Annotated in this window: 56 protein-coding genes and 1 pseudogene (1 of these 57 cut by a window edge); 21 read left to right on the top strand and 36 right to left on the bottom strand. The window is 47.7% G+C overall.

Annotated features, from left to right (window positions below; genetic code table 11):
• From JCM15548_RS05310 to JCM15548_RS25095, 5 genes are all read right to left on the bottom strand, one after another.
• A protein-coding gene (locus tag JCM15548_RS05310) for a WG repeat-containing protein (RefSeq protein ID WP_062122981.1) crosses the window boundary here: on the bottom strand, positions 1-778 show its start. 1,079 nt of this gene lie to the left of the window's left edge; 778 of the gene's 1,857 nt are visible here — the first part of the coding sequence; it begins with the start codon at positions 776-778; its stop codon lies beyond the left edge, outside the window.
• Between the two features lie 206 nt (positions 779-984).
• Positions 985-1,641, bottom strand: coding sequence for a hypothetical protein (locus JCM15548_RS05305; protein ID WP_062122979.1), 657 nt, complete (start codon positions 1,639-1,641; stop codon positions 985-987).
• Positions 1,642-1,893: 252 nt separating this feature from the next.
• On the bottom strand, positions 1,894-2,625 hold the full coding sequence (locus tag JCM15548_RS05300) for a porin family protein (protein ID WP_062122977.1): 732 nt from the start codon (positions 2,623-2,625) through the stop codon (positions 1,894-1,896).
• Between the two features lie 18 nt (positions 2,626-2,643).
• Positions 2,644-3,729, bottom strand: a complete 1,086-nt coding sequence (locus tag JCM15548_RS25100; RefSeq protein WP_262486900.1) for a DUF5686 family C-terminal domain-containing protein — start codon at positions 3,727-3,729, stop codon at positions 2,644-2,646.
• The gene (locus tag JCM15548_RS25095; protein WP_062122971.1) at positions 3,663-5,312 is read right to left on the bottom strand and encodes a DUF5686 and carboxypeptidase-like regulatory domain-containing protein; all 1,650 of its coding nucleotides are present in this window, start codon (positions 5,310-5,312) and stop codon (positions 3,663-3,665) included. Before JCM15548_RS25095 ends, JCM15548_RS25100 begins: the two co-directional genes overlap by 67 nt.
• Before the next feature lie 210 nt (positions 5,313-5,522).
• Here JCM15548_RS25095 and JCM15548_RS05285 point away from each other — a divergent pair, with 210 nt between their 5' ends.
• The 3 genes from JCM15548_RS05285 to JCM15548_RS05275 are packed head-to-tail and all read left to right on the top strand — an operon-like array spanning position 5,523 to position 8,903.
• Positions 5,523-6,719 carry a pyridoxal phosphate-dependent aminotransferase gene (locus JCM15548_RS05285; RefSeq protein WP_062122966.1) on the top strand — a complete coding sequence of 399 codons (1,197 nt, stop codon included), beginning with the start codon at positions 5,523-5,525 and terminating at the stop codon, positions 6,717-6,719.
• A gap of 20 nt (positions 6,720-6,739) precedes the next feature.
• Positions 6,740-8,317 (top strand): alkaline phosphatase family protein, encoded by a 1,578-nt coding sequence (locus JCM15548_RS05280; RefSeq protein WP_062122963.1) that lies wholly within the window; start codon positions 6,740-6,742, stop codon positions 8,315-8,317.
• 37 nt (positions 8,318-8,354) lie between these two features.
• Positions 8,355-8,903, top strand: a complete 549-nt coding sequence (locus JCM15548_RS05275) for an HD domain-containing protein (RefSeq protein ID WP_062122953.1) — start codon at positions 8,355-8,357, stop codon at positions 8,901-8,903.
• A gap of 46 nt (positions 8,904-8,949) precedes the next feature.
• Here the strand turns inward: JCM15548_RS05275 and JCM15548_RS05270 are convergent, their stop codons facing one another.
• Together JCM15548_RS05270 and JCM15548_RS05265 are read right to left on the bottom strand one after the other, a co-directional pair.
• Positions 8,950-10,500, bottom strand: a complete 1,551-nt coding sequence (locus JCM15548_RS05270) for an Rne/Rng family ribonuclease (protein WP_062123025.1) — start codon at positions 10,498-10,500, stop codon at positions 8,950-8,952.
• 215 nt (positions 10,501-10,715) lie between these two features.
• Positions 10,716-11,000: an HU family DNA-binding protein gene (locus tag JCM15548_RS05265; protein ID WP_062122950.1), complete on the bottom strand. Its 285-nt coding sequence runs from the start codon at positions 10,998-11,000 to the stop codon at positions 10,716-10,718.
• A gap of 124 nt (positions 11,001-11,124) precedes the next feature.
• On the opposite strand from JCM15548_RS05265, the gene mutY reads away from it, so the two are divergent.
• The 13 genes from mutY (at position 11,125) to JCM15548_RS05205 (ending at position 22,049) form a co-directional block, all read left to right on the top strand.
• Positions 11,125-12,177, top strand: a complete 1,053-nt coding sequence (mutY, locus tag JCM15548_RS05260) for an A/G-specific adenine glycosylase (RefSeq protein ID WP_062123019.1) — start codon at positions 11,125-11,127, stop codon at positions 12,175-12,177.
• Positions 12,178-12,286: 109 nt separating this feature from the next.
• Positions 12,287-12,784, top strand: a complete 498-nt coding sequence (locus JCM15548_RS05255; protein ID WP_062122948.1) for a single-stranded DNA-binding protein — start codon at positions 12,287-12,289, stop codon at positions 12,782-12,784.
• Positions 12,785-12,834: 50 nt separating this feature from the next.
• Entirely contained in the window at positions 12,835-14,154 is a 1,320-nt protein-coding gene (gldE, locus tag JCM15548_RS05250; protein WP_227625500.1) for a gliding motility-associated protein GldE, read from the top strand.
• Positions 14,141-14,746 (top strand): gliding motility lipoprotein GldD, encoded by a 606-nt coding sequence (gldD, locus tag JCM15548_RS05245; protein ID WP_227625499.1) that lies wholly within the window; start codon positions 14,141-14,143, stop codon positions 14,744-14,746. Before gldE ends, gldD begins: the two co-directional genes overlap by 14 nt.
• A 45-nt stretch (positions 14,747-14,791) precedes the next feature.
• Positions 14,792-15,352, top strand: coding sequence for a 4'-phosphopantetheinyl transferase family protein (locus tag JCM15548_RS05240; RefSeq protein ID WP_162198176.1), 561 nt, complete (start codon positions 14,792-14,794; stop codon positions 15,350-15,352).
• Positions 15,353-15,416: 64 nt separating this feature from the next.
• Positions 15,417-16,148: a phosphoglycerol geranylgeranyltransferase gene (locus JCM15548_RS05235; protein WP_062122941.1), complete on the top strand. Its 732-nt coding sequence runs from the start codon at positions 15,417-15,419 to the stop codon at positions 16,146-16,148.
• Between the two features lie 93 nt (positions 16,149-16,241).
• Complete coding sequence (ric, locus tag JCM15548_RS05230; RefSeq protein ID WP_062122939.1) at positions 16,242-16,967, top strand: iron-sulfur cluster repair di-iron protein; 726 nt, start codon at positions 16,242-16,244, stop codon at positions 16,965-16,967.
• A 17-nt stretch (positions 16,968-16,984) separates the two neighbouring features.
• Complete coding sequence (locus JCM15548_RS05225; RefSeq protein ID WP_062122938.1) at positions 16,985-17,422, top strand: RrF2 family transcriptional regulator; 438 nt, start codon at positions 16,985-16,987, stop codon at positions 17,420-17,422.
• 104 nt (positions 17,423-17,526) lie between these two features.
• Complete coding sequence (locus tag JCM15548_RS05220; protein ID WP_062122934.1) at positions 17,527-18,453, top strand: ABC transporter ATP-binding protein; 927 nt, start codon at positions 17,527-17,529, stop codon at positions 18,451-18,453.
• Between the two features lie 12 nt (positions 18,454-18,465).
• Positions 18,466-19,809, top strand: coding sequence for an ABC transporter permease (locus tag JCM15548_RS05215; RefSeq protein ID WP_062122931.1), 1,344 nt, complete (start codon positions 18,466-18,468; stop codon positions 19,807-19,809).
• A 44-nt stretch (positions 19,810-19,853) separates the two neighbouring features.
• On the top strand, positions 19,854-20,255 hold the full coding sequence (locus JCM15548_RS25090) for a Ppx/GppA phosphatase family protein (RefSeq protein WP_262486899.1): 402 nt from the start codon (positions 19,854-19,856) through the stop codon (positions 20,253-20,255).
• Positions 20,256-20,257: 2 nt separating this feature from the next.
• On the top strand, positions 20,258-20,791 hold the full coding sequence (locus tag JCM15548_RS25085) for a Ppx/GppA phosphatase family protein (protein ID WP_262486898.1): 534 nt from the start codon (positions 20,258-20,260) through the stop codon (positions 20,789-20,791).
• 94 nt (positions 20,792-20,885) lie between these two features.
• Positions 20,886-22,049, top strand: coding sequence for a sigma-54-dependent transcriptional regulator (locus JCM15548_RS05205; protein WP_062122928.1), 1,164 nt, complete (start codon positions 20,886-20,888; stop codon positions 22,047-22,049).
• Between the two features lie 181 nt (positions 22,050-22,230).
• On the opposite strand, the gene JCM15548_RS05200 is transcribed toward JCM15548_RS05205, so the two are convergent.
• Positions 22,231-22,629: a PD40 domain-containing protein gene (locus JCM15548_RS05200; RefSeq protein ID WP_062122925.1), complete on the bottom strand. Its 399-nt coding sequence runs from the start codon at positions 22,627-22,629 to the stop codon at positions 22,231-22,233.
• Positions 22,602-23,063 carry a TolB-like translocation protein gene (locus JCM15548_RS21540; protein WP_062122921.1) on the bottom strand — a complete coding sequence of 154 codons (462 nt, stop codon included), beginning with the start codon at positions 23,061-23,063 and terminating at the stop codon, positions 22,602-22,604. The genes JCM15548_RS05200 and JCM15548_RS21540 overlap by 28 nt, the downstream gene beginning before the upstream one ends.
• 104 nt (positions 23,064-23,167) lie before the next feature.
• On the opposite strand from JCM15548_RS21540, the gene JCM15548_RS05190 reads away from it, so the two are divergent.
• From JCM15548_RS05190 to JCM15548_RS05180, 3 genes and pseudogenes are all read left to right on the top strand, one after another.
• Positions 23,168-23,713 (top strand): hypothetical protein, encoded by a 546-nt coding sequence (locus JCM15548_RS05190; protein ID WP_062122918.1) that lies wholly within the window; start codon positions 23,168-23,170, stop codon positions 23,711-23,713.
• A gap of 11 nt (positions 23,714-23,724) precedes the next feature.
• Complete coding sequence (gene hydF, locus JCM15548_RS05185) at positions 23,725-24,918, top strand: [FeFe] hydrogenase H-cluster maturation GTPase HydF (protein WP_062122915.1); 1,194 nt, start codon at positions 23,725-23,727, stop codon at positions 24,916-24,918.
• Positions 24,827-26,298, top strand: a pseudogene (locus JCM15548_RS05180) (MFS transporter). Before hydF ends, JCM15548_RS05180 begins: the two are co-directional and overlap by 92 nt.
• On the opposite strand, the gene JCM15548_RS05175 reads toward JCM15548_RS05180, so the two are convergent.
• The 6 genes from JCM15548_RS05175 to JCM15548_RS05150 all read right to left on the bottom strand — a co-directional run bounded on the left by JCM15548_RS05175 (position 26,295) and on the right by JCM15548_RS05150 (position 31,969).
• Positions 26,295-27,494 (bottom strand): YeeE/YedE thiosulfate transporter family protein, encoded by a 1,200-nt coding sequence (locus JCM15548_RS05175; protein WP_062122913.1) that lies wholly within the window; start codon positions 27,492-27,494, stop codon positions 26,295-26,297. The pseudogene JCM15548_RS05180 and the gene JCM15548_RS05175 sit on opposite strands and share 4 nt — an antisense overlap.
• A 62-nt stretch (positions 27,495-27,556) precedes the next feature.
• The gene (locus tag JCM15548_RS05170) at positions 27,557-28,075 is read right to left on the bottom strand and encodes a YeeE/YedE family protein (protein WP_062122910.1); all 519 of its coding nucleotides are present in this window, start codon (positions 28,073-28,075) and stop codon (positions 27,557-27,559) included.
• Complete coding sequence (locus JCM15548_RS05165; RefSeq protein ID WP_062122907.1) at positions 28,065-28,718, bottom strand: cytochrome b/b6 domain-containing protein; 654 nt, start codon at positions 28,716-28,718, stop codon at positions 28,065-28,067. The genes JCM15548_RS05170 and JCM15548_RS05165 overlap by 11 nt, the downstream gene beginning before the upstream one ends.
• Before the next feature lie 9 nt (positions 28,719-28,727).
• The gene (locus tag JCM15548_RS05160) at positions 28,728-30,311 is read right to left on the bottom strand and encodes a tetrathionate reductase family octaheme c-type cytochrome (protein WP_062122904.1); all 1,584 of its coding nucleotides are present in this window, start codon (positions 30,309-30,311) and stop codon (positions 28,728-28,730) included.
• A gap of 218 nt (positions 30,312-30,529) precedes the next feature.
• A complete protein-coding gene (locus tag JCM15548_RS05155; protein WP_062122901.1) occupies positions 30,530-30,931 on the bottom strand; it encodes a DUF6146 family protein in 402 nt (133 codons plus the stop codon).
• Between the two features lie 18 nt (positions 30,932-30,949).
• Positions 30,950-31,969: an acyloxyacyl hydrolase gene (locus JCM15548_RS05150; RefSeq protein WP_157482437.1), complete on the bottom strand. Its 1,020-nt coding sequence runs from the start codon at positions 31,967-31,969 to the stop codon at positions 30,950-30,952.
• A 228-nt stretch (positions 31,970-32,197) separates the two neighbouring features.
• On the opposite strand from JCM15548_RS05150, the gene lpxA reads away from it, so the two are divergent.
• Complete coding sequence (lpxA, locus tag JCM15548_RS05145) at positions 32,198-33,013, top strand: acyl-ACP--UDP-N-acetylglucosamine O-acyltransferase (protein ID WP_062123014.1); 816 nt, start codon at positions 32,198-32,200, stop codon at positions 33,011-33,013.
• A 269-nt stretch (positions 33,014-33,282) separates the two neighbouring features.
• Here the strand turns inward: lpxA and JCM15548_RS25075 are convergent, their stop codons facing one another.
• The 19 genes from JCM15548_RS25075 to JCM15548_RS05070 form a co-directional block, all read right to left on the bottom strand.
• A complete protein-coding gene (locus JCM15548_RS25075) occupies positions 33,283-33,603 on the bottom strand; it encodes a glutamine amidotransferase-related protein (RefSeq protein ID WP_262486895.1) in 321 nt (106 codons plus the stop codon).
• Positions 33,603-34,367 carry a carbamoyl phosphate synthase small subunit gene (locus tag JCM15548_RS05140; protein ID WP_262486894.1) on the bottom strand — a complete coding sequence of 255 codons (765 nt, stop codon included), beginning with the start codon at positions 34,365-34,367 and terminating at the stop codon, positions 33,603-33,605. The genes JCM15548_RS25075 and JCM15548_RS05140 overlap by 1 nt, the downstream gene beginning before the upstream one ends.
• Before the next feature lie 233 nt (positions 34,368-34,600).
• Complete coding sequence (locus JCM15548_RS05135; protein WP_062122895.1) at positions 34,601-35,947, bottom strand: citrate synthase; 1,347 nt, start codon at positions 35,945-35,947, stop codon at positions 34,601-34,603.
• Between the two features lie 13 nt (positions 35,948-35,960).
• Positions 35,961-36,287, bottom strand: coding sequence for a hypothetical protein (locus JCM15548_RS23110; protein ID WP_227625498.1), 327 nt, complete (start codon positions 36,285-36,287; stop codon positions 35,961-35,963).
• Positions 36,284-37,291, bottom strand: coding sequence for an argininosuccinate lyase (argH, locus tag JCM15548_RS05130; RefSeq protein ID WP_227625497.1), 1,008 nt, complete (start codon positions 37,289-37,291; stop codon positions 36,284-36,286). Before argH ends, JCM15548_RS23110 begins: the two co-directional genes overlap by 4 nt.
• Before the next feature lie 159 nt (positions 37,292-37,450).
• Positions 37,451-38,518: a M20 family metallo-hydrolase gene (locus JCM15548_RS05125; RefSeq protein WP_062122892.1), complete on the bottom strand. Its 1,068-nt coding sequence runs from the start codon at positions 38,516-38,518 to the stop codon at positions 37,451-37,453.
• A gap of 81 nt (positions 38,519-38,599) precedes the next feature.
• The gene (argB, locus tag JCM15548_RS05120) at positions 38,600-39,379 is read right to left on the bottom strand and encodes an acetylglutamate kinase (protein ID WP_062122889.1); all 780 of its coding nucleotides are present in this window, start codon (positions 39,377-39,379) and stop codon (positions 38,600-38,602) included.
• Positions 39,380-39,508: 129 nt separating this feature from the next.
• Entirely contained in the window at positions 39,509-40,474 is a 966-nt protein-coding gene (locus JCM15548_RS05115) for an N-acetylornithine carbamoyltransferase (RefSeq protein ID WP_062122885.1), read from the bottom strand.
• Between the two features lie 60 nt (positions 40,475-40,534).
• The gene (locus tag JCM15548_RS05110; RefSeq protein ID WP_227625496.1) at positions 40,535-41,734 is read right to left on the bottom strand and encodes a glutamate-5-semialdehyde dehydrogenase; all 1,200 of its coding nucleotides are present in this window, start codon (positions 41,732-41,734) and stop codon (positions 40,535-40,537) included.
• Positions 41,735-41,788: 54 nt separating this feature from the next.
• A complete protein-coding gene (gene proB / locus JCM15548_RS05105) occupies positions 41,789-42,892 on the bottom strand; it encodes a glutamate 5-kinase (RefSeq protein WP_062122882.1) in 1,104 nt (367 codons plus the stop codon).
• Positions 42,892-43,695 (bottom strand): pyrroline-5-carboxylate reductase, encoded by an 804-nt coding sequence (gene proC, locus JCM15548_RS05100; protein ID WP_062122879.1) that lies wholly within the window; start codon positions 43,693-43,695, stop codon positions 42,892-42,894. The genes proB and proC overlap by 1 nt, the downstream gene beginning before the upstream one ends.
• Before the next feature lie 58 nt (positions 43,696-43,753).
• Positions 43,754-44,338: an NUMOD4 domain-containing protein gene (locus JCM15548_RS05095; protein WP_062122876.1), complete on the bottom strand. Its 585-nt coding sequence runs from the start codon at positions 44,336-44,338 to the stop codon at positions 43,754-43,756.
• Positions 44,339-44,383: 45 nt separating this feature from the next.
• Positions 44,384-45,358: an aspartate aminotransferase family protein gene (locus JCM15548_RS05090; protein WP_262486903.1), complete on the bottom strand. Its 975-nt coding sequence runs from the start codon at positions 45,356-45,358 to the stop codon at positions 44,384-44,386.
• On the bottom strand, positions 45,343-45,513 hold the full coding sequence (locus JCM15548_RS23105; RefSeq protein ID WP_227625495.1) for a hypothetical protein: 171 nt from the start codon (positions 45,511-45,513) through the stop codon (positions 45,343-45,345). The genes JCM15548_RS05090 and JCM15548_RS23105 overlap by 16 nt, the downstream gene beginning before the upstream one ends.
• A 13-nt stretch (positions 45,514-45,526) precedes the next feature.
• Positions 45,527-46,492 carry an N-acetyl-gamma-glutamyl-phosphate reductase gene (gene argC / locus JCM15548_RS05085; RefSeq protein WP_062122873.1) on the bottom strand — a complete coding sequence of 322 codons (966 nt, stop codon included), beginning with the start codon at positions 46,490-46,492 and terminating at the stop codon, positions 45,527-45,529.
• Positions 46,489-47,697 (bottom strand): argininosuccinate synthase, encoded by a 1,209-nt coding sequence (locus JCM15548_RS05080; protein WP_062122870.1) that lies wholly within the window; start codon positions 47,695-47,697, stop codon positions 46,489-46,491. The genes argC and JCM15548_RS05080 overlap by 4 nt, the downstream gene beginning before the upstream one ends.
• Before the next feature lie 7 nt (positions 47,698-47,704).
• Positions 47,705-48,253, bottom strand: a complete 549-nt coding sequence (locus tag JCM15548_RS23100) for a GNAT family N-acetyltransferase (protein ID WP_227625494.1) — start codon at positions 48,251-48,253, stop codon at positions 47,705-47,707.
• Positions 48,175-48,420, bottom strand: coding sequence for a hypothetical protein (locus JCM15548_RS23095; protein WP_227625493.1), 246 nt, complete (start codon positions 48,418-48,420; stop codon positions 48,175-48,177). The genes JCM15548_RS23100 and JCM15548_RS23095 overlap by 79 nt, the downstream gene beginning before the upstream one ends.
• Positions 48,421-48,474: 54 nt before the next feature.
• Positions 48,475-48,960: an arginine repressor gene (locus tag JCM15548_RS05070; protein ID WP_062122867.1), complete on the bottom strand. Its 486-nt coding sequence runs from the start codon at positions 48,958-48,960 to the stop codon at positions 48,475-48,477.
• Between the two features lie 337 nt (positions 48,961-49,297).
• On the opposite strand from JCM15548_RS05070, the gene carB reads away from it, so the two are divergent.
• Positions 49,298-52,522: a carbamoyl-phosphate synthase (glutamine-hydrolyzing) large subunit gene (gene carB / locus JCM15548_RS05065; protein ID WP_062122864.1), complete on the top strand. Its 3,225-nt coding sequence runs from the start codon at positions 49,298-49,300 to the stop codon at positions 52,520-52,522.
• Positions 52,523-52,594: 72 nt separating this feature from the next.
• Here carB and JCM15548_RS05060 read toward each other — a convergent pair whose 3' ends face one another.
• Positions 52,595-54,382, bottom strand: a complete 1,788-nt coding sequence (locus JCM15548_RS05060) for a RagB/SusD family nutrient uptake outer membrane protein (protein WP_227625492.1) — start codon at positions 54,380-54,382, stop codon at positions 52,595-52,597.
• A 66-nt stretch (positions 54,383-54,448) separates the two neighbouring features.
• Positions 54,449-57,646 (bottom strand): SusC/RagA family TonB-linked outer membrane protein, encoded by a 3,198-nt coding sequence (locus tag JCM15548_RS05055; protein WP_162198175.1) that lies wholly within the window; start codon positions 57,644-57,646, stop codon positions 54,449-54,451.
• Between the last annotated feature and the right edge of the window lie 25 nt (positions 57,647-57,671).

Below are 57,671 nucleotides of genomic sequence, written 5' to 3'. Positions count from 1 at the left end.
AGTATCCAAAATCAGTCACAATTTCTAAATCACGGTTTAAATATCTGTATTGATTTCCTGTTCTCACCAATAACAGTCCCTTAAATAAATAGTTACTATTGTAGTAGTCGAAATTTTTATAAGTTCCATAAATTTCGTCATAAATGAATTTTGAATACTGGTTCCCTTTGTGGTTAAAGATACCCCATTTATTATTTTGTGATAAAAACAATAAGCTATCCCCTCTATGAGAAACAGCATCTGGATAAATTATGGGTATTATTTCTTTTCCTGTGGTGTCGATGTATCCCCATTTATTGTTTTTTGAAACTTTCGCAATACCCCAACTTTCAAAACTTCTCGCATCGTCATAAACGAAAGGAATCATGGTTTCACCTCTTCTATTCAAAAAGCCATGCATTCCATCTAATTCGGCCTGTGCCAAACCATGGTTGAAGCTTCTAAGTTCGTCATACTTGAAAGGAATTATTGTATCAAAATTTGTATTTAAATATCCATATTTATCTCCAATTTGACCATATGTCATATTTTCTGAGTCAAAAGGATTAATATACTCGAATAAGAATGGAATTTTTACAACGGAATCTTTATCAATAAATCCCCAGTAAGAAGGTTCCTTTAAACGCGTTCTATACCATCCTGTTTGCTCATCAAGATCAATAAAGTCAATATTATCTCCAAGCTGAACTTTAGGAAATTGTAGACTTGAATCCTTGTTCTGGTTTATACAAGAATACAATCCTATTAGGATTAGAAAAAATATGGATGTTTGTTTCATGTTGTGTGGTTTCTTTGCCTTGCTGCCAACATCTCCAAAACCGGATGGCGTTCAGGACCATTCCTTGGGGAGGCTAATCTTCTTGGTAGATGTTTTCTGGCCGTTAAGAATGCTCTTCAGCAGCCGAAACTTGCTATAAATATGAGACTTAGCCATGTACTATAACCCGTGTTGTAAACCTGTGCTTTCCTTTCTAATTAATTGCATTACTCAATTGAATATTCTTTTAATGACATCTCACTTTCAATCTCACCATTAAAAATCAAAGTAAACTTTATAAGTCCCACCTTTGGATCAACATAGAAGAATCGTTTTTCGTCAACTTCTTCATATCTCTTAAATTTGTCATAATATTTAATGCATGTGAATTCACCGGCAGATGTTTCTATGATTGTATCTAATTGAACACATTCAATTTCATTAACTTCGGCTCTTAGCCCGTCTTCTTCATTATAGATCAAATGGTTATAGCTCCAAACATCACCAACAGTTACATTCTTTTTATATTGAATTGACATATCAACGATCGATGCAGCATTAACTCGTGCACCATATTGCAATAGATTCCCATCATCATCATGTCCCCAAACCAAATTCCATTTATTTTCCTGATTAGATGATCGATAACTTTCAACTACAAAGAAAATGTAATCCTTATTATCTATTCTTATTGAAGTATCCTTTGCAACTGAAAAAGTATGTTCACTTATATTTTGTTCGACATTAGCATTAGAAATATCGTACTTCCATTCATTCCCAACTGACAATGGGAAAAAAATTTCTTTGTTAATTATTACGTCATCATCAACCTTTGAACATGATGTAAATAGTAAAATAAACACGATAACTTGATAAATTCTCATACTGATATAAATTTTATGGATATTGATTTTTGCATGGTTTACAACATGTCCATAAACGAATGATGTTCAGGACCATTACATAGAGAGGTGAATTGGGCGGATGACCCTTTTCAAAAGTAGCATAATTTTTCAAGTCATATTCACGCCGGTCTGAAATTTCGACCATTTATTAACAAAGTTTGAACAAACAGGACCAATTCCTGACTTTTGCTTATGAGTCAGCAGCAGGCTATTAGCACAGATATATGTTTCTTAAAACTTAAAACCGGCGCCAAACATGAAGCTGTAATTCTTCCAATAGCTAGCCGTATTTTGAGTGTCCAGGTTGCTGGTTATTACATCCTTTAAGCCATAATTGAATCTTGTCAATAGCAGAATATTGTACTTTTCCCGGACACTGATTTCATAATCCAATTGGATAGCCAGACCATAGTCAGTCGATGCGTAGTTCTCTTTTACATCCCTGTTATATTCTTGTGTGGGTTCAAGAGGTTCAAAAATGGGGTCGGGCGTGTCAGTATCCAATTTGGAGGAATCAAAATGGGTGTATCCTTTCTCTTTTGCGCCAACCAGAAAACTAAGGTAGGGTCCGGAGGCGATGGAAACAGGGATTTCTTCGGAGAATCGATATTTAAACATTAAGGGCAAAGTAATATAGGAATTGCTTATGGTGCCCCTATGCTCAAAAGAGCCATTTCTATCGTTTATTTTTGTGGAAAAGTAGCTGTAATTCAATCCGGTCAGGATTGAATTTCTGCTGTTAATGGGGACAGACAATATCATCTCAAAAAAATATCCCCAATCGGCCGAAAAATTCGTCTCAGGGTGATTTTCAAGTTCTGGCCATACTTCTATGGTCTTTTTATAGGGCATTGATAAGGTGGTGCCAAAATCAATTTGGTAATTAACCTTCTTTAAGTCCTGGGCCAGAATCTCTCCGGTGGATAGTAAACTTAAAAATAAGATGAAAGGAATTAATTTCATGATGGATTTGAGTTAGATTTAGTTTGGAAGCGTGATGGCGGCCTTTAGGCCCCAGTGCGCATAGCGGCCTTCGGAGAAGCCGGCGAAGACGCCGATGCTGCCGGCCATGAAAATGCGGCTGATGCTGTAGCCGGTTTCGAGGTAGTGGGGGTTTTCGGGGGTGTGGAGGTAGTTGAGGTGCAGGTTTTCATTCCACACGCGGTTGCTGAAAAACGGGAGGTTTTTGAGCAGTAGCCAGGGGGATGAGTAGGTGGCGCCGGCACGCACAAACCAGTCGTTGGTGGAGGACTGATAATCGTCCAACAAAAGCAGACCGGAGGTCATGTCGCTGAACAACAGTGGGGAGGCGCTTCCCTGAAAATGCTTGAACCGGGAAAAATGCATTTGCCCGTTGCGCAGAAAGGTGCCGGCATTCAGGGCCCATGAGAAGGTGGGCATGAAGGAGAATTCGGCCTTTTTGTGTATGCCGCCTTCCAGCAGGAGGTAATCGGCCTCACTGCCCAAAGCATTCAGGCCGTGCTCTAGCCGGGCGCTGAAGGTGGGGTAATCCGAATGCAGCAGGTGCTTTCGGCCTTTTTCTATGCGGTAAAACTGGCGGGGGGTGTAGGCCAGGGCGGCGGACCAGCTCAGCGACTTTTGTGCTTCGAAGTGCCGGGCGGACGTGCCGGGGTTAACGACTTCATTGGCATGGTAGGCCTTATCCCGGTTGAGGAGGGAGAAGTCGCTGTGGTTCGACAAGGGCGAAAATTGGTGCCAGGCCACATCGGTGGTCAGGCGCAGGCCATGGACGAGATCCACTTCATTGATGACTTTCACGAAGTCGCTGTGGTGCAGGCGCCAGTAATTTTCCTTAAACAAGAGGGAGGCGCCCATGTTGAGCAAGGGGTGCAGTCCGTCCTCGCCTTTGTAATCATAGGCCCCGCTTCCGGCGGAGGCTTTGAGCAGGCCGCGACTTAAGGGTTTGTAGTTCTGTTGGAAGTGGAGTTCGCCGTACCATGTTTCGCGGGAAAAGGCGTAACCGACAGAGGCGTCCATTTTTAAGGTGTGGAGGGAATCCTGCTGCCACACGAAGCCGGTTTTTTGTCCGTACCGCCAGCCATCCACGGCATTGAAGCAAGGGTGGACAAGTCCAGCAATCCGCCATAATTCACGCTAAAGTCAGCCTCGTGGGGAAAGGTGGTGCCGTTGAAAAGCTTGCGTCGGATTTTTGAAAACTGAGACACGTGCTTCGCCGAATCGTTGACCACCGAGTCTTTGGCCACGGCCAGCAGACTGTCTTTAACGGCAAAGGAGCGCTGCTCTGCCTGGGTCAGGGGTATGGGGCGGACCGAGCGCCAGAACACGGAATCGCGTGGCACGCTGTCTTTTTCGACCTTGAACTGGTAACTGCTTTTGATTTCCAGAAGCTCCTCTTGCTGGCGTTGGGACGACTGGCTTTCTTTTTCTATCAGGGAGGCCAGACGCATCATGTCGCGGTTATTCATTTCTTCCTTTTCCATCAACTGCTCTATTCTTCGCTGATTCTTTGTCGGCGCCTCCTCTGGTGCCTCTTCCGGCGTCTCCTCTGATGCCTCCTCTGGCTCGGAAGGGGCGCTTTCCCTGGCGAGGTGTCCGGCTATCAGGGAGGGTATGGCCAGCAGGCTGTCCAAAACCACCACTTCATACTTAACCGAACTCACATAGTCGGCCTTCCCCTTGATGCCCATGATGGCCGCATCGATGTTGAAGTGGTGGCTGACCGGCAGCCATATGCCATCCTCGACGGGGGCGTAGACCTGCCGCATTTTTATGGAACCGTAAAAAGGCTCCAGCTTAAAATCGACCGTGTGAATGTTCCATAAATCTTCCACCAGATACAGGTCGCCTTCCAATAACTGCTGACTTTTGCGGCGTGGAATGACCCGGATCTTATTAACGACCCGGTTGCCGTCCATGATGTAGCCGTCGTACCTGAATTTATAATGCCGCATGGCCTGTGGCGACAAAGGAGAGATGTACAGCTCATTATCAGAGGCATAAAAACTTGAATTGATATAGCCTATGGGGGAATTGTCATCCAATCCTGAAAAAGTACTGCGTGAACTCACCACGGTGTGATTAAAAGTATCGGGTGCGATAAACTCCAGGTGGTTCAGTGATTCGACGGTAAAAGTCTCGCCTACTTTTGGCTCCTGGTCGTTGACGCTGACCGACAAGCTCTTTCCGAGTAGCTTGGGAACTTTCTCGAGGACGAAGGATCCGCGCAAATAGACTTCGGCTTCGTAGCTGCTGGCCTGTCGCAGGTAATAGGGGGCCAGACCAATGGCTTTGCGCATCATGGCATAGGCCGGGTCTTCACCGCCTGAGTATACGCGGACTTCGCGGATCTTGAACAAAACTTCTTTCAACTCCACATTGAGTTCTTCTTCGTGATGCTCGGGGATGGTCACTTTAAATTCCCGCCTGGCAAAACCCAAAGCCTGAAACTGGAGGTGGTAGGTGCCGGCAGGCAGGGGCACCTGGTAGAAGCCCTCGCTGTTGGTGGAAGTGCCGGTTCGGCTTTCCTTGATATAGACCGATGCGCCGGCCACGGGATTTCCCTGTGGGTCGTGCACCAGACCAGATACGCTGGAGGCGCTTAAGGGGAGAGCGCCCAATAAGAAAAAAACAATAAAAGAAGCGACTGAGGGCAATAATCCTGGATGCATAAGGTTAAAGAATTAGGCGTTAAGACATAGCAAAGAATATATAATTAAAGAACCAAAGCAAATATTGTCTGTGTTTTTATCAAAAAAAGTGCCAAACCTTAAGCCATCCAAGGCAACACTTAAAGCAAAAGAAACAATTGTATAAGCAAAAAAATAATTAGTTTTGTGTTATTCTTTATAAAACAGGTAAAACAACATAAAACAGCCCCTATGCCAAACATCTCGAAACGTGGCACACAAATGCCGGCATCCCCTATCCGAAGACTGGTTCCCTACGCTGAAGAGGCCAAAGACAGAGGCGTCAAAGTGTACCACCTCAACATTGGTCAACCCGACATCAAAACGCCGGATGTGGCGATTGCTGCCATGCATAACCTCGACCTCCCGGTGATCGAATACAGCCATTCCGCAGGTATCGAAACCTATCGAAAAAAACTGGTCAAGCATTACAAAGGCATAGGCGTTAACATCAACATCAACCAGTTAATGGTCACCACCGGCGGTTCAGAAGCCATCAGTCTGGCCTTTCTCAGCTGTCTGGACCCGGGCGATGAAGTCATTGTGCCGGAACCCTTCTATGCCAATTATTACGGTTTTGCTTCCTCCACCGGCGTCAAAGTGGTGCCGGTGATATCCGACATCGACACCGGTTTTGCCTTGCCCTCCTTTTCTGAAATAGAAAAGCTGGTGACCAAAAAGACCAAAGCCCTATTCATTTGTAATCCCAACAATCCCACCGGCTATTTGTATTCACGGGAGGAGCTGGAGCAACTGAAAAAGATGGTGCTCAAGCACAATCTGTATCTATTGTCCGACGAGGTGTACCGCGAGTTCTGCTACGATGATGCGGAACACATTTCGGTGATGGAGCTGGAGGGTTTAAGTGAACATGCCGTCATGATTGATTCGGTTTCCAAGCGCTACAGCGAATGTGGATTGCGCATTGGCATGCTGGTCACCCGCAACGCCCGCATCATTGAAACGGCTATGAAGTTTGCCCAGGCGCGACTGAGTCCTCCCTCTCTGGGACAAATTGCCGCAGAGGCCTCGCTGGAGACGCCCGACAGCTATTTTAAGCAGGTCAATGCCGAATACCACAAAAGGCGTAATTTTCTGGTGGAAAAACTGAATCAGATTCCGGGCGTATTCACCCCCATGCCCAAAGGGGCTTTTTATACAGTGGCCCGTTTGCCGGTGGACGATGCGGATAAATTCTGTCAATGGATACTGAGTGATTTCAGCTATAAAAATCAGACCGTGATGATGGCACCGGCCAGCGGTTTCTATATCACTCCGGGCAAAGGAAAGCAGGAAGTACGCATCGCCTATGTGCTCAACATCGAAGATTTGAGCAAGGCCATTCAAACCCTCGAGAAAGGGCTGGAGGCCTATCCGGGCAGGGTGTAAACCATTATACGATTGATTGCATGCGACGACTGTTTGTTATTTGTCTCATCTTATTACTAACGGCCCCTAAGGCATCGGGAGCAGAGCGTTCGGGTCCCAAACTCATCCTGTTCATCCTTATCGATGAACTCAATAACGAACAGCTACTGCTTCTGCAACCCAAGTTGACGAGCGATGGATTCAACCGGATTTCCAGTCAGGGCATGCGGTTTATGTCGGCCTATTCGGCCGACCTGTCGGGTTACCCGGGCACGCGTCTCACGTCCTTTTATACCGGTACAACGCCTTCGGTGCACGGCATTGTGGGCGAACAATGGTACGATAAAAAAATCAACCACTATGTAGAGGCGGCCCCGCCCAATTATTTCGACACAGACCAAACCCTGCATTACAATCAGGCCCAAAGTGTCAGTGATTATCTCAAATCCTTTTACGGACCGGGGGTCCGTTCAGCGGCCATCAGCATTGAGGCACCGTGGATGTGGCATACGGTGGGGTATAGGCCCGACTATTTTTTCAGCTTTAATACCACTTACGGGACTTTTGAGGAACAGATTTCGGCGACGACTCCGGAACAGCAATGGCTCCAGAGATTTAACGAGAACCTCCTGCGCAGCCCATTGCGCCAACGGCAATGGGGGCCTTTGTCCGACATAAGTACCTATACCGAATACCAGTATCTTTCTGCCAACCAACAACAAGCATTCAGGCGTTTTCTTTATAACATGCATGTGAGAGAGGGTGAGCCCTTCGAGCGCTTGGCCGCCTCCCCCTATGCCAATACGCTGGTGCGGGATTTAGCGGTGTCCTTTATTGCGGGTACCGACTTTGGAAAAAACGGAACGCCGGATGTGCTTTCCATGGCCTTTACGGCCAAACCATTCAGCTCCAATGGCTCCCTATTACCGGCAGAAAAAGAAGACATGCTGCTGCGGCTCGACCGGGATGTGGCTTCGCTCATCACTTTTTTGGACAATGAATTGGGGAAGGACCAATACCTGGTGGTGCTCACCGCTGCCACCGACAGTGCGCCCGACCACTCTTCCTCCGGTCGGGCAGGTGTAACAACGGGTGTCGTAGAATTTAAAAAGATTTCGGCCCTGCTCAATTTATACCTCATGGCCATTCACGGGCAGGGCAAGTGGGTGCTGGGCATGCACGACCATATGGTTTTCCTCAATCGGCAGCTGATAGCAGAGAAGGGTTTAGCCATAGATGAAATGCAACAATTGGCTGCCCGCTTTCTGATGGATGTGGCGGGTATCGACCGGGCCCTTCCCACGCATCACCTGGTTTTTGATATAAATACAGAAACTTTGTTATCAAACAACTTGTACCCCAGCCGGTCGCCCGATCTGCTCATCAGCCTCCAATCTGGCTGGCAGTCGGCCGTGACAGAGGCCGGGACCCGACAAACAGGGCGAAGCGGGAACACGCCGGTTCCCCTCATGATCAGAGGATGGAATGTGCAGCCTGGTGCCTGGTTCGAACCCATTGAGCATCGACACATCACCCCGCTCCTTCTGAAACAAATGGGCCTTGTGCACCCCTCCATCCTTAAAGCACCTTTGGTGCCGCTTTTTAAACCCGAACGGTAAGCATGGTTTTTGCCGAAGAAACAGCTATCTTTGTCCCATGCAAGAACAAAAGATACAGGCACTTATCGATAAATATTATCCCAAAAACCGTCCGGTCCGAAACATTCTTACCACACACAGCTCGCTGGTGAGGGACAAGGCTTTGCTGGTGGCGCAACGCCACCCGGAACTGCAGGCTGACATCGAAGTCCTTGAATCGGGCGCTCTGCTGCACGACATAGGTATCATCCTGACCAAGGCGCCCGGCATCGATTGTCACGGCAGTCACCCCTACCTCATGCATGGCGTTTTGGGCTTTGAAATATTGAGGGACAACAGATTTGATCCCATTGCAAAAATAGCGGAACGACACACCGGAGCCGGTTTGTCCTCCCAGGAGATTTTGGACCAACAACTGCCCATACCTGTACGGGATATGTTACCCGTCAGCATTGAAGAGCAGATCATCGCCTTTGCGGATAAGTTTTTTTCCAAGGGTCGCGATTTGACCCGGGAGAAAACCATCCATGAAATAAAAAATGAGATGAAAGCTTTTGGAGAGCCGCAGGTCCTTCGATTTCAGACCTGGTGTGATCAGTTTTGTTGAGGCAGAAAACAGGGAGGTAAAAAAACACAACACAAAAAGGTCGATCTCAACTTAGATCGACCTTTTTGTTATTATGATCAGTGATCTTGAACTCTAAAAACACAAGAGAGTCGGAAGGTAACACCTTAACACCAAATCCGTGTTCCCATCGCCATTTAAAAATAGTCGACGGAAAACCTTTTTTCAAAAAGGCGTGTAAATAAGGGTGTACCCACAGGGTCAATTTCTTTATTTTTTGCTTTTGCACGGCAAACCGGAGTGCTTGCTCAATTTTTTCAGTAAATAAAATAGACGGGGCAACGATTCCTGTTCCCAAACAGGAAGGACAAGTTTCGGTCGTCTCAATATGCAATTCGGGTCGTACCCGCTGACGCGTGATCTGCATCAGACCAAACTTGCTCAAAGGCAAAATATTGTGTTTGGTTCTGTCAGTTGCCATGGCCTCCTTCATTCTGTCGAATAATTTCTGGCGATGCTCCTGATCTTGCATATCAATAAAATCCACCACTATAATTCCTCCCATATCGCGAAGTCGCAACTGCCTGGCAATTTCATCGGCTGCAGCCATATTTACATCCAGTGCATTGTTTTCCTGACTGGATGATGATTTTGACCGGTTGCCACTATTCACATCAATGACATGAAGCGCTTCGGTGTGCTCGATAATCAGGTAGGCACCACTTCTGAATGACACGGTTTTTCCGAAAGAAGCTTTCAGTTGCTTCTCAATTCCAAACTGATCGAACAAAGGAACGGTTCCTTCGTGGTACTTTACAATTTTTTCGCGACCGGGGGCAATAATCTCTACATAGTCCCTCACCTCATTGAACACGCTTTTGTTATTCACGTATACAGCCTGAAAAGAGGGGTTGAAAAGGTCTCTTAAAAAAGCAGTGGTCCTGCCAATTTCTCCCATAACCAGTCCGGGTGCTTTGGTTTCCTTGATTTTAAGCGCTGATTCTTCCCAGCGCTTGACAAGTGCACGAAGTTCCTTATCCAGTTCAGCTACACGTTTTCCTTCAGCTACTGTTCGGATAATCACGCCGTAATTCTTGGGTTTAATACTGAGCAACAAACGCTTCAATCGGTTGCGTTCCTCAGGTTGTTCAATTTTTTGACTTACGGAAACCCTGTCGGAGAATGGGATTAAAATCAGGTTTCTACCTGCAATTGAAATTTCAGAAGTTAAACGAGGCCCTTTGGTTGAGATAGGTTCTTTGGCGACTTGCACCAGAACGTCTTGTCCTGAGGTTAATACATCAGAGATTGTCCCGTTTTTATTGATATCACTTTCCGGTTTCAGCTTATGCAAAGCAATTACTCCTTTCTTAGCAGCGGCCATACTGACATATTTCTGAAGGCTACGAATCTGGGGTCCAAGATCGAGATAATGCAAAAAAGCATCCTTTTCGTAACCAACGTCCACAAAAGCAGCATTTAGTCCGGGCATAATCTTTTTGACTTTACCCAAATAAATATCACCAACTGCAAACTGAACATCACTTTGCTCTTTTCTCAGCTCAGCCAACCTTTTGTTTTCGAGCAATGCAATAGTAAGTTCATTAGGAGTAACATCAACAAATAGTTCTGCACTCACTATAAAATATTTGATTAAAACTGATTTCAAAGAACGTAAAACAAAAGAACAAACAGACACATTTTCCGTTTGTTCTTCTATTTTTTAAAACAGACTATTTCTTCTTCTTATGTCTGTTTTTTCTTAATCTTTTTTTCCGCTTATGAGTGGCCATCTTATGCCGCTTCCTCTTTTTACCACTTGGCATAGTGCTAATTTTTTAAAAGTTAAATTACTTATTTCACGTTATTCTTCACCTTTGTTACAAAGCTCTTAGAAGGCTTAAAAGATGGTATAAAGTGCTCAGGAATGATAATGGTGGTGTTTCTTGAAATGTTTCTTGCCGTTTTTTCAGCACGTTGCTTAATTACAAAACTACCAAAACCTCTCAGATAAACGTTCTTACCCTTCACCAGGTTGCCTTTCACGGTCTCCATGAAGGCTTCAACAGTTTTCTGAACTGTAACTTTTTCAATTCCAGTATTTTTCGAAATCTCGTTTACAATATCAGCCTTTGTCATTGCTTATAAAATTATTTAATTATCAGTTAATTAGACACTAGTTCTCAAAATTCAGAATGCAAATATATATCCTTTTGCATTCAAAAAAAAACGAAAAGATGTATTTTTGGATAATTTTTTAAAAATGACCAGTTTCACTACCAACATATTAACATGGTATCAGTCAAACCAAAGGGACCTGCCATGGCGTGCTGAGAAAGATCCCTATTTGGTTTGGATATCGGAAATCATTCTGCAGCAAACGCAGGTCAAACAGGGCTTGCCCTATTACCTGCGTTTCACAAAAGCCTTTCCGGATGTCTATGCGCTAGCAAGGGCTTCGGAACAGGAGGTGCTTAAACTTTGGCAAGGCCTGGGGTATTATTCCAGGGCCCGCAACCTGCATGCCGCAGCCAGAGATGTGGTGGAACGGCTGAAGGGCCAAATGCCCGAAACGAAAAAAGATTTACTATTACTAAAAGGCATCGGCCCTTACACGGCCGCTGCCATCGCCTCCATTTCCTTTAATGAGCCGGTAGCCGTGGTGGATGGCAATGTGTACCGCTTATTGTCCCGCTATTTTGCCAGTTCCCTGCCCATTGACAGCACAGAGGGACGGAAACACTTTGACGCTCTGGCGCATCAGTTGCTGTCAAAGTCCCGGCCAGCCGATTTCAATCAGGCCATGATGGATATGGGCGCCATGATTTGCACACCAGCGCAACCCAAATGTAACGATTGTCCCGTAGCAGCAGAATGTCAGGCCCGCCTGCTCAGCCAGCAAGCCCTGTTCCCGGTCAAAAGCAAAACAACCAGGAAGAGAAACCGTTATTTCAACTACCTGATCGCCGAAAATAAGGGCCAGCTGTTTATGAGCCAACGCCAAAAAAAGGATATCTGGAAAGGGCTCTACGAATTTCCGCTCATCGAATCAGAAAAAGAATTGACCAGGGCTGAAATCTGTCAGATGGTAGATAGCGTCAGCCAGGCATCCATGACCACCAGCCTGATGTCCGAAACCAAACACCTGCTGACCCATCAAAACATCTTTATCCGCTTCTATAAAATTCAGCAGGACCTCCACTTAAATGGTCCTATTAACAGGGCGTTTGACGGGGCACGACTGTTGGCCAAATCGGAGCTCATTCACCTGCCGGTGCCCAAACCCATCGAAACCGCTTTAAAAAGAATATTATAGCCGTATTTGAAATTACAAAAGCCAGACATTTGATAAGCCATAGAAGTTTTGTAATTTAGCTCCATCTTAAACGATTCATCTTTTCCCTAACACTTTTAAAACCAAGAAAATGATAAACAAAGCAATACTCGTAGGAAACGTGGGTCGCGACCCCGAAATTCGCTATTTCGATAATGATCAGGCGGTGGCCAACTTCTCCCTCGCTACCACAGAACGGTCTTTTAAAACCCGTGACGGACAGGAAATTCCGGAAAGAACGGAATGGCATAACATTGTAGCCTGGCGGGGACTGGCCAAACTGGCGGAAAACTATATTAAAAAAGGGACCCAATTATACATTGAGGGAAAAATTAAAACCCGCTCCTACGATGATGCCAATGGCGTCAAGAAATACGCCACCGAAATTGTGGCGGATGTCATTCAGCTCCTGGGCAGAAAATCGGACAATGACGGCTCATCCACCTATCCCTCCCAGAGCGGCGGTCAACCCGCTTCGACCTCATCTGCCCCCAGACCACCCGAGAGCAACAAGGTCCAGAACGGCCCGGACAAGCAACCCGATTTTTTGTCGGACGATAACGGTCCGGAAGATGACCTGCCCTTTTGATTGCCCTCACCGTGACCATATATTAACGAATTAATAGACCTAGAAAACATTTGGAAACCGACATACTCATTGAAAGCATGACACCTCTTTTACTGGTGATGCAATTTCAACCGATCACCACCGGTCTCATCATTTCCATCGCCATTATTGTGCTGCTTTTAGCCAGTTCGGCGCTCATATCAGGATCAGAAGTGGCCTACTTCTCTTTGAAGCCATCGGACATTGCCGACATGAAAAGCCATGCGTCGCGCTCCTATAAAACGGCCCTTTCTCATCTGGAGAAACCCGAACAACTGCTGGCCACCATTCTTATCAGCAATAATTTTGTCAACGTGGCCATTGTTATTCTGGCCTCCTACATTGCGGGCAGTCTGGTGACCTACACCCATCCCGGCCTGCTTCAATTCCTGCTGGAAGTGATCGTTATCACCAGTTTAATTTTATTTTTCGGAGAAATTCTGCCCAAGGTTTATGCGGGACAGTTTCCCAAAAAGTTTGCCGTTTTCATGTCCTACCCCCTGCTGGTGAGCATCCGGCTTTTCAAACCGCTGAGCATCATCATGGTTAAATCCACCCATCTGGTAAACAAAAGACTGGGCCAGAGGATGAAAGGCATTTCCCTGGATGAGATCTCCCATGCGCTGGACCTGACAGATGATAACCTCACGGAAGGCAAGGACATACTGAAAGGCATTGTCACCTTTGGCAGCACCAATGTGGAGACCATTATGACCGTCCGGGTAAATGTGGTGGATATTGACATCAAAAGTGAACTGTCCAAAGTCATCGCCGTGATTATTGACTCCGGCTACTCGCGCATGCCCGTTTATGAAGAAGGGCCGGATGATGTCAAGGGCATATTGTATGTGAAGGATTTGCTCCCCCACTTAAATAAGGACAACTCCTTTAACTGGCAGGAACTGATCCGACCCGCCTATTATGTGCCGGAAACCAAGCGCATCAACGACCTGCTGCAGGAATTCAAAACCCACAAGATACACATGGCAGTGGTGGTCGACGAATATGGGGGTACCTCGGGCATTGTGACGCTGGAGGACATCCTCGAAGAGATTGTGGGGGACATCAGCGATGAACTGGATGACGATGAAGTCAGTTTTTCGGTGTTGCCCGACGGGAATTTCGTGTTTGAAGGAACCACCTTGCTCAAGGACTTCTTCAGAGTAACGGAAATTCCGGAAGAAACCTTTAGAAAAATTTCTGATGAACCGGAAACGCTGGCGGGACTATTGCTTGAGCTAAAAGGAGAAATTCCCGTTAAACATGAAACCATTGAGTTCGGTAAATACAAGTTCACCATTTTAGCGGCCGATTACCGCCGGATAAAAAAAATACGATTTGCACCCAATTGATTCTGATATGCGCCACTCTGTTCCATCCCTCCTTTTCTTTATAGCGGCTGTTACCGTCCTGGCTGCTGGCTGCCGCCCGACCAGCACGCCCAAACCACGCGGGCATTTCAGAATAGATCTGCCCGACCAGGAATATGTATTGCTGGACTCGACCATGCCTTATCGTTTTGAATATTCCCGGATCGCGGAGATAGAAACAGATGTCAGTCACCAAAATGAGCCCAACTGGATCAATGTGCTCTACCCGCAACATAAAGCCAGGGTGCATCTCAGCTACAAACCGGTGGAGGACAACCTGTATGATTTACTGGAGGACAACATCAAATTGGCCTATAACCATGTGGTCAAGGCCGATGCCATTGATGAACACCTGTTCATCAATGAGGAGACCCACCTGTATGCCATGATGTTTGAAATAAAGGGGGATGCCGCCTCCCCCCTGCAATTTTTGGCCACCGACAGTGCCCGTCATTTTTTAAGGGGCTCCCTTTATTTCCAGACGGCACCCAACCGGGATTCTCTGGCACCGGTTATCGACTATATCACCGAGGATGTGGTGCATTTGATTGAAACCCTTCAATGGAAAGACTAAGGAATGCCGTTGCTTTGTAAACTAGAGGGACCCGACCAGGCGCAAATGGCTGTCTGGCATATTACCGAATCAGAAGAAACGCTGACGGGCTGGCTCTCCTTCTCCCCTTTGATGCATCACCAACTCCAACAGATCAGTCACCCAGCGAAGCGACTGGAATGGCTGGCGTCCAGATGGCTGATTCAACAGTTAATGCAATGTCCGCCCGCCGTTAGCTACTCAGCGACGGGACAACCCTTCATCGATCATCAGGCTACCCACTTAAGCATTTCGCACACGATGGGGTATGCCGCCGTGGTCACTTCCCCATTGAAACCCACCGGGATTGATATTGAGTATCCCTCTCCCCGCATTGAAAAATTGTCTGCCCGCTTTGTCAACCCCACCGAGGAAGCGCAATTTTCAACTTCAGGAAGAGCGCCTGGTTGCGCGCTGGTGTGGTGCGCCAAGGAGGCCATTTATAAAATTTTGGATACCCCTGGCATTCTTTTTAAAGAGGACATGGTGATTGAGAACCTGTCTTCCAGCTTCCGGGACATTGAAGGCGCAGGTAAACATTCAGGGCCAATGGACATCCATGGTTCTGCAATACCGCATCACGCCTGAATTTTATCTTGTGTGGTATTGGTAATAGCTGTACATTTGTGAAACATAAGCAGGCCTTACCGGTATGATATACACCTACATTACAGATTCTGTTAAGAGAAAAGGAAAGTTACTGGCCTTACTCATTGATCCGGACAAATGCAGTCCGCCAATGCTGGAGCAACTGGTCGGTATTCTAAAGCAGCACCCACCGCATCTGCTGATGGTTGGCGGCAGTCTTATTTCTTCTCCTGTAGCCCCGGTGATCGATTATCTGAAAAAAGAATTGCAACAACCGGTGGTTTTGTATCCGGGAAGTCCCACCCACCTGACCCCCAACGTGGACGCCGTTCTCTTCCTTTCCATGATTTCGGGCAGAAATCCTGAGTTGCTCATAGGCCACCATGTGGTGGCTGCTCCGTATATCAGGCAATTCGGCATTGAACCCATCTCCACCGGATACATGCTTATTGACGGGGGCTCGCCGACTTCCGTGGAGTACATCAGTCAAACCCGTCCCATCCCTGCAGAAAAAACAGATATTGCCGTGGCTACGGCCTTGGCCGGAGAAATGCTGGGCCTGAAAATGATTTATATGGATGCCGGAAGCGGTGCGCGAAACCCCATATCTGCCAAAACCATCCAGGCGGTGAAAAAGGCGCTGACGATTCCTTTAATGATCGGCGGCGGCATCACCTCCGTGCATCAGTTGACAAGTGCTTACGAGGCGGGTGCCGACCTGGTGGTGGTGGGCAATGTACTTGAAAAAGACCCCTCCCTGATTCATGACTTCCTGAAGGCGGCAGAAAGACTTTAACAAAGCTTTAACAATTTGTATTTTGAAATTTCATCCATGCAGGGTACATTTGTGGAGTTATAGGTCTTTTTATCTTTTTTAAAACAACATATCATGACAATCAACGAAAACAATATTGTAGGCCAAATGGTCGTGGCCAATTATAAGACGGCAGACGTGTTTAAAAATCACGGCATTGATTTTTGCTGTGGCGGAAACATCACCATCAGTGAAGCGGCAGAAAAATATAAGGCAGAACCCAAAGCCTTGCTGGCCGACCTGGAAGCAGTGACTGCCCAAAAGGATATGGAATCAGAACTACTGAAGAAGCTGACACCCGATGCTTTGATTGACCACATTATTGAGCAGCACCATTCTTTTGTCCGCGAAAACATAGAGAGCATTCCGCCGTATCTGGAAAAGCTGGCCGATGTGCACGGCGCCAATCATCCGGAGCTGATCAAAGTACATGAACTTTTCATGGGCGCCGCAACGGCTTTATCCCAACACCTGGAACAGGAGGAGCAAATTTTGTTTCCCTTTATCAAGGAAATGGTGAAGGCGCAGCAAAAAGGCGAAACGCTTAAGAAAGGTCAATTTGGCAGCGTGGAAAACCCCATCAGCACCATGCACAGCGACCATGATGCAGAAGGGGAGCGCTTCAGAACCCTTTCTGAACTGACCAATGGCTATCAGTTGCCACCGGATGGCTGTAATACTTACCGGGTGGGACTGGCCAAACTGGAGGCCTTCGAAAAAGACCTGCACCGTCACATCCATTTGGAGAACAACATCCTGTTTCCGCAGGCCATTGAATTGGAGAAAAAATTAGTAATTTAGACGACAAAAACACAGCTATGCTATCCAAAGCATCCGAATATGCCATTCGCTCACTGGTCTATGTGGCTATAAAAAACCGGGACAATCAACGTCCCGGTTACCGCGAAATTGCCCGGGAGATAGAGGCACCCGAACAGTTCACCGCCAAAATTCTTCAGTCGCTGGTCCGCCAGGGCATGCTCCAATCGGTCAGAGGCCGGGGCGGAGGCTTTTTCTTTGAACCTCAGGCAGCCCCACTTCCCCTGATCGAAGTGATCAACTCTGTAGAGGGTTATAAATTATTTACCCGCTGCGGCATTGGCCTCAGCCAATGCTCGGATACAGAACCCTGTCCCATTCACCATCAATACGCCATTATTCGCAACCAATACCAACAATTGGCCACCCATACCACCATTGAAATGCTCGCCAACGAAATTATTGAAGGCAAGGCGGTCCTCAACCGCATCCTTTAATTCTCTTCCCGCCGTTACTTTACCAACAATATTGCTTCACCTTACATCTATTTTCCCTATTTTTGCTTGGATTCAATCATTTAAATCTCTAATCCCGTAAAAATATGTCATTTTTAGAAGCCAATAACATTGTCAAAAAGTTCGCCAACCATCTGGCTTTGGACGATGTAAGTGTCGCCATTCCCGAAAATTCCATCTTTGGTCTGTTAGGTCCCAATGGCGCCGGGAAAACCACCCTGATTCGCATCATTAACCAAATCACGGGTCCGGATGCCGGAAAAATTTTACTGCAGGGCAAGCCCCTTTCACGTGAGGACATCTCACGTATAGGTTACCTGCCGGAAGAACGGGGACTGTACAAAAAAATGAAGGTAGGTGAGCAGGCGCTCTATCTGGCCCGCCTCAAAGGCGTGTCCCGCAACGATGCGCTCAAAAAACTGAAGTACTGGTTCGAAAAATTTGAGATACAACCCTGGTGGGACAAAAAAGTGGAAGAGCTGTCCAAAGGTATGCAGCAAAAGGTTCAGTTTATTGTGACCATTTTGCACAATCCTTCCCTTTTGATCTTTGACGAACCCTTCAGCGGTTTCGATCCCATCAACGCCAACCTGCTGAAAGATGAAATACTCCATCTGAAAAAAGAGGGCGCCACCATCATATTCTCCACCCACAACATGGGTTCGGTAGAGGAGTTGTGCGACCATATCACACTAATAAACAATGGCAAAGCCATTCTTTCAGGGGTGGTGTCAGACATTCGTTATGAGCACCGTGAAAATCTGGTCCGTCTGGAATACACGGGTGACAACGACCAGATTAAAAAAATCATCAGCCACCATTACCAGTTGGAAGCTTCGCAGGCCCTCAACGGCTTTGAATCCCTGCTGGTAAAAATGCCGGAGGGTACCGACATCAACCAACTGCTGCGCATGGTGATGGATCACTGCCACATCCACAGCTGTCAGGAAGTACTTCCCAGCATGAGCGATGTTTTCATTAAAGTTGTTAACCAGAACAAAGTAACCCTCTAAATCCCCACGACCATGAGTAAAATATCCTTGATACTTCAGCGCGAATACCTCAGCAGAGTACGTAAAAAAAGTTTCATCATCATGACCCTGCTTGGTCCGGTATTATTTGCGGCCATGATGGTAGTGCCTACCTGGCTGTCATCCATGGAAGATTCCATTGAAAAGAAAGTGGCCATTGTGGACCACACGGGCTTGTATATCGACCAGATAAAAGACACCGACCTGCTTAAATTTGAATATCTGGAACCTGAATCAGAGGAAGACCTGCGCAACAACTTCTCCTCCACCCCCTATTACGCCTATCTGGTTATCAGTGAAGATTTGCTGGAAAATCCCGACGCCATACGTCTTTATTCCGACGGACAAATTACCATGGATGTGCGGGACCATATTACAGGCGGTTTGCGCGAATACCTGCGTTCACAAAAATTAAAAAGTTTTGAGCTCGAGGGTTTGGATGGCATCATCGCGGCCATCAATAAAGTGGGCATCCAATTAACGACCATCAAATTAGGGGAAGATGGCAGTGAAAAAGAAAGTTCTACAGAGATGGCCATGGTGGTTAGTCTCGTCTTTGCTTTTCTGACCTATATGTTTGTCTTCATTTACGGCACCCAGGTTTTACGTGGGGTGATGGAAGAGAAAACCAGCCGCATTGTGGAAGTCATCATTTCTTCGGTCAAGCCCTTTCAGTTAATGCTGGGCAAAATTATTGGTATTGCCATGGTGGCGCTGACCCAGGTGTTTTTATGGATACTATTAACGGTGCTCATTGTAACGGGTGCCAAAGCCCTCTTTTTCTCCGATACAGATATGCCTTCACGGATGGATGGCATTGAAATGGCGATGGAAGGAAGCAGCCAGCAGGCCCAGGCGGCGCAAGCCGATGGATTTAACTTCGACAAAGTTATGGACATGGTCAACAGCATGAATCCGGTGACCACCATCCTTCTTTTCATCCTCTACTTTTTGGGCGGCTATCTGATTTACGCCTCTCTTTTTGCCGCAGTGGGTGCGGCCATCGACAATGAAACCGATTCGCAGCAATTCATGTTTCCCATCACCATTCCCATCATCATTGCCCTGTATGTGGCCATGGCTGCTTTTCGCAATCCCCACAGCGATCTGGTTTTCTGGTTCTCGATGATCCCCTTCACCTCACCGGTTGTCATGATGGCCCGGATTCCGTTTGATGTACCCATATGGCAAATAGCCCTTTCCCTGACCTTGCTTATTGCCGGCTTTCTGTTTACCACCTGGTTTGCCGCCCGTATTTACCGCACCGGCATCCTGATGTATGGCAAAAAAGTCAATTACAAAGAATTGTGGAAGTGGTTCCGCTATTCAGATAAATAAAGGTAACTTTGATAACTTTGATTTTTCAACAAGCCGATTAAGAGATGGAAAAGACACGTGTAGCCATAATTGACTTAGGGACCAACACCTTCAATCTTCTGATTACGGAGGTCGAGGGTGATACGTATCGCATTTTAGTCGAATCGAAATACCCGGCACGTCTTGGAGAGGGAGGCATTCACAAGGCCACCATTACCAATGAGGCCATGAAGCGGGGCGTTGAGGCATTAACCACTCACCTGATTACCATTTCAGAATATCAGGTGGAAAGTATTTTTTGCTTTGCCACTTCCGCTATCAGAAGTGCCACCAATGGAGCCGATTTCGTGCGGAGGGTTAAGCAGGAACTGGGTCTGACCATCCGTGTTATTCCAGGCGATGAGGAAGCCCAAACGATTTTTGACGGCGTTAAGCAAGTGGTGCCGCTGGGCGACAACTATTCCTGATTATGGATATCGGCGGGGGTAGTGTGGAATTTATTATCGCCAATAAAAACGGCATAGCCTGGAAAGAAAGTTATAATCTCGGGGTGGCCCGACTCCTGGAACAGTTTCCGCCTTCGGATCCCATACAAGCGGGCGAAATAGAAATCATTGACCGGCATCTGGAATCAAAGCTTCAATCTCTGATTGCAGCAGTGGACCAGTTTCCCATCTGCAAACTGGTGGGCTCTTCCGGTTCTTTTGACACCCTGGCGGCCATTATCGCCAACAAGGAATACCCGCTCATCGAGTTATCCAAAATCACCTCCTTTAAGTTGGAAGCGGAGGCCCTGAATGAGGTTCACCAAAGGCTGATATCCGCCACCATTGAAGGGCGAAGAACCATACCCGGTATGGATCCCGACCGGGTTGAAAACATCGTTCCTGCCAGCATCATTGTTCAATGGGTGCTGAAAAGACTTCAACCCAATGAGGTTTGGCAGTGCGCGTTTGCCCTGAAAGAGGGAGCCATTCTTCAAATCATCAACAATGTTTTATAAAGGGTCTGTTGTCTGGTTGTGAACGATGGTCCTTTTTTTCTTTCATCGTTTTCTTCCGGCCATAATCAGGTTGCCTACAGATTAAAATTGCACTATGTCCAAAATACTGGTAATTGACGATCAAAAAAGTATCAGGAACACCCTCAAAGAAATCCTGGAGTACGAAAGCAATGTAGTGACCCTGGCCGAAAACGGACCTGAGGGACTGGAGCTGTTTGCCCGTGAAAAATTTGACATCATCCTGTGTGACATAAAAATGCCGGATATGGATGGCATTGAAGTGCTTCAGAAAATCATGGAGAAAAGCAATGACACGCCGGTCATCATGATATCAGGCCATGGCAACATTGACACGGCGGTGGATGCCATTAAAAAAGGGGCGTACGATTTTATAGAGAAACCACTGGATTTGAACCGCTTATTGGTCACCATCCGAAACGCGGTAGAGCGAAAAGATCTGGTCACGGAGACCAAATTTTTGCGGCGGAAAGTGAGCAAAACCTTTGATATGATTGGGGAGTCTCCGGCCATCAGGGCGGTCAAGGAGATGATAGAGAAGGTGGCGCCAACCGATGCGCGTGTGCTCATAACCGGTAGTAACGGAACGGGCAAAGAACTGGTGGCCCGTTGGCTGCATGAAAAAAGCAACCGGGCGGAGCAGCCCTTTATAGAAGTCAACTGCGCCGCCATACCCTCAGAACTTATTGAAAGCGAATTGTTTGGACATGAAAAAGGCGCTTTCACCTCGGCCATCAAACAACGCAAGGGGAAATTTGAACAAGCCCATGGCGGCACCATCTTTTTAGATGAAATTGGCGACATGAGTCTATCGGCACAGGCCAAAGTGCTGCGCGCCCTCCAGGAAAACATCGTTTCCCGGGTGGGAAGCGATAAGGACATAAAGGTCGATGTACGTGTTTTGGCGGCTACCAACAAAAACCTGCAGGAAGAAATCAAGGCCGGGCATTTTCGGGAAGATCTTTACCACCGTTTAAGCGTCATCCTGATTCATGTACCTTCGCTCAACGAGCGCAAGGAGGACATTCCTTTGTTGACCAGCCACTTCAGTCATCTGATCAGCGACGAATTGGGCATGCCCCGCCGCGAATTTGATGACTCGGCCATAGAAGCCCTGCAGGAAATATCCTGGACGGGTAACATCCGGGAGTTCCGAAATGTGATTGAACGACTCATTATTCTGTGCAACCACACCATTACTGCGAAAGAAGTGAAGGCGTATGCAGCACCGGTATGGTAAAGGGTGAAGACATAAATATTTATTGAACACCCGTCATTTTTGCGGCGCCTGAATGAACCAGATGTCGTTAAAGCCATTTCCGGGACCCAGTCCCACCCGCTTAAAATAGGAGTAAGTAGCTCCTTCAGCGGGTTTTGGTGATAAAATCCGGCGGTCACTGCTAAAAAAAAGAAATTTCCCGTCAGGTGTCAGTAAGATAATGGTCCGAGTCGGTTGAATTAACGGGACTTCCCAAATTTACCGCTTCGCTCCAGCTGCCATCCTCCTGCCAATAACTGATATACAAATCACTTTGTCCCCTGCCCCCGGGTCGCCGCGAGGCAAAAATCAGAAAACTTCCATCAGGGGCGATTAAAGGCGTATAATCGGCATAGGCACTATTGACGGTTGCGGGCAGTTTTTCAGCAAGGACATAGCCGGTTTCCGACTTTTCTGCTCTGTAAATATTGGCCTTCTGAAAATCGAAGGTCACCAACGACGACCCGTAGTCGGCATAAAAATAAAGGTCCCCCTTTTGGGTAACACTTGGAAAGCGTTCATGACGCAAAGAATTCATGGCCAGCAGGCTGGGATCCCCCATCCCCCGCCATCCCGCTTCACCTGCCAAATATTCCATACCCCTCCGGAATCATTTTCGCCAGCAGGTCGTTGAGAGGAAAAATACAACACTTCCCCACAGGGACTTAAAAATGGATCGGCATCCGGATAGCGCCCAGAAAATTCAACGACCTCGGGATAGCGCCAGATGCCACCCTCATACCGGGTATACAGAAGGGCTGAAAACTCATTTCTATGCGATACCGTATAATAGAACTCCTTATAATCCGGTGTAAACACCCCCGATAACTCATCCAATCCGGTAGAAATAAAGCCGGAGGCCATAATCTTAGCCGTCTCAGAGGCTTCATCCGGGAGGAAAAAGGCCGAAGGATTCGCATCATAACGCTGAGCACACAACGAGGTTCCAAACAACCCGCTGACCATAAAACCCACTACCCATAAAAATCGTCTCATACAAATTGTCTATTATTCGCTAATTATACCATAAAAACCACTAAAACCATTCTAACATTCCATATTTTTTTCTACTTTCACCCTGCAAACCATTAACTTATTCAATGGCGAACGAATTCAGGTTCAAATACAAGCTCTCCGAAACAGGAAAAGTTAAGGGGTACTTTGAATTAAATAACAAAAACCTACCCTTCGAAGTCACCAATGCCAGCAATCCCTTGGGGGATTTGCTTAAAGCCATGGTGTCGTTTGTGCAAGAGCCTGCCCACTTATGGGGCGAAATCAATGCCACCGCCGTAGAATGGTACGGCGATGATTGTATTTTTGTTCTGGAATTTTCTTCCGACGACGGTAAAACCCTTCAGCTTTCCATTACCCGAAACAGTGCTCCCTTTGGGGAGCAGGTCCCAGGCATGGCTATAACAGGTACCCTTGAATTGGAACAGTTTTATCTCACCATTATCAAGGAGCTGGATGGCATGATTAAATATCTGGGTTTGCTTAATTACGCACAAATGTGGCAAAATGATGAGTTTCCGCTCACTTATTTTCTGCTGCTAAAAAAATACCTCATTGAATGGAAGCGATGGACGCCATCGCTGGAAGAATCAGATGTACTGGAAAGTGAGTTTATGATGGTATTAAGCTAACTTCAGAAATTATGGCACGAGACAAGAAACCCCATATTGGCTTTTTTGGCAAACGAAATAACGGAAAAAGCACCCTCATCAACGCCATAACCGGGCAGGACATCGCCATTACCAGTCCGGTTGCCGGCACCACCACCGATCCGGTTAAAAAATCCATCGAAATAAAAGGGGTTGGACCCGCCATTCTTATTGACACGGCAGGCATTGATGATTCGGGTGAATTGGGTGAAAAACGCATTGCCAAAAGCCTGCGGGTGCTCGACCAGATTGATCTGGCCATCCTGATTATTATTAACAATTCTTTTGACCAGTGGGAACATCAGCTCATTGAACATTTCAGACAGAAGGACGTGCCTTTCATGGTCATCCATGGCAAAAGCGATCTGCAAACGGCCACAGAAAGCGTTAAGCAACAATACCAGTTGGCCGGCGCAAAGGCTTTTCTCGCATACAGAATGGGTGAACAGGTCGATGACATCACCCGGGCCATTCAGTCCGCCATACCGCCAACAGCCTATACAAACACCTCATTATTAGCCGGAATCATTGAACCCGGCGATCAGGTTTTACTCATTACACCTGTTGATACCGAAGCACCGGAGGGACGCATGATTTTACCTCAGGTACAGACCATTCGTGATGTGCTGGACAACCACGCCATAAACATTGTACTCAAGGAGAGTGAACTGGCCCTTTACCTGTCCACCACCAGCCAGCTCCCCAAAATAGCCATTACGGATAGTCAGATCTTTGAAAAGGCGAACCGGATGGTGCCCAAGGAGGTCATGCTGACAGGTTTCAGCATTCTTTTGGCCCGGCATAAAGGTAATTTTGAAGCTTACAGGGCAGGGACTCCCCGACTGGGGACTTTAAAAAAAGGTGACCGGATACTGATTCTGGAGTCGTGCACCCATCATTCTACCTGTGAAGACATCGGACGGGTTAAGCTCCCCCGATGGATTCAAAAATACATTCATGCACCTGTGGAGTGGGATGTGGTAGCGGGGCTTGATCATATTAGCCGACCCATCACGGACTATGCCCTGATTATCCAGTGTGGTGGATGCATGATCACCCGCAAGCAATTGCACAACCGACTCCAACCGGCCATTGATGCAGGCATTCCGGTTACCAACTATGGCATGGCCATTGCCTGGATGCACGGCATTTACGAGAGAGCCATGCAGCCTTTTGAAAAGCGATAGTATTATGAAATGGAACCGCCAACAAAAATCAATTCTAAGCACAGTCGTCCTTACCTCCTTCTTAAACCCCTTTCTCATCTCCTCGGTCAACATAGCGCTTCCGGCCATTGAGCAGGCTTTCAGCATGAATGCCGTATTACTCAGCTGGATCATCACCACCTATTTGCTCTCTTCGGCCATCCTGCTTTTACCAATGGGGCGTTGGGCGGACTTAACAGGTATCAAAAAAATATTTCGCATCGGTCTGTTCATCTTTTCCCTGACCACCCTCGCTTGCGGATTTGCCCCTTCCGGCTACTTCTTATTGCTTTTCGCCTGCTACAGGGGATTGGAGGGGCCATGACCATGACCACCGGACCGGCCATTCTGGTCTCTGAATTCTTACCAAAGGAACGCGGGAAAGTACTGGGAATAACAGTGGCCTCCGTTTATACGGGTTTGGCCGTGGGACCCTTTGCCGGGGGCATCCTGACGCAGCAATTGGGATGGCGCTCGATATTCATTGTTTCTGCTCTCTTTGGACTGGCCGCCTCAGTGGTCGCCTTTCTGTTTCTGGGAAAAGATACCCCAACCAACCAACCCCGGAAAATCAATCTGACCGGCTCCTTCGTTTATGCTTTGGCGTTGATGGCCATGGTTATTGGCTCGGCTCAAATACCCGACCAAAGTGGCTGGATGCTGTTGGGGACCGGCTTACTGTTACTCGCCCTTTTTATCCGGATAGAGAAGAAAGTCCGTTTTCCGGTCATCGATCTGTCACTTTTTGCCCGCAATAAATTGTTTGCCTTTTCCAATATAGCGGCCTTGATCAATTACAGCGCCACCTTTGCCATTGTATTTCTGCTGAGCCTCTACCTTCAGAAAATAAAAAGTCTAAGTCCACAAGAGGCCGGCACCATTCTATTGTTTCAACCCTTGATGATGGCCCTTTTGTCGCCCCTGACAGGAAAAATGTCGGACAAAATTCAACCCAGATTCATCGCAACTACCGGAATGGCACTGACTGCCATTGGCCTGTTGCTCTTTGCCTTTCTGCGTGAAAACACCCCGAACACCCCCATTATTCTGAATCTGATACTGGTAGGCACCGGATTCGCCCTCTTCTCCTCTCCCAATATGAACACCATCATGAGCAGCGTTGAAAAACACCAATACGGAATCGCCTCAGGCGTTTCCGCCACCATGCGGGTGGTGGGCCAAATGGTGAGCATGACCATTGTCACCCTGTTCTTTGCCCTCTACATTGGTCAGACCCAAATATCTCAGGTGGCCGACGATCTGTTTATGTCCAGTCTAAAATGGACTTTTGTCGCCTTTGCCGCCATCGCCTTCATCGGTATTGGATTTTCCTACTACCGCGGCAACATTCAGCGTCGTTAGCTGCATCCACCCTGAACCACACGCACTTTTTTCTGAATGGGCTGAGACATGGCAGAAACAGCCGCCTGAATTTCCTCCATTTTACGGGCAGCCTCCTCCCGAAAAGTCCGTACCGTCAATTGATGCCTGGTAGGCGCTTCCGGCATTTCATCCGGAAAGAAAAACAAGTCCTGAAAAGTTTCTGCCGTTTCCTGCAAGGCCAAACCACTGTCATCTCCATGAAAGCGGGCCAACAGACAAGCCCGTTTGGCATCTTCAAAATCGCTGGCGTAAAACACATTGGTCTTCACCCGCTGACGGAACAAAGGCCGATACGCCAGTTCGGCCAGATTGTCCAAAGGAATATTAATGGCGGTGGCAATATGGAAAGAGTCATATTCCGCTTTGGTGCGTACATCAATGATGTTGTATTCAAAATAGCTGTTGATCAATTCATAGGCCAGCTTATCGGCATCAATAATGCTGGGCTGACACTCGCCGGAGGCCGCCCGCTCCTCCAATTGAGCCATGACATATTCATCTCTGGAAGGGGTGATCATCACCATCAGAACCACTGCCAAAGGAATGGCTATATAACCGGCCAGTTTGGACCTGCTGACTTTGGCCCATTCATTTTTTTCACCGGTGACTTTACTCTGGATCCAGGAGGTAGCCAAAAAGGCCGTTATGGCAATAATGGTCAATACCAGGGCCCACATATTACGGGACATTCCCAGGGATTCAAAAATAAGAACGGCGCCCTGATTGTCGGCCAAATAAAAAGCTTCCAGCCAGGGAAAAGCTTCCATAAATGCAAAGACGCCGATGGCTGAACCAAAAAGAAAGGCCATGGCATCCACCTTACCAATGGCGGCCGCACAGACGCTGGTTCCGGGACAAAAGCCACCGATAATAAAGCCGGCCCCCATGATGAGTCCACCCACAATGGCCGAACGCACAAAAAACGGATTCACAAAGATGTACTCTAAATTGAGTAAGCCTAAATGGCCCAATAACAATATCCCAATCATGGCCGTAGCCCCTGCAGTGAAGAACACCTTCAACACGGTAAAATCATAACCATAAAACAAGCCCACCAATTTACGGGTACTTGAAAATCCGGCCTGCTCCAGGGCAAAACCAAAGCCAATGCCCATGATCAAGGCAATGATAAAATTGAATTCGTTGCTGATAATATCCGGCACTAAAGGTCCCATAATCCATTATTTAAACAATCATTAAGAAATCATCTAATTCTTCAGTCTTTCATACGATCCTTTTACCGTAACCAGAGGCGGCGAAAGAACCACGCCAAGGCATAGGCCCCACCGAATATGGCCATCATCGTAACAATGCCCCCCAGCGACATGACCGACATGCCGCTCAGTGCAGACCCACTGGTGCATCCACGGCCCAGCTGACTGCCAAAACCAAATAAGGCGCCACCCAAAACAGCCGTAAGAATGCGTGTTTTGTTGGTCACCGAAGGTCCCTTTTCCAGTTTAAGGCCAATGCGATCTGACAAGATGCCGGAAATAAAGGCACCAATGAGGACGCCGAGGACCTCAAACACGAGCCAGGACTTCATGGTACCGCCGGGGTGCTCGGCAGCATAATCCTGATAGATGGCGGCCGATTCATAATGGTCGGGCGCCGCCGCTTTTACACCAGTCGCCACCACACTTTTAACAGCACCACTGGCTCCGAGTCCGCGACCGGTTATATAAACAGTTGCTAACAGCACCAGGCCCAGCAGGATGCCGGCCAGGTAGGGATTCATGTATTGATTAGGCTTCATGTGGATCTTCTTTTTTAATAACAGAATGAGACGCTTCGGTATCTTCCAGCTCTTCGTAGCCCGTAAGCATGGCCTTAATATTGGTTAATGGCGTAGAGCCGGTAGTGGTCATATAAACATGAATAATAACAAACATCAACAGCAGATAAGCACCAAAAGTATGCAGCCAGGCGATCCATTCCAAAGGAATTTCACTGACCACCACCATATCATTGGCATCAATGGTCCGGTAAAACATATAGACCATCCCTGTTACCACAATCAAAGGTGCCATCACCAGTTTAAATCCCAAATAGGTCACTGCTTGCAAGGGATTCAGTTTGTTACGCGCCGTTTTGTGCGTAGGGTGAGGCTCACCCTTGAACATCCCAAACGTATAATAATGTATTTGGGCCGATAACTTAGAGAAAGAAGGGATGTACTGTCGCCACTCGCCGGTGGTAATATGCCAAAACACAGAGAAAACGATCAGCCCCAAAAGCATCCAGGCAGCTATCCGGTGGTAGACCACCGCGTTTTCGTAGCCGAACAAATGAATGGAATCATGCACCTCAAATCCGGTCATGGCCAGAAACAGGATCAAAATGGCCTGGGTCCAGTGCCAGAAACGCTCAAACTGTTTATAAATATACACCTTTTGCATAGCCGTCAATTAATAATTTATATCCTGAGATTCTATTTCTTTATGGCGAATGGCCATTATAAAACGCGCCATGGCGTGTATAACAACCCCGAGCAAAGCACCAAAAATCATTAATTTTCCAAGTATATCAATACCTGCGTGCCGGTCACGTCCCGGCAAATAAAAATCATTTAAACCGGCCAGCCGGCCATTATCTCTTGTGTGGCAGTCGGCACAGGAAAGGGATTCATCTTTGGTAGATACCATGTGATTAACCGGCCAGTACATTTCGGTAGGGATAAACGCGTATTCGCCACTGTAGGGCAGGCCGACTTCCTGCATGCCGGCGGTCGCCGCCTCGTGCCAGTCCAAATCCTGCCAAAAAGCACTGTCGCCTTTGGCATCGCTCCAAAGTTTGGGCTGTATGAGCATTTTGGTATTGGGGTCATAAATCTGATCACCCCGGTGGACTTTCACCGGATAGATTTTCGATTCCCGATCGGTAGCTGAACCTAATAATCTGTTCACCTGCAAAGGAATGGTATCCACCTCATCGCCCAGAACATAATGCGTGGCATGTCCGTTGAACCAGACATACTCGGGCTCCACATTGGTGGCCCACTCAAAAGACCCCTTTATGGAAAGATAAACCTCCCGCCCCATGGAGTCCATTATAGCGTAAGGCTCTCCGTCTTTCAGATGTCCGGCCTCTGACCACCGCCAGGCCATTTTGGTGGCATTCACTTTGGCATATTCCGGAATGTGGCAGGTTTGGCAAGCCACTTTCCCCGTATGCACATCCAGCATACGATCGTTGTGTGGTGTTGAGCTGTGGCAATCATCGCAGGAGAGCCGACTTACATGGGTGGAAGACACAGAGTAAAGGGTGCCCTTCATTTTATGGTTCTCCGCCTCATGGCAATCCACACAGGTCATATTGATGCCATTGGCCGCCATGTGCACATCCACCGACCGGTCGGCCTCCAACAAAGCCATTTCCAGATCGCCATGTTTGACATTGTTGCCACCCCCGCCGGAAAAGTGACAGGCGCCACAGTTGATATTGCCCGGGCGACCCACACTTTGGGCCACTTGTGAGAGGTTGACCGACCGGTCGGGGTACCCGGCCGCTGAAGTTCCTTTTATATAAGCCTCGCTGTGATCGTGACAGACCATACAGTCCACGTTACGGGCGTTATTAAAATCAAACAAATCGTTAGACATCCCAAATCCAATGTGACATTTGGAACAGGACTGCTGATTGGAACTGGTACCAATACAAAAGTTATTGATGACATTTTGTTTTCCCATTCGCTCGATACCGCGCCCTTCCACGTAGGATATCCGTTCCCAGTTCCAGTGACTGGAAGCCATCACCTCCTTGTGCCGCTCATTGTGACAATCGATACAAGCCTCGGTCACATCCTGAGGGGTGGCAAAATCTTTCTGCAACTGCTCAAATTGGGTATGATCCACAGAAGCGACCGGCTTCACAGAAAATTGCTGCTGCAGTTGCAAATGATTCAGATTGGGTAATTCCGGACGATGAAACAAGTGCACTGCCATTATTAACAGTACGATCATCAACGCCACGGGTAAAATAACCTTCTTCATAATACGACCATTTTATATACAATCGTTCGTTAATCTTTTTCAAAGAGAGACTCTTACACAGCTCAAATGCGGAATTTTGAATAGTAACATACACTTTTAAACATATCCAAAAATCAGAATATAAAAATAGGCAACTAATTAGATATTCTATCCATCAAATGACATTCAGCCATAATTTGTATCCGGTCTTAATTAAGATAAAAGAGGCCCTCGGCGCATTATCGCCTCCGGATCAACTCAATGCCATATTCCTGCTCGATGAATTGAAAATAGTAGTACAATTGATAATTCAGTTCCAGGCCGTAATCCGTGTGCGGGTCGTACTGAATTTCAGTCTGATAAAAATCACCGTATCTCAAGGGATGGCGGTGCCGGCTGTTCCATTCCAATACATATCGGTGATTCCAGCCTTCGTAATAGCTCTGGGAATAATGTTCAGCGGGTGGCTGAGTGGCGAGAAAAGAAGTAAATCCCGGATCCAGCACCACCAATTCATATTCGAGGCTGTCATCAGCAACCAACTCAAGGCCTTGCTCAGGGGCGTCTGCCACCGATTGACGGGAGACCCCACAGGCAGTCACCATCCCTAAAGCCATCAAAACAATCAGAATATGTTTCATTTGTCAATATTTAAATAATTATTGGGAAAATCGGTAGCCCAATCTAAAGTCAAGGTTGGAAGCCGTCTGACCGTGGGCTTTCAGCGACACTCCAATGTCCCATCCGTAGATCAGACTAAACATCAACACGTAGCGTTGATAGAAATGGTGCTTCTCAAAAACGCCATCGGGCCTGGTCAGGTACCAGGCCATTCGCTGGCTAAACACAAAGCGGCCCGGCAAAAAACTGTGGGCCAAAAAAGGAGCTGTGATGGGATGATGATGGCCCCCTTCGGAATAGTCCCATTCCATTTCAGCCCCTGCGGCCAGTCCGTTGATGGGGTTAAGCGCTTTGGTCACCTGGCCGGCCAGCGAAATAGAGAGCTCCCGTCGGTCACCATTCCCTGTTTTGCGTGTTGTAACACCACTTTCTAAGCCCCAAAACCAATTCACCCCCTTTTCTTGGGCCACATATTCAGGCCAATCTTCCTGATTCAAAAAATAATGCAGCCCCAGACCCAACTGCGGAAAATTCATGCCCCTGTTCGGTTGTTTCTGTCCCCCATTCGAAATATGATTATAATTGACCGACAAGCGCATCCCCCAATCATCCGACCATTGATATTCCAAGGCAGGCGCAATAAAGAGCAAAAAGCTCAGATGCGAGCTAAAAAATTGATTCAATGGATTATTGTCCGGATGATGGATGCGATTTAAATAAACCATACCCAGACCGGATGACAGATTAAGAGACCAGCGCTTACTTCGCCACAATACAGGTTCAAAAGAACCGGAAAAAGAATAGGCCTGCCCCAAAACGTTATCATCACCAAAATCGAGATAGGACAAATGCAAACCGAGGTAATGAAAACAGTTGCAGGCTTCCCAGTGCCGCTTTGAAGTGCCCATTATTTGCCACGACAGCGACCAACTGGAAGGATAACTGCTGGCTACCTGCTTTAAATCGGCAGCGTGTGGTATAATAAACCCATATTGCCACTCACTTCGAAACCGGGTGTTTGTCTGTCCTTTACTCTCCGTCCCATATAAAATTGTCAAAAAAAACAGCCAGCATCTTCATCCTATGACGCATTGATTCAGTGGAACTTAAAAACATCAACAGGTTATAAGTTAATAAAAAAGAAATAAAAACACAATACCCCGTACGTGTGTGCACCTGAATAATTGTCATATACCCAGTAACAATTAAACAAGCTAAACTCTGGCCGGTTTGGGCATGCTATGCCTGAAACCCGGCTTTTTGTTGTATAAATATAAAACATGGGAATGGAGCAATTGATTTCACCGCGTGCGGAGATACATCCTGAAGCCATTTTGGGAAAAAATGTGACAGTAGAAGCCTTTGCAAAAATTGACAAAGATGTAATTATAGGCGACGACACGTGGATTGGGGCCAATGCGACCATCTACCCGGGAGCAAGAATTGGCAAAGCCTGCCAGATTTTTCCCGGTGCAGTGATCGCCGCCGTTCCTCAGGATTTAAAATTCCGGGGCGAATACAGCACCGTTGAAATAGGCAACAACACAACCATCCGGGAGTATGTCACCATTAACCGGGGAACAGCCTCCAAAGGTTTTACTAAAGTGGGCAACGACACCCTGCTGATGGCCTATACGCATTTGGGCCATGATACAGAAGTAGGCAACCATTGTGTGATCGCCAACAGCGTGCAAATTGCAGGTGAAGTAATTGTGGATGATTGGGCCGTGATTGGCGGATCAAGCGCCATTCACCAATTTGTCAGAATAGGCACCCATGCGATGGTTTCCGGTATGGCGGGAGTATTGACGGATGTGGCACCCTTTACCAAAGTATTCGGATTACCGGCCGCCTATATGGGGATTAACTACACCGGTCTTAAACGCCGGGGCTATAGCAAGGAACAAATTGAAGCCATTCATGATACCTACCGGGTATTTTATCAGCGGGGCATGAATGCCTCTCAGGCCACCGAATACATGGAGACCTATTTGAATGCCTCACCAGAGCGGGACGCCATCATTCACTTCATCCGGAGTTCAAAAAGAGGCGTCATCAAAAACAGCTTTAAGAAAGCCTCCGTTACGGAAGAAAGCCTTTAAGGCAAAATACCCCTATAAAAACAACCCCCCAAAAGCATGAGCTTTTGGGGGTTGTTTTTATAATAACTTCTATTACTTAGGTCCTTCCTTCCACCTCAAGTCATTTTCGTTTAAAAAATCAAATGGATTGTCGTAAAAAAATCCTGGTTGTCTGAGCGAAGCGAGTTCCAGGATTTTAGACAATAAAGTTGATTTTTAGAAAATTACTTGCAGTGGCGGCCTTTTTTGTTTCCTTTTTGGGGCTGCAGCCAAAAAGGAAAAAGAGCCCTCTACTTGGCTTTATAAGCCTCAATCATCCCTATAAAATCATCAAACAAAAACTCCGTATCCGTTGGACCACTGGAAGCTTCCGGGTGGAACTGGGTGGAAAAAAACGGTTTGCTTTTATGACGTATGCCCTCATTGGTATCGTCATTGATGTTGACAAACAAGGGTTCCCAATCCTGAGCCAGGGATTCGGTGTCGAGCACAAAACCGTGGTTCTGACTGGTGATATAGCAGGTATCCGTTCCTATCCGGCGCACCGGATGGTTGTGGGCCCGGTGTCCGTACTTTAATTTATGCGTTGATCCGCCAGCCGCAATGCCCATTAACTGGTTGCCCAGACAAATACCAAAGATCGCTTGTCGCCCTTTAAAGCCTTTTGAATATTATTGATGGTGGCCTCATACATCTCCGGGTTACCGGGGCCATTGGACAACATAACGCCATCGTATTCTTCCTGGCTAAAGTCGTAATCCCAGGGCACGCGGACCACAGTTGTGTCCCGCTTCAAGAGACAGCGCAAAATATTGTATTTGGCGCCGGTATCCACCAGGACTACTTTGTGCCGGCCATTGCCATAGACCTCTTTCTCTGTCGTGCAAACCAAAGCCGCCAAATTATCATGATCGGGATTATAAAAGGGCACATCCTGATCGTCTGCCACAATCTTGCCCAACAAGGGACCTTTATCGCGCAACAATTTGGTAAGTTCGCGGGTATCCACATCAAAAATTCCCGGCACCTCATTTTCCTTTAACCAGCCACTTAAACTATTTTCAGCATTCCAATGGCTAAACTCAAAGGAGTAATCAGAAACAATCAACCCGGAAACATGGATACGGTCTGACTCATAAAATTTCGGGATGCCATTTTCCTTTTCTTTGGAAGGCACCCCGTAGTTTCCGATGAGCGGATAAGTAGAGACCAAAATCTGCCCCTTGTAGGACGGGTCCGTTAGACTCTCCGGATAGCCGGTCATGGCCGTATTAAAAACCACTTCTCCGGCTACCGACTTATGGCATCCAAATGATTTTCCTGTGAAGACAGTACCATCTTCAAGTATTAGTTTAATTTCTTTCGCTTCAGGCATACAACTATTTTTTTTCCATCGCAAAGTTACAAATATTGCGCGATTATTATATACAACAAACCCTAATTTGTATAATTATTCTTAAACAAAACTTTTAATCCATTCTTTCAGTATATTTATACGACCCGGGATGGGCGAGCACGGATGACCTGACACATGGGCCTAAAAAAACCCGTCCAACAATTTCTGGTATCCCAGAAATTGTATTCAACGGGCTTAAATATCCTTTGACCTTAGCGCTCACTGATGGGCATATAGTCGCGTTGATCCACCACGCTCTTATAGGCGGGACGGATGATGCGGGCGCTGGAAGAGGTCACTTCCTCAATGCGGTGAGCCGCCCAGCCGGCCACACGGGCAATGGCAAAAATAGGCGTAAAGAGCTCTTCAGGAATGCCGAGGCACTGGTAGATAAATCCTGAATAAAAATCCACATTAGCAGCAATGGTCTTGGTATTGCTGCCTTTAAAACGGTAAAAAGCCTTTGGCGCCAATTTCTCTATCGACTCATACAGGTTGTATTCGTCTTCCCGTCCGGCCTGACGCGCCAGCTCACGTGCCTTTTCCTTTAGCAGAACACAACGCGGATCTGAGAGGGTGTAGATGGCGTGACCAATGCCATAAATTTTTCCTGTTCCATCAAAGGCCTTCTTATTGAGCATCTTGGTCAGATATTCATCCACCTCGTTCTCATCATCCCAATTCTTCACATGGGCCTTGACATTGTCCATCATGCGAATCACCTTGATATTAGCACCGCCATGCAAGCCACCCTTTAAGGAGCCCAGTGCGGCAGAAATGGCGGAATAGGTATCGGTCTGTGAAGAACTGACCACCCTGGTAGTGAAAGAAGAGTTATTACCCCCGCCATGTTCGGCATGCAGCACCAGCGCCAAATCCAGCAAATCGGCTTCCAACCGGGTGTAATTACCACTCCCTTTTAGCATGTAGAGGAAATTCTCGGCCAGACTTAAGCCGGGCTTTGGGTGACGAATGATCAGGGACTTCCGCTGAAAGGAATGGCGCATGCCAAAATAGGCATAGGCCACAATCACCGGGAAACGGGCAATCAGGCTGATGGATTGCTTAATCAGATTTTCAGGGGAATAGTTCTCTGCCTCCTCGTCTTCGGTATACAAGCCCAAAACAGTCCGCGCCAGCATATTCATCACACACTTGCCACGGAGGGACAAAATCAGATTTTTGGACACGGAAAAAGGCAGTTCCTGTTCTGCCCGGATCATTTCACAAAACTCCTTCAACTCCTCTTTATTGGGCAGCTTGCCCGACAATAACAGAAACGCCGTCTCCTCAAATCCATGCCGCCCGTCCGCTTGAAAACCACGGGCCAGACTGGAAATTTCGTATCCGCGGTAGTACAGCTCACCCTGCCGGGGAATAGAAACACCGTTTTCATCCTTGGTATAACCCACCACGTTACCAATGTTGGTCAGGCCCACCAGAACGCCAGAAAAATCAGCGTTACGTAGTCCACGTTTTACATTGTATTGATTGTACAGTTCCTTGTCAATATCACATGACTGAACGGAGGCTTTGGCTAATTTATCTAGTAATGCCATTATTCATAAAGTTTTAAGTTAGTAAGTTTTGGATCGCTGTCTGCATCTTATCGAAAGCAAACTGCTCCATGATGCGCTGCATCTTATGATCGATTTCCTGGTTACACAAATTACCCAGACTTCCCTCGTGGGTATGATGAATGGCGGCAGGAACCTCAAAATTTCCCTTTTCAATTTCCTGGCCCACCTGCTTATATGCCTCCCTGAAAGGAACGCCGGCCAGCACCCGGCTATTGACTTCCTCCACACTAAAAGCCAATTGATACAAAGGATTTTTCATCAAATCCTTCTTCACCGTCATGTTTTCAATGGCAAAGGTGGTCAGTTCCAAACAACTCATGAGTTCATCAAAAGCCGGAATAAAAACCTCCTTGGTGATTTGCAATCCCGGAAATAGCCCGATGGCAAATTAGAGGTGATCATCATGATTTGCTGGGGCAAAGCCTGTAATTTATTGCACTTGGCCCGGATCAACTCAAAAACGTCGGGATTTTTCTTGTGGGGCATGATGCTCGATCCGGTAGTGAGTTCATCGGGGAGACTGATAAAGCTGAAATTCTGACTCATATAGAGGCAGGCATCCATCGCCAACTTGCTCACTGTAGCCGCTACCGATGCCATGCCCATGGCCACGCTGCGCTCCATTTTTCCGCGCCCCATCTGGGCATAAACCACGTTATAGCTCATATCCTCGAAACCGAGCAATTCAGTCGTCAATTGCCGGTCGAGCGGAAAAGAGCTGCCATATCCGGCCGCAGCACCCAAGGGATTTTGGTTAACGATGCGATAGGCCGCCAGTAATAAATGCATGTCATCCACCAGACTTTCGGCATAGGCCCCAAACCACAATCCGAAGGAAGATGGCATGGCCACCTGCAGGTGGGTATATCCCGGCATCAGGTCGTCTTTGTGCGCTTCACTTCTTTTCTGCAAAGCAGAAAAGAGCTCGGCCACCGCCCCGGTTACCTGCTGAATCCGGTGCCGTGCATACAATTTGAGATCCAATAACACCTGGTCGTTTCTGGAGCGACCACTGTGCACCTTCTTCCCGATATCCCCAAGCGACGCTGTAAGCAGCATTTCTACCTGTGAATGAACATCTTCCACGCCCTCTTCAATAACAAAGCCTTCGTTTCGGGTACGCTGGTAGAGCTGCTTCAATACAGGTAAGAGTTGCTCCAACTCTTCTGAGGTGAGCAAACCGACCTTTTGCAACATCGTAATGTGCGCCATGGTACCCAGTATGTCGAAAGGTGCCAGTTCCACATCCAATTCTCTGTCGCGACCAATGGTAAAATCTTCTATCTTTTTATTGACCGCCGTTCCTTTATCCCAAAGCTTCATTCTATTATTTTTTAGGCCCCTGACAGGCTACAAATTGTTAGTAAAACACACCATAAAAAACCAAACACAAAACCAACTGACTTCAAAAATATCAAAACATAACAAATATAGTTATTTTGCCCACAAAACCAGCAAATTAGAGAAATCTTTCCCTATTGACTACTTCAACCATTCCAGGCCATCCAACAATTGAATGTAGGTCGAAATGCCCTGTCGTATCTCACTTAAAAGAATATACTCATTGGCCGTGTGCGAACGGGCCGAATCACCCGGCCCAATTTTCAAAGTCTCAAAAGGCATCACGGCCTGATCAGAAGTCGTTGGTGACCCAAAGACCTCTAAACCGATGGATTTCCCCCGTTGTACAATCGCATGGTCCTGTGAAATGGACGAGGAATTCAATCGAAAACTTCGGGCCGAAAGTTCACAGGGCACCAGGGCTTTCAGAATATTAAAAACCGCTTCATTGGAATAGCATTCATTCACCCGGACATCCACCATAAAAGTGCAGCGGTCGGGCACCACATTGTGCTGCGTACCGGCGTTGATGCCGGTCACCGTCATCTTGACCTCGCCCAGAAATGGCGACACCTTAGGAAACTGATAATCCCTAAAAAAAGACAGGACCGGCAACGCTTCCATAATGGCATTCACCCCCTCGTTGCGGGCGGCGTGTCCCGACTTGCCATGAACCACACCATCTATCACCAAAAGGCCCTTTTCGGCTACGGCCATTTGCATGCGGGTGGGCTCGCCCACAATGGCCAAATCAATGGGGCCCAATTCCGGGAGAATCGATCCCACATTGTTGACACCCGAGACTTCCTCTTCAGCCGTGGCCGCAAAAATGAGGTTATAGCTTTGTGCTCTGGCGGCCAAATACCGGAAAGCAGCCAACAAGGCCACCAGGGGACCACCCGCATCATTGCTTCCCAGTCCCGTCAATTTATCGCCCTCCAAAACCGGCGTCAAAGGATCGCTCTCCCAATGATCAGAGGCCTTGACCGTATCGATGTGAGAATTCAGAAGAATGGTTGGTCGACCAACCTGATATCCCGGTGCCACCACCCAGCAATTGTTTTTTCGCCGTTGGGGTGGATGGCCCATTTTGACCAAAAACGCTTCCACCCGGTCGGCCGCCGCTTTCTCATCGCGACTCAGGGAAGGTATGGAAATCAGCATTTTTAATACTTCTACAGATTCAGCATGAAGTTGGTCAATGGTCATTTTGTTCTTTTTCAGTAAGCAACTTGTAATAACTGCGATAGGTGGACAGGCCACCACCTGTGATGGAAACACCAGACCGGCCTATTTCAACCTGAGCATGGTTCCGGCATCTGCACCCCCGGCCAATCCCTGCGGATGGGTAATACGAATTTGCGCAACCCCCTGCTCAAGTGCGGCAAAACTATTGTCCAATTTGGGGATCATGCCATCTGCCACGATGCCTTCCTTTTTTAAGGCCTGATATATTTCAGGCGTGATCCGGTCAATGACCGAATCCCTATTATTAATATCTCTCAGTACCCCGGGTAACTCAAAGCAAAACACCAGCATAACCTGAAACTGATCAGACAGCGCAGCGGCGACGGCAGAGGCCATGGTGTCGGCATTGGTATTGAGCATTTGGCCCTGACCGTCGTGCGTCAGGGGCGCAATGACGGGCACGGCACCGGCCGTCAATAACCGGGTCAGACCGCTGGCATCCACTGCTTCTATGTCACCGACAAACCCATAATCTACGGCTCCTTTGGCCCGCCTTTTCGAACGGATGATGTTCATATCGGCACCGGTCATCCCCAGCGCATTTGTTTGATGGGCCTGCAATCCGGCCACAATATTTTTATTCACCAATCCGCCATACACCATGGTCACCACCTCCAGCATGGCAGCATCAGTAATTCGGCGGCCCTCCACCATTTTGGTCTCCACGCCCAAACGTTGCGCCATGGCGGTGGCCGAGCGCCCCCCGCCGTGGACCAGGATTTTGGGCCCTTTTATGGCAGAAAAATCGCGCAGCAGGCTGGCCAGATTCTCCGCTTCTTCCACCACTTTCCCGCCTACCTTTACAATGGTTAACTCCTGCATATCTTTCTTTTTTTATCGCCTTCCCGCGCCGGCATTCCCGGCACTTAAACAACCCGGCACCGGACATCCGAACGCTTTAACAATTGAATGAAGAAAGCGAATTCGCTCTCCTGTTGAAGACCCGGATCTCTAAAAATCCTCCTCTTCGGCAATGCTTTGAAGCATGCGCTTTAACACCACTTGCATGGACACCACCCGATTGGCCGCTTCCTCAATAATAATGGATTGGGGGCTTTCAATAACGGCGTCGGTCACAATCATGTTCCGCCGAACCGGCAGGCAATGCATGAAACAGGCCTCATTGGTGAGCGCCATTTTGGTTTCATCTACCGTCCAGGACCGATCCTGACTCAATATCTGGCCATAGGCCGAGTAACTGGACCAGTTTTTAGCATATATAAAATCAGCCCCTTCAAAAGCCTTGTTTTGATCCGGCTCATAATGAACCCCCTTCATAAATTCCGGGGCCAGTTCATAGCCCTCTGGATGGGTGACCACCAAATCGACAGGGGCTTCTTTCATCCATTCCACAAAGGAGTTGGGCACGGCCTGTGGCAGTGCCCGCGGATGGGGCGCCCAGGTCAGAACGACCTTTGGACGATCCACCTTCTTTTTTTCCATGATGGTAAAGAGATCGGCAAAGGCTTGCAAAGGATGTCGGGTGGCCGATTCCAGACTAATGACCGGCACGCCGCTGTATTTAATAAATTGATTGATGATCGGCTCACTGTAATCCTCTTCCCGGTTGTCGAAACGGGCAAAGGAGCGCACGCCGATGATGTCGCAATATTCACCCATCACCGGAACGGCCTCCCGGATATGCTCCGGCTTGTCCCCGTCCATGATGACGCCATACTCTGTTTCCAACTGCCAGCCATCCTTGTTCACATCCATTACAATCACATTCATGCCCAGATTTGAACCGGCCCGCTGGGAACTCAGACGCGTGCGAAGGCTGGAATTAAAAAAAAGCAGCAAAAGGGTTTTATTTCGTCCCAGGGCCTGATCGGCGTAAGGATTGTTCTTGGCCAATTTGGCATCCTCCAGGGCGACTTTCAAATCCCCGATATCTCCGGGTGTTAAGAATCTTCTCATATAGCTTAAATTTTTAGATACGTACTACCCCATCACTATCAATCAGCCACTTATAGCTGGTCAATTCCGGCAGCGCATGGGTCCCCGGGCATGCAACTTCTGGGTACTGATACCAATTTCGGCCCCCATTCCAAACTGCGCACCATCTGTAAAAGCCGTGGATGTATTGGCATAGACCGCCGCAGCATCCACTTCTTTGAAAAAACGCCATTTGTTGGCTGCGTCCGTGGTGATAATGGCTTCACTGTGCCGGGTACTATATTTGGATATATGCGCCAATGCCTCATCCATATCGGAGACGGTTTTGACGGATAAAATATAATCCAGATGCTCTTTTCCAAAAGATTCAGAAGTGGCGGGCTGCAACAATTCATCCGGATAGTGTCCCTTCAATACTTTAAAGGCTGCTTCGTCGGCCTGCAAGCGCACCGACTTATCCGCCAAAGGCGCTAACAATACCGGTAAATCAGGCAGTCTGGAGTCATGAAGGATCAAACATTCCAGGGCATTGCAAACACTCACCCTCCGGGTTTTGGCATTCAGGATCACTTTTCGGCCGGTGCCCACATCTCCTGTCTCATCAAAATAGGTGTGCACCACTCCCGCACCGGTTTCAATCACCGGGACTTTCGAGTTGGTACGGACCGAATCGATCAAACCCTGAGAACCCCGCGGAATAAGTACATCCACCAGTCCCACCGCATTCATCAACTCTGTGGCCGCCTCCCGCTCAGGGGGCAAAAGCTGAACCACCTCAGGGGTGATGCCGTGGGCTGTCAGACTCTCAGCAATGAGTGACATCACGGCCTGATTGGAGTTCCAGGCGTCCTGACCGCCCTTCAGCACCGACACATTGCCCGTTCTGAAGCAAAGGGCAAACACATCAAAGGTAACATTGGGTCTGGCCTCATAAATTACGCCCACCACCCCAAGGGCCACACGGACTTTCTGAAGCTTCAGGCCACTTTCCACCTCACGGCTCTCCAATACCTCACCGATGGGAGATGGCATGGCGGCTACATTTCGCAGGTCGCCGGCAATGCCCTTGATGCGCTCTCCGGTCAGCTTGAGGCGGTCGTAGCGCGGGTCGCTGGATGGCATCCTGTCCAAATCCAATTTATTGGCTTTCAACAACAAAGGAATACTCGCTTCGGCCCGGTCGGCCAAATCCCTTAACACCGCACTATTGACTTCCTGGTCTAACAACACCATTTGAGCAGTGGCTGCGCGCGCTTTTATTATTTGTTCAGTTGCGGACATAATTAAATCTTTTTTGCGGTTGGGGAAAACCTACCAACCATTGACACCCCCAATTTAAGGGAAAAGCACCAAATAATCGTAATGAACCAGGGGTTTATATTTTTTATCACCCAGGTGTTCCTCGGCTTTCTTTCGGTCATACTGTGCTTTTCCAATACCCACCAAATGATGATCCTCATCCAATATCCGAAGAAGATCGCCCTTTTCGAACAAGCCATTCATTTCGGTCACCCCCGCCAACAAGAGACTGGTGGCCTTGGGTGAGAACAAAGCCTGCTTAGCACCGGCATTGATCACCACTTCCGATTGGGCGAAACCGGCCGAGTAGGCCATCCATTTTTTGACGGCCGGACTGGGCGTCCCGGGGGAAAACAGGGTATGCGGGGCAGCGTCCGTTTTCATGGCCAAATCACGTATGATGTGATCACGGGTACCATTCGCTATGTAAACAGAGATGCCTGAAGCAGCGGTATTGCGGGCCACCCGACCTTTGGTCAGCATGCCTCCCCGACCAAAATTGCTCTTTTGGGTGGTGACAAACTCGGTCAAATCGGTGGTTCTGTTTTCTATCACATCAATTAAAACAGAGTCCGGGTGCGCGGGATCACCACTGAACACCCCATCCACATTGCTCAGAATAAAAAGGGCCTGGGTATTCATCATGGAGGCCACGAGTCCGGCCAATTCATCATTATCGGTAAACATCAAAGCCGTAACCGATACGGCGTCGTTCTCATTGATAATGGGGACGATGTCACTATCGAGGAGGACCGACAAGCAGTTTTTCATATTCAGGTAATGTTCCCGCGTTCTGAAATCCTGCTTGGTGACCAAAACCTGCGCACAGGTAATACCATGGGCATCGAACAGACTGGCATAAGTGGTGAGCAACTTCACCTGACCCACCGAAGAGAGCAATTGCCTTTCAGACACCGGATCTCTTTTGACCGGGCTTTTGACAATGCTGCGGCCCGATGCCACAGCACCCGAAGAAACCAGAATCACCTTGATGCCTGCCTGATGCAAATGGGCAATTTCCTCTGTAATATGCGCCATCCGCTCTCTGTCGAGTTGGCCATCCGGACGTGTCAGTACATTGGAACCTATTTTTATGGTGACCGATTTATACACCTTTTTATCAGAAATTATTAATGCCATTATTTTTTGCCGTTCTCAATTTTTTGGAAGGAGGTCATCAATCCTTTTATCAGCGACGAACTGAATCCCTGGTGTTCCATTTCATTCAATCCCGAAATGGTGATACCTCTGGGGGTGGTCACTTTATCAATTTCCGCCTCGGGATGGGAGTCCCCTTCAATCAGCAAATGCGCTGCCCCTTTAACCGTCTGGGAAGCAATCTTCAAGGCCAGCTCAGACCCAAAACCAATTTCAATCCCGCCTTGGGTAGCGGCGCGAATAAAGCGCAAGGCGAAGGCGATGCCACAGGCGGCCAGAACGGTGGCGCCAGCCATCAGTTCCTCGGGAATAATCTGGACACTGCCCAATTTCTCAAAAAGCGACTGGACCACTTCGGTCTGTTCTTCCGAAGCATTCATTCCTGAAATACAGGTCATCGATTGCCCAATGGCTACAGCCGTATTGGGCATGGCCCTGAATACCGGATGTTGGCCACCGGATAATTCCAGCAATTGCTTGTTGTCAATGCCGGTGGCCAGTGATATGATAATGGCCTTTGGCGCCAATGCCGGCGTCACCTCTTGAAGCACCTCCTGCATCTGATAGGGTTTGACGGCCAGAAAAACAATATCGGCTTCCTTAACCGCGGCCAGATTATCAGACCCGGTGGTGATGCCCAATTGAGACAAGGCGGCCAGCAACTGAGCACGGCGACGGGTGACAAAAACCGATGCCGCAGAAATGCTGGAGGTATGAATCAAGCCTTTGGCAATGGCCGACCCCAGGTTTCCTCCGCCAATGATGGCTATTTTATGAATATTCATGGCTGTGTGTTTTAAAATCAAAGCCCTAAAAAAGGGAAATTTGCAGCGATAATCAAATCTAGTCCCGTGTTTTTAACGAAACTTCCACATGCGCCCAATTCTCCCCCTTGCGTATGCGGTGCAACTGCATCTCACTCACGCCAAATTGTTTGGCAATTATGCGTAATTTGGTTTTGCGTTCGGGGTCGAGCAGCTTCTTCTTGAGGCGCATGACCTGGGTTGATGTGAGTTTTGGACCGGCCTCGGGACATCTTTCCTTCACCTTTTTCCGTCCTTCAATCACGCATGGGTTGTTTTGTTGGTGGACAAAGGTTTCCTGACGAGTGGCCCATTTCAGGTTCCCGACATAGTTATTGCTCTTATTAAAATCGAGGTGGATGACATAATCCTCACTCTCCTGAGCATGGGGTAAGAAATACTGGGCCACCAACTTATGCACATAATAAGTGGTAGATTTTCCAAAAGGCCGCAGGGGTAATGTTTTGTATCCTTTCAGACATCCTCCTTTAACCAGCTGGCCGTCTGCCATGATTTTGGCATAGCTGACAATACGACCGTAGTTGCTAATGGCGTATCGCTTACGCAATGCGCCGGCAGGAAAGACAATTTCTTTCCATTCCTCGTTCCAGTGTGAATGCATCATAATTTAAAGGTTAGGGTTTTTAGAATGATAAATATAAAATACTATCTAAGGGGTTTTTAGTAAGGCTTTAAGACTGTTAATAAAATATCGGGCCATGTCCTCTGTGAGGGTCAGCGGCGGCAACAAGCGAATCACATTGGTAGAGGAAACGCCTGTAAAAATGTGGTATTGATCGACCAGAGCCTTACGCAAAGGGGCCACCGGCGCATCGAACGCCAAACCAATCATCAGTCCCCGTCCCCGCACCTCACGAATACCATCCAGTTGTTTCAATTCATCCATTAAAACCCGGCCTAAGGCCCGGGCGTTTTCGACCAGCTTCTGCTGCTCCATCACCTCCAGCACACCCAAAGCAGCGGCACAAGCCAGGTAATTGCCACCAAAAGTGGTTCCCAGCATGCCATGTTCGGCTTTAAATTCGGGCGAAATAAGCACCCCGCCAATGGGAAAACCATTGCCCATGCCTTTGGCGGTTGTAACAATATGGGGCTGAATGCCGGATGGCTCAAAGGCAAAGAAATGGCCTGAACGGCCGTATCCCGATTGAATTTCATCCAGAATAAGCACCACTTCAGAACTGCGGCATAACCGATCCAGCCCTTGCAAAAAAGCGTCTTCGGCCACATGGATGCCGGCAATGCCCTGAATACCTTCAACAATCACCGCACACACATCCCCTTTGGCTATTTCCGCCTCAACAGCCGCCAAATCGTTCAGGGGTACAAAAGCCACCTCCAATCCTTTATTGACACCCGCCTGAATTTTGGGGTTGTCTGTGGCCGCTACGGCGGCAGATGTCCGTCCGTGAAAAGCCTTCTTAAAGGCGATGACCCGACTTTTACCGGTATGGAAGGAGGCCAGTTTAAGGGCATTTTCGTTGGCTTCAGCCCCTGAATTGCATAGAAAAAGCGCATAATCTTCCAGTCCGCATGCAGCCCCCAGCTTTTGAGCCAACTCCTGCTGCAGGGGATTTTGAACCGAATTGGAATAAAACCCAATGCGGTTCAGCTGCTCACTGATGCGCCGAACGTAGTGCGGATGAGAATGGCCGATGCTGATGACCGCATGCCCCCGTATAAATCCAGATATTTGACCCCCTTATCATCCCAAACATAACAATCTTCTGCCTTCACAGGACTTACGTTCATGAGTGGGTATACATCGAATAAATCCATTTACTTCCAATTATTAAAAAGCCGAAGGCTTCAGATACAATCCGGTTTTTTCCGCTATACCAAACATCAGATTCATATTGTGTATGGCCTGTCCCGATGCGCCCTTTGTCAGGTTGTCAATCACACTGGTCACATGCAACTTGCCATCATATTTGGCCACATGCAGCAAACATTTATTGGTATTCACCACCTGCTTAAGGTCAATATTCTCTTCGAATCGACTGGTGAAAACAGCCGTTTCATAGTAGCGGTCGAACAACCGGCAGGCTTCTTCCTGACTCAGATCACAATCGAGATAGACCGATGCCAATATGCCCCGGGCAAAATCGCCCCGCAACGGCACAAAATTCACCGCTGCGTCAAAGGCTGGCATCAGGGCTTTTAACGACTGTCCGATCTCTTGCAGGTGCTGGTGTCCAAAAGCCTTATAAACAGAAATGTTATTATTGCGCCAGCTAAAATGCGTGGTGCCGGAAGGCGCTTGTCCGGCCCCCGTTGAACCCGTAATGGCATGAATGTGCACCTCTGTCAACAAACCGGCATCCGCCAGTGGCAGCAAGGCCAATTGAATGGCTGTGGCAAAACATCCGGGATTCGCCACGTGTGTGGCTTCCTGGATGGCTTCCCGACTCATTTCGGGCAGACCATAGACAAAGTCGTTTCCTTCGGCCTTCAGACGGTAGTCGTGGCTGAGATCGATTATTTTTACACGGTCCGGAATGGAATGGCCTTCCAGGAAGGCAGCAGACTTTCCGTGGCCCATGCAGAAAAAAACCACATCTACGGCTGAAAAATCAGGCTTTTCGACAAAAACCAAATCGGTATCCCCCAACAAATCGCGGTGTACTTTGTGCACCGGTTCATGGGCGTGACTGCCACTTAAGATCCAGACCAACTCCGCCTGCGGATGTCCCAGCAATATGCGAATCAACTCACCGGCCGTGTAACCGGCCCCTCCCGCTATTCCAACTTTTATCATTGCTTAATATCTAACTGTCCTTTATTGACATTGTTAAAAATCTTCAGGGAATTGGAGATGATTTTTGTAAATCCCCGCACATCATCGCCATCCCATGCCTTATTAACTTCACCGTACTCGCCAAAATCACTTTTCATTAAATCGTGCGTCGAATCAATGCCCACCATGTGGAAGTGATAGGGATGCAGATCGATAAAGACCTTACCGGTTACATTGCTCTGGCTACTTTCAAGGAAGGCTTCAATGTCGCGCATCACCGGCTCCAGATACATCGCCTCATGCAGCATCATGCCATACCAGTTGGCCATTTGCTCTTTCCAGTACATTTGCCACTTGGTCAGCGTGTGCTTTTCCAACAAATGGTGCGCTTTGATAATCAGGGTGGGCGCAGCGGCTTCAAAACCAACGCGGCCTTTGATACCTATAATGGTATCTCCCACGTGGATATCGCGACCAATGGCATAGGCGGACCCGAGGCGCTCTACTTCACGAATGGCATCCACCTTATCGGCAAAAGACTGACCATTGACCGCCACCAGTTCGCCCGCCAAAAATTCCAGTTCCAAACGCTCAAGCCCTTCCTTCAAACGCTGCGAAGGGTAGGCATCGCCCGGAAGCGCCTGATCAGACGTCAGGGTTTCTTTCCCGCCGATACTGGTGCCCCAAAGACCTTTATTGATGGAATAAGCCATCTTGGACCAGTCCCGCTCCACCCCCTCTTTTTTGAGGTAGTTGATTTCGTCTTCGCGACTCAGCACCTGATCCCGTATGGGGGTCAGTATTTCAATATCGGGGGCCAGAATCTGGAAGGTCAAATCAAACCTTATCTGATCGTTACCGGCACCCGTACTTCCATGGGCAATGTATTTAGCTCCTTTTTCACGGGCATAATTCACAATGGCCAGGGCCTGAAAAATGCGCTCCGAGGAAACCGACAAGGGGTAGGTGTTGTTTTTTAAAACATTACCATACACCATGTAACGGATACAGTTTTGGTAGTATGAATCGGTTACATCCAGAGTGACGTGTTTGGTCACCCCAAGCGCATAGGCCTTTTCTTCAATATCGGCCAATTCTTCTTTTGAAAACCCGCCTGTATTGGCAATGGCTGAGTAGACATCGAGATTTTTCTCTTTGGCCAGAAACTTGACACAGTACGAAGTATCCAGGCCACCGCTGTACGCTAATATTACTTTTTCCTTCATGAGATAATTATATTTTGGCAACTAAAAAAAAGAAGGCCATCAAACGCTGAAAAACATTTTTTCCTTTTCCGGCACCTCCTCCGGTTCCCTTTTTATTATTTTTAAGAAATACAAACCTTTTAAACTGTAACCAACGCTCATACACCTTCAGTTTTTTCTGCGGAAGGGGTTTGGCCTGTTTTTTTTCCTCCTTTTCAGGATCATACAACATACCCGTACACAAGCAATGTTTGCGGTTGGTACGTAAAAGAATGTCATAATTCACGCAGCTCTGACAACCCTTCCAGAATTGCTCATCATCGGTCAGCTCTGAAAAAGTCACCGGCTTATAACCCAGTTCTGAGTTGATCTTCATCACGGCCAGACCAGTGGTCAGACCAAAAATCTTGGCGTGCGGATAACGAACCTTTGACAACTCAAAAGCCTTTCGCTTAATATCGCGCGCCAATCCCCGGCCACGAAATTCGTCGGCTACGATCAGTCCCGAGTTGGCCACAAACTTATCATGCCCCCACGACTCGATGTAGCAAAAACCGGCAAACACATCTCCTGCCAAAGCAATAATGCTTTGCCTTCCACTATTTTCAGCTTGACGTATTCCGGATTTCGCTTGGCAATTCCTGTTCCCCTTACTTTGGCAGCCTCTGCAATGGTATGCAAAATCACATCGACGTAATCGAGGTGCTTTTCAGAAGCAGTGTGTATGGTAATCTCGTTCTCCATTCCCTATATAATATATACCTGGTGCTACAATTCCTGTCTCTCACTCAAAATTCCTCACCCAACCACTTTATCCCGAATCCCCGGTATAAAAAGCGACAGGGCGGTCAATACATCATTTCGGGAAATACTGTCCCGGTTAATTAATAATATCGTATCGTCTCCCGCAATGGTTCCCAATATTTCAAAAGCACCGTGACTGTCGATCACCGATGCGATGCCATTGGCAAAACCCGGTCTGGTTTTGATAACTGCCATATTCCCCGAAAATTCCATGGATAAAATGCCGCTCAACGGAAAATCACCATAGCTCCCATCCATTTCTTCGGGCGAGGACTGGGTATCGGGCAACACATACACATAACCCCCGTCCTGATCGGGCTGCTTGGCCACCTTTAAAGCCTTTAAATCCCTTGACAGCGTGGCCTGGGTCGTTTTAAACCCGGCACCTTCCAGCAAGGTCAGCAATTCTTCCTGACTCCCTACCCGATTGTTTTCAATCAGCTGAACGATGGTGATAATTCTTTGTGTTTTAATCTTCATTCGGAAGATGCTTTAGTTGTTGAATAAATATCCAAGGAAAGTGCAAAATTATACAAATAATATCAACCAAAAAAGAATTAACCACTTTTTTTGAATATATTATGAATCTATGAAGGATATAAGCAACTGACCCGGCATATGGATGAAGGAAGACGAATACGTCCTGGAGGATATGCAAATTTTATTCATAAAATATGCAAAAATTTTCATTGTAATGAAGAAAATTGAGGAAAGTTGATGTAACTTTGTACTCTGAAAATTAAAGACATTCAGAAACGGTATTGGCCAAAGGCCTTCAGCATAAAACGAAGGATGGGTCTTAAAACAACACAGAAGCATGAAAAAGAACGTTAATAAGGTAGTCATCCTGGGCTCAGGAGCGCTTAAGATCGGAGAAGCCGGGGAGTTTGATTATTCCGGCTCACAAGCCATTAAAGCCTTGAAAGAGGAGGGCGTTTACACCGTACTCATCAACCCCAACATCGCCACCGTTCAAACCTCTGAAAAGTTGGCGGATAAAATTTATTTCCTGCCCGTTACTCCTTATTTCGTTGAACAAGTATTGATCAAGGAGAAGCCCGACGGACTTCTCCTTGCTTTTGGTGGTCAAACGGCCCTTAACTGCGGGGTTAAACTCTTTGAAGCGGGACTCCTGGAGAAATACCATGTAGAGGTTTTGGGAACCCCGGTCCAGTCGATCATCGACACAGAAGACCGGGAAATTTTTGCCGGCAAACTGGCCGAAATTGACGTCAAAACCCCCAAAAGTATTGCGGTGACATCGGTCAACGCCGCTCTCGAAGCCGCCGACAGCATCGGCTATCCCATTATTGTAAGGGCAGCTTACACCCTGGGCGGCATGGGCAGTGGATTCTGTGCCAATCGGGAGGAATTAAAAGTACGGGCCGACAATGCCTTCTCCTACTCCAATCAAATCCTGGTGGAAGAATCGCTCAAAGGCTGGAAGGAAGTGGAGTACGAAGTGGTACGGGATGCTTATAACAACTGCATCACTGTGTGTAACATGGAAAACTTTGATCCGCTGGGTATTCACACAGGAGAGAGCATTGTGGTGGCACCTTCGCAGACCTTAAGCAATGCGGAATACCACAAACTACGCGAGCTGGCCATCAAAATCATCCGACACATAGGTGTGGTGGGTGAATGTAATGTGCAATACACGCTGGATCCCTATTCGGAGGACTATCGCGTGATTGAAGTCAATGCCCGCCTTTCCCGTTCAAGTGCCCTCGCTTCCAAGGCCACCGGTTACCCGCTGGCCTTTGTGGCCGCTAAACTGGGTCTGGGCTACGGCCTGCATGAACTTAAAAACTCCGTCACCAAAGTCACCTCCGCCTTCTTTGAGCCGGCACTGGATTATATTGTTTGTAAAATTCCGCGTTGGGACCTGAATAAGTTCACCGGCGTATCCCGTCAGATTGGTTCCAGCATGAAGAGTGTGGGCGAGATCATGGCCATTGGCCGGACCTTTGAAGAGGTGATTCAGAAAGGTCTGCGCATGGTGGGCCAGGGCATGCATGGTTTTGTGGGCAATCAGGAGCTCAAAAGCCTGGATGTGCGAAAGGAGCTGACCGAGCCGACCGACCAGCGCATCTTTGTCATTGCGGAAGCTTTGGAGCAAGGCATGAGCGTGGATGAAATTCATGAGCTTAGCAGGATCGATAAGTGGTTTTTGGAGAAACTTAAAAACATCACAGAACTCAAGAAAGAGCTGGGGGCGTATAACAACCTGAAAGAGCTGCCCGACCAATTATTAATAGAGGCCAAGAAAATTGGCTACTCCGATTTCCAGATTGCCCGGGTGGTGCTAAACACCCCCAATCTGGACATGGAAAAAGGTCTGTTAGAGGTCAGGGCCCACCGAAAGGAACGAAACATCCTGCCGGTGGTCAAGCAAATCGATACCATGGCTGGTGAATTCCCGGCCCAGATCAACTACCTCTACCTCACTTACAACGGTTCAACCCATGACATTGAATTTGAAAGGGACGGTCTGTCGGTCATCGTACTGGGCTCCGGCGCCTACCGCATTGGCAGCAGTGTGGAGTTTGACTGGTGTAGCGTTAATGCCGTGGAGACCGTGAACGAACAAGGCTTCCGGTCGGTCATGATCAACTACAACCCCGAAACGGTGAGTACCGATTACGATGTGTGTAAACGCCTCTTTTTTGATGAACTGACGCTGGAGCGGGTGCTGGACATTGCCGATCTGGAAGCACCCAAAGGGGTGGTCATTTCCATGGGTGGGCAAATTCCCAACAATCTGGCCATGCGTCTGCACAACCAAAACGTGCCCATTCTGGGTACTTCCCCTGAGGACATTGACCGCGCGGAGAACCGTCAAAAATTCTCCTCTCTGCTGGATGATTTGGGCATCGACCAACCCCGCTGGAATGAGCTGACTTCGGTGGAGGACATTTTCGCCTTTGTAGAGGAAGTCGGCTTTCCGGTTTTGGTGCGCCCCTCCTACGTGCTATCGGGCGCAGCCATGAATGTGGTGAGTAACCGGGACGAACTGGAACATTTTCTGCAACTGGCCGCCAATGTGTCGAAACAATATCCGGTGGTCGTTTCAGAATTTATTGAACAGGCCAAAGAAATTGAAGTGGATGCGGTGGCCAGAAATGGTGAAGTGATTGCCTACGCCATCTCAGAGCACATTGAGTTTGCAGGGGTTCACTCGGGTGATGCCACCATCGTTTTCCCGCCGCAAAAATTATATGTTGAGACCATCCGAAGAGTTAAGCGCATCTCACGCAAAATTGCGGCTGCGCTGAATATCTCCGGCCCTTTCAATATGCAATTACTGGCCAAGGACAACGACATTAAAGTCATCGAGTGTAACCTCAGAGCTTCCCGGAGTTTCCCCTTCGTATCAAAAGTACTCAAGGTGAACCTCATCGACATCGCCACCCGGGTGATGCTGGATTTACCGGTTGAAAAGCCGGCCAGAAACCTGTTTGAACTGGACTACGTGGGCATCAAAGCCCCCCAGTTTTCTTTTGCCCGCTTACAGCATGCCGACCCGGTACTGGGGGTCGATATGGCTTCAACCGGTGAGGTGGGATGTATTGGTGAGAACTATTACGACGCTGTTCTGCAGGCCATGCTTTCGGTGGGCTACCGCATACCTGAAAAGAATGTGCTGATTTCATCCGGCCCCCTGCGCGACAAAATAGAATTGTTGGCCAGCGCCCGTTTGTTAAAGGAAAAGGGTTACAACCTGTATGCGACTTCCGGCACGCAGAAGTTCTTTGCTGAAAATGGCGTGGAAACGACCCTTTTGCACTGGCCCGATGAGCCGGAAAAACAACCCAACACCATGGATTACATCCGGGATAAGCAACTCGATCTGATCATTAACATTCCCAAGAACCTCTCCAAGGGAGAGTTGAAAAATGGCTACCAGATCAGGCGGAGTGGCATTGACTTCAACATTCCATTGATCACCAACGCCCGTCTGGCCAGCGCCTTTATTGCCTCCTTCTGTAAAATGGGCATGGATGACATATCCATCAAAAGCTGGGACGAATACAAATAAGACCTTGCTAACCAAAGATTGATTTGTTCTTTTAGCCAAAAAGCCATCCCGGTATCGGGATGGCTTTTTTTGTTACTCTTCGGAACTGCTTAATTCCCAGCCAGGATTCTGACCAAGGGCAGGTGCCCGTTTAACTTCATCATCCGGTAAGGGGAATAAATAGTTTTTGGGACTTGAAAAGGACCGTCTGGGATGCATTTCTGCAGGCGCATATTCATAAACAGGATCCAGCGCATTGGTCACCCTTACCCCGTACAAATTATAATACTGGTGATATAAGGGTTTATCCTGTTCCGAAGCACTACTCTGACCCTCAAAAAGCATCCAGCGACGCTCGTCAAAAAAGCGGTGGTCCTCAAAACTGAGTTCGATCCGACGTTCGTTTCTGATTCTTTCACGTAATACCTCCTTCGTCATTCCGGAATAAGCCGGCATGCCAACCCGGGCGCGTAATTCGTTAATGTATGGGTAAGCGGCTCCCGGACCCTCTGCTTCATTGATGGCCTCGGCCGCATTCAGTAACATTTCCCCGTAGCGAAAAACGGGCCAGGCATGGATAGGTACGTTGGGATTTTTAAACGAGATATTGTTCAGAAACTTCTTGGTATAGTACCCTGTCAGCGTACCTCCGTGAAGCGCCTGATAATCGATGCCATCCGGTTGAGAGACATCTACAGCCCGGTATTCTTCCTGCTCTTGATCGCCCCACATCGAGCCATGGTGAAGAATGGTTTGATTTAACCGGGGATCACGGTTGGCATAAGGATTTTGGGGATCATACGAAGGATCTTGATCAATGGGAAGACCATTTCTGGTCTCATAACTATCCACCAGATTTTGAGTAGGATTGGTTCGTCCCACAGCATTCACGGCACCACTAAAACCACAAGGGGCCAATTGTAGATCAATTTCAAGTGTTGTCCATGCTGAACGACAAAGAATAAATTCATTATTCAACATAGGGGTGGTCACAAAGCACTCATAATAATCGTTGTCAGGATCTCCTGTGCTATACAATTGATAGGGATCACTGTGTGCATTGTTCACCCGGAAGAAATCTTTGGCTGCTTGTGCAGCCGCACTCCAGTAGGAAGGATCATTCTCCGGATTGTTCAGTTTTGAGGCGCGATACAAAAGGGCACGGGATTTTAGAGCATAGGCCACAGCCCCATTCACCCGCCCCCAGTTGGACGTTTCATTTTCATAACGGAAGGGTAGTTCATCCTTTACCTCATCACACTGATCAGCAATCCATTTCAATGCATCGGCCGCATCTGTGCGCTCCATGTTCATGGCACCGGCATTACTCAAATCAAAGACAATGGGTATGCCATTCTCGTCTTCACCGATGATGGGTGCATCCCCAAACCATCGCACCAACTCAAAATGAAAAATAGCACGCAAAAGTTTGGCTTCGGCCATATTTCTGTCGTACAAGCGGTTGTCATCTCCCGCCTTTTCGGCATTACCAATAACAGCCTCATTGGCATTCTTCAAAAACTGGTTGGTTTTTCGGATGCCACTCACATTGGCTCCCCAAAATCCCAAAAGCGGATGATTGGTGGCCGAATAACTGTCGGTCAACACGCCATGATAATAATGCACATTCCAAAAAGAAATGGCATTGTCGGTCATAACATCGCGGGATGCCCCCAGGAATTGCCCATTGCTATAGCCACTAAAACCATCGGGAAGATTGGTGTAAATGTTGGCTAAAAACCCACGGGTGTTGGCCTCGTTGGAAAACACCTGCTCTTCTGCCATAGACAAATCGTATTCCTTGTCAAGAAAATCACTGCAGGAATTCAAGGCAAATACGAATAGGGCCGTTGATATATATAAAAATAATTTGTTCATCATTGAATATTTTAGTTCATTTATTGGTTGGGACAATTTGCTCAGTATCATCCTTATGCCTTTTTTCGATTAAAAACCAATCCTTACCCCCATGGAAAAAGACCGGGTTTTCGGATACCACCAAACGTAGCTCATGGGCTTCTCAGGATCAACATTGTCTGGCAAATCACTAAATGTGTGTAAATTATATCCGCTAAAATATACGCGAAATTCCGTCATGTTGGCCTTCGCAATAAATTCTTTGGGTAAGGAATAACCCACCTCGACATTGCGCAGAGAAAGAAAATCCCCGCTTCTAATCCAGATGTCATTTTGATAGGTTCCTGACCCCCTGTCACTGTCAATGGCATTATAACCACCATATGTCGGCCGCGGATAAAGGGCGTTCACATTGCGCGGATCAGCCGGATCATCGTTAAAATAACCCCAGGCTTTGGTGACCTCGTGCGTACCCATATTGCTCCAACCGGAAAAGCTAATGGAAGGAGATAAAAAGACAGAACGATCCAGATAAGCGGTAAGCATAACACGTGCATCAAAACCTCTCCATTCAAAGCCAATATTAAGCGATGGAATCAATTCAGGAATGAGTGTAAATCCATCGGGCGCCATATCGTTGGAATCAATTTTTCGATCCCCGTCCCGATCTTTAAATACAGCAGTCCCCAATGGCTGTCCGGTCCCGGAAGCAGTGTGGTAAGGATACTTATCGGGGTTATCAATGGCATCCTGGTGACTGCTTGCTATTTTTGAAGGATCACTGGCCCATTGCGTAAATTCATACATACTCCAACCCCCGATACTGTTCGTAAAAGGTCCTTCGTAAAGTTCAGCAACCGGTGTGTTATCAAAGATGCGCTGGCCGGTCTTCCGCTGCCATTCAACGTTCGGGTCCAACTCATCCATTTCTGTGATTTCATTGGTATTCCAGCTAACCATACCCTCTACGTAGTACTTAAATCTTCCCACATTATTTTCATGCCCCATGGTCCATTCAAACCCTTTACTCTCAGCCTTGCCATAGGAATCTTGTGGCGCAGTAACGCCCAACAACAAAGGAACCGTTGATCGTGTTACCAAAATATTGGAACGCCATTCCTGAAATACATCCGCTGAACCGTACAGCTGTCGGTTAAAGAAATCAAAATCCAGACCAATATTGGCCATGTCTGAGATTTCCCATTTACTGTTGTAGTTTCCCGCCTTGCTTTCATAAACGCCGCCGATAGAGGACTGTGACGTCCCAAAAGAGTAGCCGCCACCCAGGGCATAAGTCCCCTGATAAGGATACCTGCCTGCTCCGGTAATCGCTTGTCCGGCCCGGCCATAAGAGGCCCGTAGTTTTAAAAGATTGATTTTGGGACTTTCCAACCAGGACTCCTCTGAAAGCACCCAACCCACAGAACCTCCGGGAAACAAAGCAAAACGTTCTCCGTCCGCAAAGTTATCAGATCCCATATAGGATACATTTCCAGATAGGATATACCTGTTGTCAAAGATGTAGTTGACCTGGCCATTATAGGACAAGTACCTGTTGGAGGACGATGATCCATGCGTGACATTCTGATAGGTTCTCAGGAATGATTGGGCATTCACGGCATGCTTCCCGAAGGTGTTATTGTATTTTAACCCTGCCCTGAAGTTGACATTGTAATAATAGTCCCTTGGAGTTGTGGCCGGGTTTGAGAGGGCTGAATAGGTGGAGTAACGCGTGGTTGTGTACTCTGAAACATCAGCAACATCGGAGGTATAATCGTAGTTGTACGAATTCACATTGTTGGACTGCTGTGCCATAAAAGTCTCATAGGAGTCGAAACTAACAATGGCATTGGCCTTCAATCCAGGAATCAGCTCGCCCAAATCACCGGTAATATCCACTGTACTGTACAAATTTCTTCGACGGTTTTTATTAATACCGGATGAAGCCAGCAAACGACCGGCATTGTTGGCCGTACTTGAAGCATAAATGTCACCGTTGGGCATGTATACAGGCTCCATGGGATTGGCTTCAACCGCACCAAAGGTAACAATACCAAACACGCCGGCTAAAGGTTGCGAGATGTTATCAATCCGTCCCCCCAAATCCAGGGAAACATTGAGATACTTATTCACATCAATATCCACATTCGAGCGCAAGTTATAACGATCCAAGGTGTGTTGGGTACTGAACCCCTCGTTGTATTCCGTCCATTTGTCATTCCACATCCCTCCCTGATTCAGATAAGAAAGAGAAACATAGTATCGGGCAAACTCATTTCCGCCACTCAGCGACAAGTTGGTTTTTGACATCGGGGCGGTGTCCCTGTACAGTTCATCAAACCAATTGGTGTTAAAATACTTGTAACTGTCCATACCCTCCAACTGCTCACCCTCCGTCACACGGCGGTACATTTCTATTTGCTCATCGGTGTATACCGGATCCTTGCCATCCAGGTACCTGACCTGGTTACGCGTCAGGGCCATATTATAGGAATTTTGGGTTTCCATTCTGCCGGTGAGTGTTTGCACCCCCACTTCCTGGGTGAAGGATATTTTTGTGCGCCCTTCCTCTCCACGTTTTGTGGTGACGAGAATCACACCATTGGCCCCTCGCATGCCATAAATAGAAGTGGCGGCCGCGTCCTTCAGGATCGTAATGCTTTCAATCGGATAGGCGTCCAAAAACGCAAAATCCCTTTCCACATCATCCACAATGACCAGTGGAGACCGGGCATTTTGGTTCATGGTCCTGATGCCACGGATATAGATGGCCGATTCCGTCCATCCCGGCTCACTGGCCCATTCGTAAGTCGCCACCCCCGTCACCGTGGAGGTAAAAGCATTTTGCAACACGGTTATGGGGTGTTTCTCCAGCTCTTCTCCTGTAACAACAGAGGTCGCCTCCGTTACAAACTTCTTTTTCTTCCGGTCGAAGCCCACCGGCGTTGTGTGTGCATACCGATCCAAATCGGATGCCAACACGATCTGAAAATCCTCCGTAAATTCCGCATTAAGGATTTTACTTTTATAGCCAACACTCGTTACGGTAATTTCGTCATTGACTTTTACATTCTCCAAACTAAAATAACCGTCCGCATCGGATAAAACAATACGACTCGACTCCGCAACGTTCACAATGGCACCGGAGATGGGATTTCCTTCAGAATCCACTATTTGTCCCTTAAGTATCTTTGCTTCCTGCGCAAAAGTAGTGAGCGTAGCAAGAAAGAAAACACCCATCAGAAGGAGCTTAAAAGCCCCCGCCCAATTACTAGTTATATTTCTCATTGTATTACACATAGCATCATTCAAT

Origin of the sequence: Geofilum rubicundum JCM 15548, assembly GCF_000974365.1 — a bacterium.
Taxonomy (GTDB): domain Bacteria; phylum Bacteroidota; class Bacteroidia; order Bacteroidales; family Marinilabiliaceae; genus Geofilum; species Geofilum rubicundum.
The sequence above is the reverse complement of the archived record's forward strand: the minus strand, read 5'-3'. Positions and strand labels throughout refer to the sequence as shown.

Bases quoted from the DNA above. Each gene is read 5' to 3' on its own strand.
- JCM15548_RS05305 (WP_062122979.1), bottom strand. From the start codon at position 1,641: ATGAGAATTTATCAAGTTATCGTGTTTATTTTACTATTTACATCATGT.
- JCM15548_RS05300 (WP_062122977.1), bottom strand. From the start codon at position 2,625: ATGAAATTAATTCCTTTCATCTTATTTTTAAGTTTACTATCCACCGGA.
- JCM15548_RS25095 (WP_062122971.1), bottom strand. From the start codon at position 5,312: ATGCATCCAGGATTATTGCCCTCAGTCGCTTCTTTTATTGTTTTTTTC.
- JCM15548_RS05285 (WP_062122966.1), top strand. From the start codon at position 5,523: ATGCCAAACATCTCGAAACGTGGCACACAAATGCCGGCATCCCCTATC.
- JCM15548_RS05280 (WP_062122963.1), top strand. From the start codon at position 6,740: ATGCGACGACTGTTTGTTATTTGTCTCATCTTATTACTAACGGCCCCT.
- JCM15548_RS05275 (WP_062122953.1), top strand. From the start codon at position 8,355: ATGCAAGAACAAAAGATACAGGCACTTATCGATAAATATTATCCCAAA.
- JCM15548_RS05265 (WP_062122950.1), bottom strand. From the start codon at position 11,000: ATGACAAAGGCTGATATTGTAAACGAGATTTCGAAAAATACTGGAATT.
- mutY (WP_062123019.1), top strand. From the start codon at position 11,125: ATGACCAGTTTCACTACCAACATATTAACATGGTATCAGTCAAACCAA.
- JCM15548_RS05255 (WP_062122948.1), top strand. From the start codon at position 12,287: ATGATAAACAAAGCAATACTCGTAGGAAACGTGGGTCGCGACCCCGAA.
- JCM15548_RS05240 (WP_162198176.1), top strand. From the start codon at position 14,792: ATGGCTGTCTGGCATATTACCGAATCAGAAGAAACGCTGACGGGCTGG.
- JCM15548_RS05235 (WP_062122941.1), top strand. From the start codon at position 15,417: ATGATATACACCTACATTACAGATTCTGTTAAGAGAAAAGGAAAGTTA.
- ric (WP_062122939.1), top strand. From the start codon at position 16,242: ATGACAATCAACGAAAACAATATTGTAGGCCAAATGGTCGTGGCCAAT.
- JCM15548_RS05225 (WP_062122938.1), top strand. From the start codon at position 16,985: ATGCTATCCAAAGCATCCGAATATGCCATTCGCTCACTGGTCTATGTG.
- JCM15548_RS05220 (WP_062122934.1), top strand. From the start codon at position 17,527: ATGTCATTTTTAGAAGCCAATAACATTGTCAAAAAGTTCGCCAACCAT.
- JCM15548_RS05215 (WP_062122931.1), top strand. From the start codon at position 18,466: ATGAGTAAAATATCCTTGATACTTCAGCGCGAATACCTCAGCAGAGTA.
- JCM15548_RS25090 (WP_262486899.1), top strand. From the start codon at position 19,854: ATGGAAAAGACACGTGTAGCCATAATTGACTTAGGGACCAACACCTTC.
- JCM15548_RS25085 (WP_262486898.1), top strand. From the start codon at position 20,258: ATGGATATCGGCGGGGGTAGTGTGGAATTTATTATCGCCAATAAAAAC.
- JCM15548_RS05205 (WP_062122928.1), top strand. From the start codon at position 20,886: ATGTCCAAAATACTGGTAATTGACGATCAAAAAAGTATCAGGAACACC.
- JCM15548_RS05200 (WP_062122925.1), bottom strand. From the start codon at position 22,629: ATGGGGGATCCCAGCCTGCTGGCCATGAATTCTTTGCGTCATGAACGC.
- JCM15548_RS21540 (WP_062122921.1), bottom strand. From the start codon at position 23,063: ATGAGACGATTTTTATGGGTAGTGGGTTTTATGGTCAGCGGGTTGTTT.
- JCM15548_RS05190 (WP_062122918.1), top strand. From the start codon at position 23,168: ATGGCGAACGAATTCAGGTTCAAATACAAGCTCTCCGAAACAGGAAAA.
- hydF (WP_062122915.1), top strand. From the start codon at position 23,725: ATGGCACGAGACAAGAAACCCCATATTGGCTTTTTTGGCAAACGAAAT.
- JCM15548_RS05175 (WP_062122913.1), bottom strand. From the start codon at position 27,494: ATGGGACCTTTAGTGCCGGATATTATCAGCAACGAATTCAATTTTATC.
- JCM15548_RS05170 (WP_062122910.1), bottom strand. From the start codon at position 28,075: ATGAAGCCTAATCAATACATGAATCCCTACCTGGCCGGCATCCTGCTG.
- JCM15548_RS05165 (WP_062122907.1), bottom strand. From the start codon at position 28,718: ATGCAAAAGGTGTATATTTATAAACAGTTTGAGCGTTTCTGGCACTGG.
- JCM15548_RS05160 (WP_062122904.1), bottom strand. From the start codon at position 30,311: ATGAAGAAGGTTATTTTACCCGTGGCGTTGATGATCGTACTGTTAATA.
- JCM15548_RS05155 (WP_062122901.1), bottom strand. From the start codon at position 30,931: ATGAAACATATTCTGATTGTTTTGATGGCTTTAGGGATGGTGACTGCC.
- lpxA (WP_062123014.1), top strand. From the start codon at position 32,198: ATGGAGCAATTGATTTCACCGCGTGCGGAGATACATCCTGAAGCCATT.
- JCM15548_RS25075 (WP_262486895.1), bottom strand. From the start codon at position 33,603: ATGGGCATTGCGGCTGGCGGATCAACGCATAAATTAAAGTACGGACAC.
- JCM15548_RS05140 (WP_262486894.1), bottom strand. From the start codon at position 34,367: ATGCCTGAAGCGAAAGAAATTAAACTAATACTTGAAGATGGTACTGTC.
- JCM15548_RS05135 (WP_062122895.1), bottom strand. From the start codon at position 35,947: ATGGCATTACTAGATAAATTAGCCAAAGCCTCCGTTCAGTCATGTGAT.
- JCM15548_RS23110 (WP_227625498.1), bottom strand. From the start codon at position 36,287: ATGAGTTGTTTGGAACTGACCACCTTTGCCATTGAAAACATGACGGTG.
- argH (WP_227625497.1), bottom strand. From the start codon at position 37,291: ATGAAGCTTTGGGATAAAGGAACGGCGGTCAATAAAAAGATAGAAGAT.
- JCM15548_RS05125 (WP_062122892.1), bottom strand. From the start codon at position 38,518: ATGACCATTGACCAACTTCATGCTGAATCTGTAGAAGTATTAAAAATG.
- argB (WP_062122889.1), bottom strand. From the start codon at position 39,379: ATGCAGGAGTTAACCATTGTAAAGGTAGGCGGGAAAGTGGTGGAAGAA.
- JCM15548_RS05115 (WP_062122885.1), bottom strand. From the start codon at position 40,474: ATGAGAAGATTCTTAACACCCGGAGATATCGGGGATTTGAAAGTCGCC.
- JCM15548_RS05110 (WP_227625496.1), bottom strand. From the start codon at position 41,734: ATGTCCGCAACTGAACAAATAATAAAAGCGCGCGCAGCCACTGCTCAA.
- proB (WP_062122882.1), bottom strand. From the start codon at position 42,892: ATGGCATTAATAATTTCTGATAAAAAGGTGTATAAATCGGTCACCATA.
- proC (WP_062122879.1), bottom strand. From the start codon at position 43,695: ATGAATATTCATAAAATAGCCATCATTGGCGGAGGAAACCTGGGGTCG.
- JCM15548_RS05095 (WP_062122876.1), bottom strand. From the start codon at position 44,338: ATGATGCATTCACACTGGAACGAGGAATGGAAAGAAATTGTCTTTCCT.
- JCM15548_RS23105 (WP_227625495.1), bottom strand. From the start codon at position 45,513: ATGGATTTATTCGATGTATACCCACTCATGAACGTAAGTCCTGTGAAG.
- argC (WP_062122873.1), bottom strand. From the start codon at position 46,492: ATGATAAAAGTTGGAATAGCGGGAGGGGCCGGTTACACGGCCGGTGAG.
- JCM15548_RS05080 (WP_062122870.1), bottom strand. From the start codon at position 47,697: ATGAAGGAAAAAGTAATATTAGCGTACAGCGGTGGCCTGGATACTTCG.
- JCM15548_RS23095 (WP_227625493.1), bottom strand. From the start codon at position 48,420: ATGGAGAACGAGATTACCATACACACTGCTTCTGAAAAGCACCTCGAT.
- JCM15548_RS05070 (WP_062122867.1), bottom strand. From the start codon at position 48,960: ATGAAGATTAAAACACAAAGAATTATCACCATCGTTCAGCTGATTGAA.
- carB (WP_062122864.1), top strand. From the start codon at position 49,298: ATGAAAAAGAACGTTAATAAGGTAGTCATCCTGGGCTCAGGAGCGCTT.
- JCM15548_RS05060 (WP_227625492.1), bottom strand. From the start codon at position 54,382: ATGATGAACAAATTATTTTTATATATATCAACGGCCCTATTCGTATTT.
- JCM15548_RS05055 (WP_162198175.1), bottom strand. From the start codon at position 57,646: ATGAGAAATATAACTAGTAATTGGGCGGGGGCTTTTAAGCTCCTTCTG.